Raw genomic sequence first — 55,825 nt, 5'->3', positions numbered from 1 at the left:
TTCTCCATGATCCAGGCGGCGCGCTCGGGGTCATCGAAGGTGGCTTGCGTCAAGGGTGTGCGAATGAAGGTCGGGCAGACCGTGTTGATGCGGATGCGCTGCTTTCCCCATTCGATTGCCATGGCTTTGACCATACCCTCAAGCCCGTGCTTGGTGGCACAATACAGCGCCCGATCGACCCCGCCGACATGGCCCATCTGGCTTGAGATATGGATTATCGAGCCCGGCCTGCCCGTCGCAATCAATGCCTTGGCCGCATAGGCCGACAGGAAATAAGCCGACCGCAGATTTACATCCGTGACCGCATCGAAATCCTCGGGCGTGGTGTCGATCGCCGCGCTGTGGCGCGCGGTTCCGGCGGAATTCACCACGACGTCAAAGACGCGCCCATCAAACAGCTGCTGCAGGGCATTCAAATCGCCCTGATCCACAACCACAGCTTCGGCCGACCAGCCCTGCGCCTGCAACGCCGCGACGGTTTCAGCCAGCCGGTCTGCCCCACGCGCGGCGCAGACCACATGCGCCCCGGCCTCGGCCAAGGCCACGGCACAGCCCTGTCCAATACCCGAGGACGCGCCGGTCACAAGGGCGGTTTTGCCGTTCAGCGAAAACGAAGGGGTGCGGGGCAGGTCAGTCATCAGCTCATTCCATCAGGCGTTTCAATACGGCCCAGATTCCGGGCCTTGTTGAATTCACGCAGACGGGCGAAAACGTCAACGCCAAGCTGGCGGTAGGCATCCAGAAGATCGACCAGCACCCAGTTTTCGCGTATGCGCCCGTTTTCCAATCGCCAGAAATCCAGACTGCACATGGCGATTTTCTTGCCCGAGGGCGCAATCCCCATCCATCCGTCATGGGTAACCGTCTGGATCATGTTCGGCCAGCCGGTCACAGCCGCATACTCGCCATCACCAAAGAAATGATAGGTGATGTCGTCCACATACTGCCCGCGATCCGGCATGCCGTTCAGGAACGGAATCTGATGCCAGTTGCGAAACCCTGCGTAACCGCGCCCGGTGCCTATGCCCGAAGGCCCGTACCAGTTCATGCGTGGATGCCAGAACCGCTCCATCTCCATCACATCGGGGCCACCTTGTGACGGGTGTTTTTTCAAGTGTTCCAGCATGTCGATAATGTGTTGGCACGTCGCCTTGCCCTTGGCCGCATCGTAAGGTCCGGGCACGAACCCGTCCTGAGTGGCTGGTCCGGGCACATGCCATTCACGGCCAAGGCTGGGGGCCATCGGCCAGGCGTTGGCCTGCATCATCACCTCAGGGATGTCCCAGAGCGCCTGAACCTCGACGACCTGTCCGTCCACGAAACGATAGAATTCGTGGAACCGCATGGTGACCTGATGGCCCGTCGGTGGGATATCCAGCCAAGGCCCAGTGAAGGTACCGGTGTAATACCCCCCGCACCCGACCCAGTCCGCGCCGTTTTCGTCCGGCCCGGCCATGACGATATAGTCGCGACGCTCCAGATCGGGCCATGCGTCCAGCAGGTCCTTATAGGCGCAGTCGTAATATGCATCGCTGCCGATACTGTCACCAAAGGGATGGCATAGGTGGAACACTGCATCCGATGTCGTGACCTCAGCCAGCGCCTTGCGGACGCCGGCTTCGGAAAAGTCATACATCGCGGCCCTGAGCAAAGCGATCAGGGCCTTATGCTGTGTGTGCTTGTCGCTCATTCAGCGGCATCCCGATACGGTGCGGGCTTGCCGTAAGGCACGTTGATACCGCCATAGCGGCGCACCCGCACGTTGCACTGTTCAGCATGGCCCACAAACCCCTCCAGCATGCACAGGCGCGACCCATATTCGCCAATCAACGTCGCCGCCTCGTCGGTCAGAACCTTTTGATAGCTATGCGTTTTCAGATACTTACCCACCCAAAGACCACCGGTATAGCGCCCGGCTTTCTTCGTCGGCAAAGTATGGTTCGTGCCGATCACCTTATCTCCGTTCGAGACATTGGTGCGCGGACCAAGGAACAGCGCGCCATAGCAGGTCATGTTCTCAAGGAACCAATCATCCCGGTCCGTCATCACCTGCACATGTTCGGACGCGATGTCATCAGCGACTTGCAACATCTCATCATAGGTGTCGCAAACGATCACTTCGCCATATTCGTCCCACGACACTTTCGCGGTACCTGCCGTGGGTAGGATACCCAGCAGACGGTCGACCTCGGCCATCGTGTCCTCGGCCAGTTTGCGAGAATTGGTCAGCAACACGCAGGGGCTGTTATAGCCGTGTTCCGCTTGCCCTAGCAGATCGGTCGCGCACAGCTCGGCATCGGCGGCTGTTTCGTCGGCGATGACCATGGTCTCGGTCGGGCCAGCGAACAGGTCAATGCCGACACGACCGAACAGTTGCCGCTTGGCTTCGGCTACAAAGGCGTTGCCCGGGCCGACCAGCATATGCACGGGGTCAATCGTTTCGGTGCCCAGCGCCATCGCGCCGATGGCCTGAATGCCGCCCATGACATAGATTTCATGGGCGCCGCCGAGATGCATCGCGGCAATCACCGCTGCGTTCGGCTTGCCATTGAACGGAGGTGTACAGGCGATGATGCGCGGCACGCCCGCCACCGAAGCCGTCGCCACCGACATATGCGCCGAGGCGACCATCGGGAATTTGCCACCGGGCACATAGCATCCCACCGACTGCACGGGGATGTTCTTGTGGCCCAGAATGACGCCGGGCAGGGTTTCGACCTCGATATCCACCATGGAATCGCGCTGCGCTTGCGCAAAGTTGCGCACCTGTTCCTGCGCGAATTTGATATCGGCCAGTTCACGGTCGGTCAGTTGCCCGATGAGGTCGTCAATGTCCTGCTGAGACAGGCGGAACGACGGGGGCGAATAATTGTCGAACTTTTCGCTCAGCTCGCGCACGGCCACATCGCCACGGGTTTCGATGTCTTTCAGGGTCGCTTCGACCACAGCGCGGGTTTTGGCGTCATCTTCGGCCCGGTCAGCATCAGATTTACCGCGTTTGAGATACTCGATTGTCATGTTTCCAATCCTCAGTTTTCCGGCCGGGGCGCTACTTTTTCACCCCGGTCAAAAGCTTCCCAGCCTTCCCCGTTGAACAGATCGACACCCAGCTGCGCCGCGACATGTGCGAAATCGACGTTCACCCAGTTGTCGACGATCTTGCCATCGACCACTTTCCAGAAATCCATGTACCGGATCTCGACCCGTTTGCCGGTGGGGGCGATGCCCAGAAACTCACCGGAATGGGTCGCCTCTTGGCGGCCAAACGCTGCGGCCCATTCGCCCATATACAGGCGGGCCTCATCAATGCAGGTCTTGTCCGAGAACGCGGCCTGAAACGGGCGCTGCCAGTTGTCCTGAAACTCTTTCAGACCAGTCTTGGTGCCACAACCCTGATTGCCCATCCAGCGAAAGCCCTGAGCAAAGAATTCGCCAATGTCATCAATGCGGTGGTCATTCAGGCCATCGACCATGGTTTCGATCACGCGGCGCGTGTCTTCGGTTTTGTCCAGGTCCGTGTCGCGGGTTAGAACCGCTTGTTCGGGGCGGGAACCTTTCATCTTTCTATCCTTTCAGGTTGCCGAGGGAGGGATTGGGTCAAGAAACCCCAATGCTCAGAAAATCCCTGGGCATCCTGTTCAGCGCCGGGTGGCGCGACAGGGCGTTATGGCGTGCGTTCTTGCTCATTACCCTTTCACCGCTCCGGCGGTTAGACCGCTGACGATCTGGCGCTGGAAGATCAGAACAAGAAAGATCAGCGGCGCGGTGATCGATACGGCGGCAGCCACGGCGACCACCTGGTCGGTTGTCGTGGTCTCGCGGTTGAACATGCCGACAATGGCGGGAACCATGGTCTGGTTCTGCGCATCCAGCAGCAGCGACGTGACGAGGATGTCGTTATACGCCAGCAGAAAGCTGAACAGCCCGGTGGTGATCACCCCCGGCCACATCACCGGCATGATCACGCGGCGGAACGCCTGGAAGTGATTGCAGCCATCAACGCGCGCGGCCTCATCCAGTTCGGCTGGGATATTCTGGAAGAATGACCGCAGCATCCAGATCGTGAAAGGCTGGTTGATCGCCACCAGCACCGCAATCACCGCGAAAGGCTTGCCGTACAGCGTCGGTGCGTTTTCCCCCAGGATCGGCGCCAACCATTCGGATGAGCTGATGAATACCGGCAGATAGCTGGCCACCAGCGCCGAGGGCGGCAGCGCGCGGAAGATCAGCGCGACGATCAGCAGCCAGAACGCCAGAGTCGAACCCGACCGCGCCAGCCCGTAACCCGCCAGTGTCCCGACCGACAGCGACAGAACAACAACCCCCGTGGTTACGATAAGCGAGTTCTTGAAGTTGTTCGAAAACCCCCGGTCGATCCAAACGGTTTTATAGTGTTCGGTCGTCAGCCCCAATATGTCCCGCCCCAGAGGGCCAAAGAGCGGGTTCAGTATGCCCAGAATGGCAGGCAGGATCACGAAGAATACGATCAGAAAGGCCACCACGGCGGCCAGAATGCCAATCACCCAGCCAAACCACTCCTGACCTTCTTTGGAATAGGCTTTGATCATCCCAGGCATCTTTTTGGTCACCAGAGCAATCGTGCCCCAGATCACCCCGATCCCCAGAATGATATCCAGCAGCGAAATCCCTTTGCCATTGGCCAGCGTCGCCGGCCCGAAGATCACGTTCAGGGCATTACCGTCAAAGGCGTCGACCGGGGATTTGAAGCTCATCACCGTGATCCAGAAGATCGGGAAGATGGCGACGATGCACCAGAAGGCCAGGAAGATGTTTGAAGTCAGCCGCAGGCTGAGCGGTTGGCGAAGCGCGCGCGAGGACATGTCAGTGACCTCCTTTGTGATCGCGCCATGTCCGGCGCAGCGGGAAGATAAGAAGGATGGCAATGCCGATCATGGTCAGCATGGCGCTGGCCGAGGCCCGGCTGATCGAACGGTTGCCCGCCTGATCAGGCACCAGGAAGTCATAGGTCAACCACTGCAACGAGATGACATAGCCCTGACTTGCGAAACCGACGATCTCTTCGAACACCCGATAGCTGTCCATCAGGTGGATCATCGACACAAAGATGATCAGCGGCATCAGATGCGGGATGACGATGTATTTCATCCGCTGCCACCGGGTTGCGCCGTCAATCACAGCACTTTCCAGACTGTCCTGATTGACCGTTTGCAAACCGGCGTAAAACACGATGGCGGCAAAGGGGGCGACGTGCCAGACGCGGTACAGCATCATCAGCACCTCAATTGTCCAGGCCTGCGCAAACAGCGCGATATCGCGGTTCAACCACCACTCCAGCAGCGCCGTCAGAATACCGTCGCCGCGAAACAGCCAGTTGACCGACAGCACCCCGATCACCGGGGTAATGATGAAGGGCAACAGCGAAATAAAGATAACCGGCCCTTTTATCGCCTGCGCGGCATTGTTGATCAAAACGGCGATCCCCAGCCCGCAGACGATGACCAGCGGCAGGGTGATCAGCGTGAAAGTCAGCGTGAACCGCAGCGCTTTCCAGAAGTTGATGGTGGACAACACATTCCAGCTGCCCTCGCTGATCGCGCGCCAGGCACGTTCAGGTTCCAGCACGTTGCGGTAGCTTTCCAGCCCGACATACTGGGTCTGCATGATGACCTTACCCTCTTCGTCGAGTTGGGGTTGCGAAACCGTCTCAGTCACACAGGTCTGGGTCAGAAAGCCGGGGGTGCAGGTTTCAACTTCAACCGTCTCATAGATCGGTTGGGTGACATAGAAACTCTGCTTGAACACGCTGATCAGCGGGAACGCGATAAAGAGAAGCATCATAAAGACAGAGGGGCCAACAAAGGCGGCAAATGTCCGGAAATTCATGGCTCTGCCTTTCTCATGGTTCTCAAAGGGAAGAGTGCAGGAGGACCGAGGCCCTCCCGCGGGAGGATCAGTTGTTGATCAAACCGGCTTCTTTGGCGGCGGTGATGTAATCCGCCTCGATATCGGCCAGTGTGGTTTGCGCGTCCTTGGCGCCGGTCATGAAATCAGCCAGACCGTTGCCCAAGGCGGTGTGCATGATGCCCATCGGGCCCGAAGCCGGGTATGCCTTGGCCCCGGCTTGGGCGGATGCAGCCGCACCGGCGGCCAGTTCACCTGCCTTGTAGGCCGGGTTCAGCCAGACGGCAGCGTCATTGTTGGCACTGACCATTTCCTCATCCATGCCTTCAAGCATGACGCGGAAGGCGGCGTCGGCCTCTTCGTCGCTCATGTTCGAGGCCAGAACGAAACCGTCCCACCAGATCGTAGTGGCCGGTGCAGCAGAGCCCATCGGAGCCGCCGACATAGTAACCTTACCCACCACCTGGCTTTCGGCTTCGTCGTTCATTGCAGCGGCGCGGCTGGCCCACAGGTTTGCCATGGCAATCTTGCCCTGCTGGAACTGCTGCTGAACGTAAGTTGAATCCGAGACCAGATATTCTGGATCCATGTAATCGGTCATGGCCTTCAGGGTTTCCAACGCCTTAACGCCCTGCTCGTTATTGATCGCAGGCATATTGCCGTCGCCAAAGAAAGAGCCGCCTTCACCCATATACATGTTGATGAATTCCTGGCCGAGGTTCCAACCGGTCTTGAAGGTGCCGCCGATCGGGTATTCCATAACACCCGCATCTTTGATCTTGGCGGCAGCGGCCAGAACGTCATCATAGGTTGCGGGCTCGGCAATACCCAGGTCGGCCAGAACGTCGTTGCGGTACATCATGTGCTGTGCGTTCACCATCATGGCAATCGCCATGGTCTTGCCATCCACCTTGATCAGCTGGTTTGGCAGCAGGTTCTGTCCGTATTTCTCGACCAGATCGTCCAGCGGACGGATCGTGCCTGCATTCAGCAACGGGATCAGTGTCGTGTTTGACACCCCACCGATCTGATAGAGCGACGGGCTGGCGGCAAAAGCCTCAGGCTGTTTCTCGCGGAATTCCTGGTCCAGCGAGGCATTGAAATTGCCGCATTCGGCCATCGCATCAGTGACGGCCTTCCAGGCCTCGAAACCAGCCGAGAGCGATTTGAGCGGTACGTCATTTTCAAACGAACAGGCAGCCCATGTGCCACTTGCCGCGATGGACATGGCACCTGCCATGAGGATCGTCTTGAGTTTCATGCGTTTCTCCCTGTCAGGATCGGTCCGTCGTCGACGTCCGGACCGGTGTTAAGCCCGTATGGGCTGTTCGTGGGGTTGTTCCCCGATCCGCGCACCGCTTCCAGCTTCGAAGAGGTGACAGATTTCTTTGGGCACCGAGAACGAGACGGGATCTCCAATCTCGGCGCGGAAGGCTTTGTCGGCTTTGACCGATACCAGCGCACCGCCGACCCGGACCGAGATCATGGTCGCATCGCCCAGCAGTTCCAGCGTGTAGATCGGTGCGGTGATTTCGCCCTGCCCTTCGGCAAGGCCAGCATCTTCAGCGCGGAAGCCCAATGTCATTGGACCGTCCGGTGCGTCGACCGGAATCGCTACATGTTCGGCGCGGAACACACCGCCCGAAACCTCGCCATCCATCAGGTTCATCGCCGGTGAGCCGATAAAGCTGGCCACAAAAGTATTGGCGGGCCGGTCGTAAATATCGGTCGGGCTGCCGACCTGCTGCACCACGCCTTGTTTCATCACAACAACTCGGTCGGCCAACGTCATCGCTTCGATCTGGTCGTGGGTCACGTAGATGGTTGTCACCGCCAGCTCGTGGCTGAGGTTCTTAATCTGAGCTCGGGTCGAAACACGCAGCTTGGCATCCAGGTTCGACAACGGCTCGTCCATCAGGAACACGTTCGGTTCCCGTACGATGGCGCGGGCCAGCGCCACACGTTGCCGCTGACCGCCTGACAATTCGGCGGGTTTGCGGTGCAAGAAATCGTCCAGTTCCACCATCGCGCTGGCCCGACGCACCTTGTCGTCATGGGTCGACGGGTCGATGCCGCGCACTTTCAAAGGAAAGCGGATGTTTTCGTAGACGTTCATGTTGGGATAGAGCGCGTAGCTCTGAAACACCATCGCCACATCGCGGTCCTTGGGCTCCAGATCGTTGACCACCTTGCCATCGACCAGAATTTCACCCTCGGTCACATCCTCAAGACCCGCGATCATGCGCATCGTGGTGGTCTTGCCACAGCCCGAGGGGCCCAGCAGAACCAGAAATTCGCGATCCGCGATGGTCAGGTCGAAATTGTGGACCCCAATGAATGACCCCCAGCGCTTGCCGACGTTGCGCAATTGAATTTCCGCCATGGTGCCCCCTGAAAGGATTCGTTTGCATACGTTTGCAAAACAGTAATTCGCATATATCAAATCAGGCAAGACTTTTTTGCATACGTATGCAAAAATACGCGAAACCACCGAGTCGAATTCGCGGAATAGACCCCGCAAAACACTGATAAAGAACGGAAAGCACCGTGAGTTTTCAAACCGAAAAAAAGCTGATCCTGTCCTTCCATGACGCTCTTAACCGCGCTAATGGGGATGAGTTGGCCACCGTCATGAAGCAATATTGCGCACCGGATCTGGTGTGGCGCGGATTTCACCCGTTCGACGAAATCGCAGGCCCTGACGCGGTGGCGCGCATTTTCTGGCAACCGCTGAAACACAGTCTGACCCATCTACAGCGCCGACAGGATATCTTTTTCGCGGGACGAAATTCTTTGACCGAAGGGGGCGTCTGGGTGGTGTCGATGGGGCACCTCATGGGTCTGTTCGACGCGCCATGGCTGGGCATCCGCCCCACTGGCAAGATGGCCCTTCTGCGGTATTGCGAATTTCACAATGTTGCGGATGGCAAGATTTCCGAAACGGCAATGTATTTCGACATTCCGCACCTGATGGTTCAGGCCGGTCAGAACCCTTTTCCGCCACAGACCGCAGCGCATCTGGTGCAACCCGGACCTATGACACATGACGGCATTCTGACCGAAGATCAGCCCGCCGACGAAGGTCACAAGACGCTGGAGGTCATCAACGCCATGATCTCGGACCTTGGGCAGTGGGACAGCGGCTTGTCCCTGACGGATGAGCTGGCGCAAACCTGGCACGAGGACATGATCTGGTGGGGGCCCGAAGGGATCGGTGCCACCTACACAATCGCGCGTTACGCACAGCAGCATTCCGGCCCGTTTCGCGCGGCCTTCACCGAACGCTCAAAGACCCAACATATCTGCCGCATGGCCGAGGGGCACTATGGCGGCTTTTTCGGCTGGCCCAATTTCACCGCCGTGCCCACGGGCGGTTTCATGGGGATGCCCGCCACCGGAAAGGCGGCTGAGTTTCGGGTGATCGACATCTACCGCCGCGCGGGTAACAAGCTGGCCGAAAACTGGATCTTCATCGATCTTTTGCATTTCTGGAAACAACAGGGCGTCGATATTCTAGCCCGCACAACCGGGATTGAAACACCATGAGAATTGATGCGCATCACCATCTGTGGGACCTGACCGCGGTGCATTATCCGTGGTTGATGGAAAAAGGCGCGGTGCGATTCTTCGGTGACCCCACCCCTATTCAACGGAACTATCTTCTGCCCGAGTTCCGTGCTGATGCTATAAAGTTTTCCGCCTCGGTCCATATTCAGGTGGGCGCAGCTGATCCCTGGGCCGAGGCGCATTGGGTCCAGTCTGTTGCAGATCAAAATCCCGATTGGCCACTGGTCCAGGTTGCCTTTTGTGATCTGACCGCACAGGACGTAACCGCGCAACTGGATCGATTGCAATCCCTGCCCTCTATGCGTGGGGTGCGTCAGATCATCGGTCGCGCACCTGGCGAGGATCAACTGTCCGGCACAAACGACCTGCTGGACAATCCAAGGTTTCTGGACGGGTTGAAACAACTGGGCGACCGCGGACTGTCATTTGACCTGCAATTGCTGCCTGAATTGATGGAGCAGACCGCCGTCGTTCTGGCGCGGGCCCCTGCGACGCGGGTGGCGCTGTGCCATGCAGGGTCACCCCATGACCGGTCGGAACAAGGGTTGCAACGGTGGGCGCAAGCGCTGCATCACCTCTCGGCGCTGCCGCAGGTGACATGCAAACTGTCCGGTCTTGGCATGTTCGATCACAACTGGAGCGCCGACCGCGTGCGGCCCATCGTGGACACATGCCTGACCCAATTCGGGCCCCATCGGTGCATGTTCGGGTCGAATTTCCCGGTCGACAGCCTGTCTTCCACCTATGCGGTTTTGGTTGAAAGGTACGGCGCGCTGGTTCCCGAACAAGACCACGATCTTGTCTTCGGAGGCACAGCGCGCCAGTTCTATCGCATCTAAGCAATCAGGGTCAGAACCGGCTGCATATGGGTTCCAACGACGCCTCAGCTCGGCATCCGAAACTACAATTCAGGCGAATTACCAAACCGAAAGACCCTGGGACGGCGCCGCCTACACGTGATCGGCGACGCCTGATTCATCAATCGCTGATCGCGCCTTCTTCATCGCGGCGCTGGTGCATCTTGGCTTTGACCCGTGCGCCCACGATCAGGGGCAGAACAAAGCCGATGATGGCAATGGTCCACAGCGCGATGGACAACGGGCTGTCGATCAGGGTCCACCAGTTGCCGTTGTCGATGGTCACCGCTCGACGCAGGTTGTTTTCCATCGAGTTGCCCAAAAGCGTGCCCAAGATAACCGGCACCAGCGGTACGTCCAGCTTGCGCAGAACCCACCCCATGACACCGAACCCGATCATCACCAGCAGATCAAAGCTGGAGCCCGAAATGCCATAGATACCCACAAAACTGACCATCGCCACGACGGGCATCAGGATGCGCGACGGCACCATCAGAACCCGCGTGAACAGGCCCACCATCGGGATATTCATCGCCAGCAGCATAAAGTTCGCGATGAACAGCGCCGCGATCAAGCCCCAGACCACATCCGGGTTCTGCGTGAACAGCAGCGGCCCCGGCGTGATATTCAGCGCCAGCAGGACCGCCAACAGCACGGCCGTGGTTCCCGACCCCGGTACGCCCAGCGCCAGCATTGGTACCAGAGCACCCCCGGCAGCGGCGTTGTTCCCGGCCTCGGGTGCCGCCACACCGCGCGGATCACCGGTGCCAAAGGTGTTTTCCTTGTCGACCAGCCGCTTTTCCATCGAATAGGAAATGAACGAGCCCAACGAAGCGCCTGCGCCCGGTAAAACCCCGGCTATGAAGCCCAGGAAAGAGGTGCGCAGCATGGTCGGTGTGCATTTCCTGACCATCGACATCGGCGGGTAAAGCCGACCGATATTCAGCTTGCGCCCCTCGGCATCCGATCCGCCGTGGCGGTGTTCAAGAAAGATGAACACTTCGGACAAGGCGAACAAGCCGACGATGGCGACTAGAAAATCCAACCCGTCATACAGATGCACCTCGCCAAAGGTGAACCGGGGCACGCCGGTTTGTGTGTCGACACCAATGGTTGCCAGCCCAAGTCCCAATGCGGCGGCAAATGCCGATTTCGCCTGATTGGTCGACGACACGCCGCCCAACGTCATAAAGGCCAGCGCGAACAGGGCGAAATATTCCGCCGGTCCAAACAACAGCGCGATCTTCACCAACTGCGGTGCCAGAAAGATCAGGCCCCATGTGGCCAGAAACGCCCCAACAAACGACGCGATGCCGGACAGCGACAGTGCCTCACCTGCGAACCCTTTTTTGGCCATCGGATGCCCGTCCAGACAGGTCATCATCGCGGGCTCATCCCCGGGGATATTCAAAAGAATGGATGAAATCCGTCCCCCATACATTGCACCGTAATAGACGCTGGTCAGCAGGATCAGCGAGGGTGTCGCCCCCAGACCTAGCGTGAACGCCAGCGGGATCAGAATGGCCACACCATTGGACGGGCCCAGACCGGGCAACGCACCCATGATTGTACCCAGAAAACAGCCCAGCAGGGCCAGCATCAGGTTCTGCCATGTCAGCGCGATGGCGAAACCGTCCCCAAGGGATGCTAATGTTTCCATGCCCCTCTCCTCAGAAGCCCAGCGGGCCGCGGGCCAGTGACAGACCCAGAACCAGATGGAAAATTACGTAAATACCTATGGATGTGCCGACGCCAACCAACACGCTTTCCAGCGGCCCGGCCCCCAGACGCCAGGCCAGATAGGCGGCGGCAAAGGCGGTGGCGATGACAAATCCCACAACGGGCAGCAATTCGGCGTAAAGGATCATCATGACCACGGCCGCGCCGATCTCAACCAGACGGCCCAACGCGGGCCATTCGGGTTCGGTATCAGGGCGCAGGGCGATGACGATGCTCGACAGGCCCAGAATGGCAGCAATGATCAGCGGGAAGGCCTTGGGCCCGACGGCGTCAGACAGAAAGCTTTCCTCGATCGCCAGTGCGGAAAAGGCAAATCCGATGGCAAGTAGCAGTCCGACGACCCCGAAGATACGGTCACTCATCGGTGTCTCCTATAGTTCGGGTAAATGATTTGGATCCGGGCACAGCCAGGCGCCCGGATCACAGTGAGTGGTGTTATTTGATGATCCCGATCTCTTTCGAGATGGCCTGGATCTGACCCACGGATTCAGCCACGAAGTTCTGGAAATCTGCGCCTTGCAGGTCCAGCGGTGCCAGACCGTTGGCGGCCATCACCTCTTTCCATTCATCCGAAGCGTAGAGATCACCGATCTTGCCGACCCAGTCGCCATAGGCGTCATCGGTCATGCCACCGGGGGCATAGAAGCCACGCCAGTTGGCGCCGATGGCGTCAATGCCCTGTTCCTTGGCGGTCGGGAAATCGGCGAATTCGCCGGGCAGACGTTCGGGTGCCAGCACCGCGATCACCTTGATGTCGCCCGAGTCTACGAAACCCTTGGCCTCGGAAATATCGCCGGTAAAGGCCTGAACCGACCCGGCCAGCAGCTGGGTCACGGCCTCACCACCGCCGTCAAAGGCGATGTATTTGACCGAGCGCACATCGTCGATGCCATATGCATTGGCTGCGATCAGAACCTTCAGGTGATCCCAACCACCCACGGCCGAGCCACCCGCAACCGACACGGCGGTTGGGTCGGCTTTGATCTGGTCCAGCAATTCAGGCAGCGTGTTGACCGGGCTATCTGCCGCAACGGCAATCACGCCGTAATCCGCGCCGATGGCCGCCAGCCACCGCACCTGATCCATGGTATTGCCGGGGTAAGCCCCCTGCGCCAGACGGGTGGCAGTGGCCGCACTGGCCGCCACGATCAGCTCATTATCCTCGCCGCGCTTGTTCACCACCTCGGCAAAAGCAACGCCGCCGCCGCCACCGGCAAGGTTCACCACTTGCATGGTCTGGTCGATCAGGCCCAGATCCTGCAGCGATTTACCCACCTGACGACAGGTGAAATCCCATCCGCCACCGGGGTTGGCCGGGGCGATACATTCCTGCGCGCTGGCCGCAACGCCGGACAGGGCAAAGACAGCAGCCGCAATCGCGCCACTGGTTCCAAACAGTTTCATTCGTGTCTCCTCCTCTGGTCTTTTTGGACTGCGCGTGCAGCCGAAACCGATCCCCGCAGAACACAAGGCCCGTTCTTGCAGGTTGAATCTGTTTACCGAATAATGCTGTCACGAACCTGTCAGGGTTCAGGCGTTCGCCTTGGGGAGGGGTCATGCGCGTATTGATGATCGAAGATGCCGAAGATCTGGCCGAAGGTGTGATAGCCCATCTCGCCCGGTCCGGTGTGGTATGTGATCTGGCCACAACCGTCGAAGCCGCCGGTGATTTTCGTGCAGTCCAAAGCTATGACGCCATGTTGCTGGATATAAACCTGCCCGATGGGTCCGGGTTAAGTTTCCTAAGCAAGATCCGCGCGGCAGGTGACCGTATCCCTGTGCTGATGCTGACCGCGCTGACCTCGGTCGAAGATCGGATCGCCGCGCTGGACAAGGGGGCCGACGACTATCTGGGCAAGCCCTTCGACCAGCGCGAGCTTGAGGCCCGGTTGCGCGCTCTGGTTCGTCGCGACGCCGACCGAAAATCCGAGCAGATCACGCTGGGCCCGCTGATCTATGCCCCCAAGGACCGCAGCGCCGCGCTGGAGGGCAAACGCCTGAACCTGACCGCGCGCGAGGCCGCTGTGCTGGACGCACTGATCCGGCATGAGGGGCAATTCCTGTCGAAAACCCGGCTGTACGATTCGCTTTACGGGTTCGAGGATGCCGATGTCGGCGAAAACGCGATTGAGCTGTATATCGCCCGCCTGCGCAAAAAGTTCACCGGCAGTACGGTCAGCATCACCACCCGGCGTGGTGTCGGATACCGGATCGGTCTGGATGGCTAAGCTGCACCTGCCCCACAGCCTGACTGCCCGTGTTCTCAGCGCGGTGATGCTGATTTTGATACTGGGCGGCTGCCTTGTCGCTTTGTCGATCTGGGCCAATGGCAGATTGGCGGCGCGGCAGGCTTATGACCGGCTTTTGCTTGGCGCCGCCAGCGACATCGCCGAATCCGTTCGGATTCAGGACGGCATACCCGTCGTAGACCTGCCGGTTTCCGCCTTTCAACTGCTGGCGCAGGCCCCTGAAGATCGGATTTTCTATGCGGTTCAAGTACCAGATGGCCCTTTTATCACCGGGTTGGACCGCGACACGGTGATCGACATACCGCAACAGCCTGGTGCTGCTCCGATCTATTTCGCCGCTGATCTGAACGGAGAACCTGCGCGCTTTGTCCGCTTGGCCCGCCTGTTTGCCGAACGCGAGTTTTCTGGCGAGGTGGAAATACTGGTCGGGCAGACCTTGCGCGCGCGTCAGATGATGACCGTTGGCCTGATGCGCGACGCCTTGCTGCCGATGGCGGTGGCGGGCGTTCTGTTGCTGGCGATGTCATGGATTGTCACCCGATCCGCCCTGCGCCCGCTTGAGGCCTTGTCCGAGGATCTGACCCGTCGCGATCCTCACGATCTGACCCCTATGGCCAGCGACGGCCTGCCGCGCGAACTGCAGGTGATGCTGAACGCGATGAACCGCTTTATGGGACGGCTGGACCGGCAGGTGGACACCATGCGCAACCTGATTGCCGACACGGCGCATCAGCTACGCACGCCGGTGGCGGCGATCCGGGTTCAGGCGGAAATTGCGCAGGATGATCCCGACCCCCCCGCCCGCAAACGGGCATTAGACCGGCTACTGGGCCGCACGCGATCGCTGGGCACTTTGCTGGACCAACTGCTGTCCCGTGCCATGGTGATCCACCGCATCGACAGTGCCCCGCGCCTTCCCGTTGATCTGCGCGAGGTGGCATTGGACGTGCTGGAACAAAGCGATCATGAGCTTGTCGCCCCCGGGGTCGAAGTGCGGCTGGAGATCGGAGAAAATCCCGTTCTGGTAAATGCCGATGCCTTTTCTCTGGCCGAAGCTGCCAAAAACCTGTTGGGCAACGCGCTGCGGCACGGGCAACCCCCGGTCAGCATCGGGGCTGCGCAAGAAAGTGGCCGTGCCGTATTGTGGGTGCGCGATCATGGGCCTGGCCCGGCCACCCCTGTCGCCGAACAAATCGGTGATCGGTTCAATCGCACCACCGGCTCGGGCGAGGACAGCAGCGGGCTAGGACTGTCCATCGTGAAATCGACAGCCGAGGCGTTTGACGGCAAGGTTGAAATGACCCGCGACAACATTGGCTTTCGCGCCGCACTCAGCTTTCCTGCCACGACCTCAAGGGGGGTGGAATGATCCGCGCTTTGATGACCTGCCTTCTGTTTGCCCTGCCCGGCCTTGCATGCGCGCAGGAGGCCACAGCCAGCTTCGGTGACGGAGCCGACCCGATGCTGATCCGTTCGACCACTGATATCGCCATCATCGCCCCGGTTCTTGAGCGGTTTGCCGACCAGAACCCCGACCTGCGGATCACGTATGAGCAATGGGGGTCAAACGCGCTGTTCCAGCACAGCCGGACGGTTTGCAAGAATGGTGAGAACCCGGCTGATGTGGTCTTTTCCTCGGCCATTCAGCAAATGGTCTGGCTGGTCAACGCCGCCTGCGGGCATCGTTACAGATCACCCCGAACCGAAGCCCTGCCCGCGGCCCGGCGTTGGAGGGATGAGCTGTGGGGGATCACCACGGAACCCGCGGTTATTGCTTATAACAAATCTCTGCTGTCAGATCAGGATGTTCCGCGCAACCGGTTTGCCCTGTTGGACGCCATGCGCACCCAGCCCGACCTGTTACGCGGGCGGGTGGCCACCTATGATATCGCCGCATCCGGGCTGGGGTACCTGTTTGCTTATGGCGACAGTCTTGAGGCTACGACATTCGGGTCCCTGATCGAGGGGTTTGCCCGCATCGACGCCGTGGCCACCTGTTGTTCCGCCGAAATCATCCGCGATGTTGCCGAGGGGCGGTTCTTGATCGCCTATAACGTTCTGGGCTCTTACGTAGCCAATGCCGATGCCCCCGGTGTGGGGGTGATTCTGCCCGAGGATTACACGCTGGTCCTATCGCGCGCCTTCATGATCCCGGCACAGGCGGAAAACAAGGATGCCGCCACCGGGTTTCTGGATTTCCTGCTGTCGCCTGAGGCACAAACCCTGCTGGCGGCCTCGGGCCTTGTCGCCCCGATGGACGCGGCTGAGACTGGCCTGAACCCTAGCGCCCGCCGATTTATCGCCCTGTCCCCAGCGCTGCTGGTGGCGCGCGATCAGAACCGTCGGGCCGAGCTGTTTAAACTCTGGAACGACGCATTCAACGTAGAAACTGCGCGTTAAGGCGTCAGGCCTGTTTTTCCACCACGGGTTCGACATCGGGCCGCACCGGTTCAACGTCAGGGCGGACAGGTTCGGCCTCCATCTCGATGATCTCGGGGGCCTCGGCCTCTTCGACCACGTCCTCTTCCGGCTCGGCTTCGGGCTCGGGTTCCGGCTCGACTTTGTCCTCCAGCGCGCCGACGATCAGCGGCAGCATATGCACACCAGTGGCCGTGGCGATCTCGGGCGTTTGCGGGGTCTGCCAGCTGAGGGTGTCAAAGCTGCCGCAGTTCTGGCACACCGGTCCCCATTCGGGCTGGATGTCGTGGCAATTGTCGCAGACCCATTGCGGCCCGCGCGGCGCGTTCAGCGCCTTGGCCAGCCAGCCTTGTACAACAGCGTCCGAGGACCCTTCGCCGCGTTCTATCGCGGCCATCAAGGTATAGGCCCGCGCATCGGCCTGTTTTTCCACCACATCGCCCAGCGCGCGGCGGGCTTCAGGGAAGTCCTCGGCGACGATGTTCAACTCAGCCAGGATCAGGCGGGTCTCCAGATTCTCGGGGTGGATACGGGTCAGGGCGACAAAGCGGGTAATCCGCGCCGCCGGGGTTTCATCCGGTGCAATCTCGGCAAAAGCATGGGCCAGATCGGGATGCGGCTGCACCTCCCAAGCCTTTTTCAGGATCTTGGTCGCAGCACGCGGCTTGCCCTTTTCAATATAGGCACGCGCGGCCATCGCGGCGGCAGGCACCAGATCGGGCGACAGGCGGTTGGCCTCGATGGCATGTTCCTGTTGTTCGACCGTGGCGCTGTCATCCAGAATGTCCTTGGCTTCGGACAGGGCCAGCACCGCATCGCGGCGCTTGAACACGTCGCGTGGTAGTTGGCCCGCCTTCAACTTGGCGGTCAGGGTTGATCGCGCACCGGCCCAGTCCTGCGATTTGGTCTGTAGACCCAACAGAATATCTTGGGTTTCAGCGTGGCGCGGTTTGATCGCCAACGCCTTTTCAGCCAGCTTGCGGGCGGTGTCATCATCACCCTCGGCCAGTTTCTGCTTCATGATGCCGCGCACACCGACAAAGCGGGTGGCGTTATTGGTGACTAGTTTCTTGTAGGTCTCTGACGCCTTTTTCGTATCGCCATTCATCTCGGCAGCCTGTGCCACCAGTAGATTGGTCAGTTCCGGCTTGTTCAGCAGTTTCTCGGCCTTGGCGGCCTTGTTCATCGCCACGCGCCCCTCACCTGAGGCCAACGCCATCAACCCATCCGCCAGCGCCTGATAACCGCGCTTTTCGCGGCTGCGGTCGAAATAGCGCGACAGGGCAGTTTCGTCGCCGTTGAGGAAATGCAGTGTCGCGATCAGCAGGGTCAGCAGCTTGAAGATCACCCAGATGGCCACCACAAGCACGCCCAGCGCGATCACCGATTGCAGCGGCCCCAACGTGAATTCGGTGCCCGCAACGGTGATCTGCACGCCACCACTGGTTTCCATCAGGAACATGGCGCCCATGGCCAGCAGGCCGATAATCGCTACAAAAACAAGGATCTTTAACAATGACCACAGCATGGCAGGTCCTTCAGTTCGAGTTTACGCTGGATTGCAGCGCATTTGCGGCGTCCACGGCAGCCACACGTGTTTGGGCCGCCTGTTCCCAATCGGCCAATGCGGCCTGGGCCGTGTCAGGCAGAGATTTAAGCTCGCTCAGCGCGGTGGCGATATCTCCTTGGGACAGGGCTGCCTGTGCCCGTGACAGGACCGCGTCCGGGCCGTCACCCTCTTGCGGCGTCACCGATCGCGCGCCGGTCTGCCGTTGCAGAAAGGCGACCAGCCCGGTTGTCTTGTCGGCATCACGTGCATCGGCCAGCGCAGTACGGGCTGCGGGCACAAAGGACTCGCGCAAGGCAGCAAGAGTTGCAACGCCTTCCGTGGACGGTGTTGACAGGGCCTCTGGCACGTTCACGCCACCTGCCGTCAATTGGTCTACCAGGTCGTTATAAGGCTGGCCCGCCTCCAACTGCCCATGCACCTGAGACAGAACCGCAGCATTGGTCGCAGCCTGCGCCTTAACCGCAGCCTGAGCTTCAAGCGCTTGTGCATCCGAGACCATTTTCTCGACCTCAGCCCGCTGCGCGGTCAACGAGTCCTGCAGTTTCTTCAGTTCGGCCTCAAAGGCGGCCGAGACCTCGGGCGAGGCACCTTGCGTCAGGGCGCCGCTTTCCAGATCGTTCAGACGGCTGGCCAAGGGGTCAACCTTGCCAGCCAGCCCATCCAGGCTGGTTTTCAACGCCGCCAGATCCGAACTGAGCGGCGTGACCTGATCAGTCAGGGCCGCAATCTTGCTGTCTACGTCCGAACTGTCGGACTGGGATACGGATAGGGATTTCGTCAGCGCTTCAATCTGGCTGGCCTGGTCGCTCAACTTCGATTCAAGGGCTGTCAGCGCGTCAGACTGGCCCGAATTGAACATGCCCGCGCTGCCAGCGGCAAAGCCAATCGCCGCGGCGATTGCACCTCCGATCAGGGCCGGGACAAAGCCGCCTCGCTTTTCTTCTTTGTGCGCCGCAGGCTCAGCGTGGGTCGGTTCCACGGCCATTTCGGCTTCGGCTTCGGCTTCGGCTTCGGCTTCGGCTTCGGCTTCGGCTTCGGCTTCGGCTTCGGCTTCGGCTTCGGCTTCGGCTTCGGCTTCGGCTTCGGCTTCGGCTTCGGCTTCGGCTTCGGCTTCGGCTTCGGCTTCGGCTTCGGCTTCGGCTTCGGAAAAGCCCTCTTCTACCGGCTCGGCCGCGTCAACAGTAGCTTGTTCCTCAGCAATTGTGGATTCGACCGCTTCGTCCGACTTGGGGTCTTCCACTGGCTTTTGATCGGTTTTCTTCTTACGAGCCACCGCAACATTCCCCTTATCGAATCCAAAATCATATGAATAACAGGCCACTCTAAGTTAATCGGTGGTATCGCTACCCTCAACCCGCATCGCATGTTTCACAAGTTTTTTAACCGCTTTTCGCATTTTCTTGGGGGTTGGCGCTTTGGCGACCCTTAGATGCGCATAGTCCAAAAAATAAAGGGGTTCCGCAGTCGCTTCGCTGATTGCGGCCAGCCACAGGGGCGCTGAACCAGCCCAGATATCGGCAAATTGTCGCGCCGTACGGGGCGAAAATAACGGTGCGATGACCGGCTCTTTGCCATCGGTGGCGGCTGCGGCCTCGGGTGTCAGCGGTAACAGGCGCTGCTGATAGACGGCCTGTTCGCGCACGGTCAGCCCCGACTCGGTCAGGCGGGTGGCGACATTGCCCCGGCTGTGTTCTCCACGCAAATGCAAAAGCGGGCTGTCGGGCCGATGTTTCAGCAAATAGGCCACCAGTTCTTCGGCCGCTGCGCCAACCATCTGCGCGTTCCAACCAGCACTTTGGGCCGTGCTGGTGGTGGCAGGGCCGACGCAAAAGGCGGGCATGTTCCGAGACAAGCCCAAGGATACGGCAGCATTCACCCCATTGGCCGAGGTGAAAATCAGTCCCCGCACACCACTGGTGTCGACATTGATCGGCAAGGGGTTGATTTCGAGTAGCGGGGAATAGATGACCTTGACCCGGGATCGGGTGCGGGCCGGCAGCTTCGCGACAAACCGTTCTGAGGCGGCGCGCGGGCGGGTCATCAACAAATACAACGGTCGGTGCCTTCCGCCTTGGGATTGTTTGCATCCGCGCAGGGTGATACCCCGCTTGGCAGTCATGGTGTAACGGATCAGGCCAATGGTGCAAACACTTACCATCCTCGGGTTGGAAAGCAGCTGTGATGACACGGCCGCCGCCGTCGTGCGCCAAACCGATGGTGCAGAGGCCGAGGTTCTGTCTTCTATCGTGCATGGCCAGACCGAGTTGCACAGCGCATTTGGCGGCGTAGTGCCCGAAATTGCCGCCCGCGCGCATGCCGAAAAACTGGATGTCTGCGTGGTGCAGGCGTTACAGTCCGCAGGGCTGACCCTGGCCGATATGGACGCCATCGCGGTCACCGCCGGGCCGGGTCTGATCGGCGGCGTCATGTCGGGCGTCATGTGTGCCAAGGGGCTGAGTGCAGCATCTGGCCTGCCTTTGGTCGGGGTGAACCATCTGGCCGGGCATGCCCTGACACCTCGTCTGACGGATGGGATCGCTTTTCCTTATCTGATGCTGCTGGTCTCGGGGGGACACTGTCAGTACCTGATTGCCCACGGACCGGAAAAATTCACCCGTCTGGGCGGCACCATCGACGATGCCCCCGGCGAAGCGTTCGACAAAACCGCCCGACTGCTGGGCTTGCCGCAACCCGGCGGCCCCTCGGTCGAGGTCGAAGCCCGGTCGGGCGATCCCAAGCGATTCCGCTTTCCACGCCCACTGTTGGACCGGCCAGGATGTGATCTATCGTTCTCGGGGCTCAAGACCGCGCTGATGCGGATGCGAGACCAGATCGTTGCCGAAAAGGGTGGGTTGACCCGACAGGACCGCGCAGATCTGTGCGCTGGGTTTCAGCAGGCCATTGTCGACACATTGGCCGAAAAAACCCGCCGGGCGATGGATCTGTATTTGGAGGAAAACCCTGCAGAGCCGGTGATCGCGGTTGCAGGTGGCGTAGCAGCAAATTCGACCATTCGTGCAGCATTAGAGACTGTTTGCATAGAAAAAGGTGCGCGATTCACGGCCCCGCCGCTGAACCTATGCACCGATAACGCCGCCATGATTGCCTATGCCGGGATGGAGCGGTTTCGTACCGGTGCCCGGGATGGATTGGACCTGACCGCCCGGCCCCGCTGGCCGTTGGATCAGACCAGTCCCGCCATGCTGGGCAGCGGCAAGAAAGGAGCCAAGGCATGAGCGTCGCTGTCCTTGGATCTGGGGCATTTGGCACCGCTTTGGCGATTTCGCTGGCCGGGAACGGATCGGTGACGCTGTGGTCGCGCAACACCGGGCAAGCCAACCAAATGCAAGACAGCCGCGAAAACGCTGCGCGCCTACCAAACGTCGCCCTGCCAGACGAAGTATTGGTGACAGCCGATATACAGGACGCCGTGACCTCTGATGTCTTGCTGCTGGCGGTTCCCATGCAGAAACTGCGCGCGGCTCTGACGGAACATGCCCCGGTTCTGGCCGGAAAGACACTGGTTGCCTGCTGCAAGGGGATCGAACTGTCGTCGGGCCTTGGTCCAATCTCGGTGATCCGCCAGACCATCCCGGATGCGCACCCGGCCCTGCTGACCGGACCCAGCTTTGCCGACGACATCGCGCGCGGGCTGCCCACGGCACTGACGCTGGCCTGCACGGATGGTGATCTGAGCGAAACGCTGCAGACCGAACTGACCACTGCGAACCTGCGCCTTTATCGCACCACCGACGTGATCGGCGCGGAACTGGGCGGGGCATTGAAAAACGTCATGGCCATCGGCTGCGGCGCTGCCATTGGGGCCAGGCTGGGCGACAGTGCCCGCGCTGCCCTGATGACCCGTGGCTTTGCCGAGATGCAGCGGGTCGCTTTGATGCGCGGTGCGCGTCCCGATACCTTGATGGGCCTGTCTGGATTGGGCGATCTGGTGCTGACCTGCTCATCCGAATTGTCCCGAAATTATCGTTTTGGCCTGTGTTTGGGTCAAAATCGCCCTTTCGACAGCCAAACAACGGTCGAAGGCGTCGCAACCGCGCGCGCCATGGCGGACATTGCCACGGCTGAGGGGCTGGACATGCCCATCAGCGCCACGGTGGCCGACCTGAGCCACGGCACCTATAGTGTGCCCCAAGCCATTCAAACCCTGCTTAACCGACCCCTCAAGGAGGAATAATATGCTCATTGCCCTGATCGCCAAGGACAAGGACGGCGCCCTGCAAACCCGGCTGGACAATCGCGCCAACCACCTGGCCTATATCGAGGAAACTGGCGTTGTTGCACAGGCAGGCCCCCTGCTGGACGGCGACGCGATGATCGGCTCGTTGATCATTCTTGAGGTCGAAGACATGGCTGCTGCGCAAACATGGGCAGACAACGATCCCTATGCCAAAGCAGGGCTGTTTCAATCCGTTGATCTGATCGTATGGAAGAAGGTCGTCGGCTGATGGCATATTGGCTGTTCAAATCCGAACCCTCAACCTGGAGCTGGGACCAGCAGGTTGCCAAAGGGGATGCGGGCGAAGAGTGGGACGGCGTGCGCAATTATCAGGCGCGCAATTTCATGCGTCAGATGGCAATCGGTGACCGCGGGTTTTTCTACCACTCGCAAAAGGACAAGGCGATTGTCGGCATTGTCGAGGTCTGCGCCGAGGCCCACCCCGACAGCACTACAGATGATGAACGCTGGGAATGTGTGGATATCAAGGCTGTACGCCCGTTCACCACAGCTGTCACTTTAGAGCAGATCAAGGCAGATGAACGTCTGGACGAGATGGTGCTGGTGAAAAACTCGCGCCTGTCCGTTCAACCTGTGACTGATGAGGAATGGGCAACCATCTGTGCGCTGGGGGCCACCCAACCGGGTTGACGGAATCCACGTCTAAGGGTGCAAACCTTCTCAAACCACCAATAAAATGGTATATTTTTCGGGCTGCACCATGTGGGGGCAATGGCGGCCGCAGATTCAGTAGTCGTCTGTCTTTTGGTGTTGCTCGATCTTTGGTTGATCAATTCGAAAGCAAGAACCCATGTCTGACGTTGAAGGCAGCGGTGGGAAGAACGAAGACATTGCTGCTGAGCTGAGTTCAAAATGCTGGGAAGCGCGCCTTGAGATTGCGCGAAAGCAGCGCGCCGCTGCGCTGGCCGATGTGCAGCAATCAAGTCACCTGGAAATGTCACCGGAAATCGATATTGAAGCGCCGCAGGAAGACAGCCCCGCAGAACCCGGTGAATTCAAACTTGAGCAGGTTGTGTTCAAAAGTTCTCAGTCGAAACACCCAATGCAACCGCCCCGAAAACAGCGCGTCAATCGCATGTATCCGATCGTTTTTGGTGCAATGTTCTGTGGCGCTGCCCTGCATTGGGCCGCAACAAGTGTTTTGGCAGGATGGCGAAACCCCGACGCGGTGGTTCAAACCAGCTTATCTATTGATACAACATCAGAAATCGACGCAAACGCAAATCCGGTGGCGGGTGATCCAAATGACGGTGATACGACCCTGTCCAGCTTGGAATCAGACGCGGCAGAACCGATTTCGCGGTTTGCCAAAGTGACGCACAAGACGTCCACTGCAAATACGGGGCCAGGGTCAGAAAGGAGCAGTTCAGTTGTTCCAATGAACTATGAGCCAGCCTGGGGTGAGACGCTATTGCCACCGGTGATACAAGGCTCTTACGAACCGGTGGCTCCGCTAACAACCGTACCTGACCACGTGATCGCCCGAGCCACCGCACCGAGATCGGTTCTCGTGATCCCCGAAAAACATGACAGCCTGCCTAGTCATGACCAGCCGGCTGAAACAGGGGTATCTCTTTTTGTACCCGTTGGCGTGTCGAACGAAACCAGCATCGCCGTGCTTGAGATTTTGACCTCGGACCAGACTGACGTGATTGCAACGGCGCGGGTAAATTATGCCGTGAAGGCGACTCAGGTCCGATTCTATCACCCCAAGGACGCGCAAATTGCGGAACTGACAGCAAGTTTGCTTGGCGGTATCTCTCGGGACTTTACGAAGTCCGGTCCAAAAACGCGACCGGGTCATATCGAGGTTTATCTGGCCGGTAAGGGGGGTGGAAGAAAACGCCAACCAAATCGAGGGCCAGATTCAGTGGAACAGTTTGTTGCCCGAATTATTGAAGAGTTCCAATAAAAATGCGGGAAGGTTCCGACGATGCAGAACCTTCCCTACCCCCGCGTGCTCCCTACTCACCACACGCGTCTGGAAATCTTTGGCTCTGACCGTACTGGTCACTCTTAGATATTAGTCGAGTTCTGGTGGTCAGCACAAACACCAAGTGCTTAAAATTGAAAACGCCCGCCAGTGGCCTGACGGGCATCAAGGGATCAGCCGTAGACCGACTCTTTGCCGAAATGCTTGGTCAGCATGTAATAGACAACGGCGCGGTATTTGTTACGCTCAGACATGCCATAGGTTTCAAGCGCAGTGTTGATTGCGCCCGTCAACTCTGGCCCGTCTGACAGGCCCAGCTTCTTGATCAGAAAGTTGTTCTTGACCGTCTCGATCTCACCTTCCTGCGTGGCAGCCACGGTCGACGCGTCGGCGTCATAGATCGCCGGACCACATCCGATTGTGACCTTGGTCAGCAGGTCCATGTCAGGGTCCATTCCGCATTTGTTTTTCAGATCATCTGCGTATTTTGCGATCAGCTCGTCGCGTTTTCCCATGTCCCAATCTCCCTAAGTTACAATGAAACGGCACCCTTACCGTCTTCATTAAGGTTAGCCGCGACGGATATTTTTCCGAAAGGAAAAAATTTGGGGATTTCTCCCCCTATTGCCGATTAAGGCGCAAATCGGCCCGGCTGGCCTAGCGGCAAAAACCCCAACCCGAACCCTGCAGGTGGAAATGGTCGGCGTGCAAGCGATTGTAATCTGGCCCCAAAACAACCCGGAACCAGTCACAAGCACCACGTCCAATCCGATGCAAAAAGGCAGCCTCGGGTCCTGGTGTATTCCAATCTGTCAGCAGGGTCAGGGATCGGCCATCCCCCAGTTGCAGGCCAATTATATCAATCGCGTCCGCGGTGGCGTGGCTGCTCCAGCCGCTGTCCTGCCCCTGCGCAGTGCGCATCCGGCGGCAATTGTAGCTGCCCACGTGGCGTAAGGCGCGCACGTCGGTGCCCAGGATCTCGCGCGCGGCGGGCTGCACCACGTGATGTTCCCATAAGGCCAGCCGCAATGTAGTGGTGCAGCTGGTTTCGACCGCTTCGATCCGTGCGGTGGTCAGACCAGACAAAAGGACCCGACCGGCAATGCCACAGTTCCGATCCACCAACAGCTCGTCCATCGGCTCAAAAACCACTCCAGCTGCGGACAGGGCGGCCCGGCACTGTGCCTCGTCTCCCAATGCGTGGCGCAGCTGATACGCGGTGACCGGCGTAACCGGTGCTGTCACGGTCAAGTCCCGAAGCGGGTTCCAATGTGGTGGCACCGGAGTTTGCGGATGCGACAACACCCACCAACCGCCGCCACCCACGACGATCAGCAAGGCAAAGAGGGTAAAAAAGAAAGACGCCGCCAGATACAAAATCCGGCGGCGTCCTGTGCGTTTGGTCATCCCCGTTCCGCAATCAATAGCGGTAATGTTCGGGCTTATAGGGGCCTTCGGGTTTTACGCCGATATAGGCCGCCTGTTCGTTGTCCATCTTGGTCAGTTTCACACCGATACGGTCCAGATGCAGAAGGGCGACTTTCTCATCCAGATGTTTGGGCAGGATGTAGACGTCGTTTTCATACTGATCACCCTTGGTGAACAGCTCGATCTGCGCCAGAACCTGATTGGTGAACGAGGCCGACATCACGAATGAAGGATGCCCGGTGGCGTTACCGAGGTTCAGCAGACGACCTTCGGACAGCAAAATGATGCGGTTGCCCGAGGGCAGCTCGATCATATCCACCTGTTCCTTGATGTTGGTCCATTTGTGGTTCTTCAGGCTTGCCACCTGAATTTCGTTGTCGAAGTGACCGATGTTGCCGACGATGGCCATGTCCTTCATCTCGCGCATATGCTCGATGCGGATCACGTCCTTGTTGCCGGTGGTGGTGATGAAGATATCGGCCGATGCGACTTCGTCTTCCAGCAGAGTGACTTCGAACCCGTCCATCGCCGCCTGCAGGGCGCAGATCGGGTCAACTTCGGTCACTTTCACACGGGCACCCGCGCCGCGCAGCGAGGCGGCCGAGCCTTTGCCCACGTCACCATAACCACAAACGACAGCAACTTTACCGGCCATCATCGTGTCGGTGGCACGACGGATGCCGTCGACCAGCGATTCCTTACAACCGTATTTGTTGTCGAATTTCGACTTGGTGACCGAGTCGTTCACGTTGATCGCGGGGAACGGCAGGTGGCCTTCCTTGACCAGCTGATACAGGCGGTTCACACCCGTCGTCGTCTCTTCGGACACGCCCTGAATCTGGTCACGCATCTTGGTGAACCAACCGGGGCTTGCTGCCATGCGCTTGGCGATCTGCGCTTTGATCACCTCTTCCTCTTCCGAGCCCGGAACCGGGATGATGTCTTCACCGGCTTCAGCACGGGCGCCCAGCAAGATGTAAAGCGTCGCATCGCCGCCATCATCCAGGATCATGTTGGGGCCGTCTTCGAACAGGAAGGATTTGTCCAGGTAGTCCCAGTGCTCTTCCAGCGTCTGGCCTTTGATTGCGAAAACAGGCACACCTGCCTCGGCAATAGCCGCCGCGGCGTGGTCCTGGGTTGAGAAGATGTTGCACGACGCCCAGCGGACATCCGCGCCCAGCGCCACCAGTGTTTCGATCAGAACAGCGGTCTGGATGGTCATGTGCAGCGAACCGACGATCCGCGCACCTTTGAGGGGCTTCGCGTCACCGTATTCCGCGCGCAGGGCCATCAGGCCCGGCATCTCGGTTTCGGCGATGTCCAGCTCTTTGCGGCCAAACCCGGCCAGCGCAATGTCTTTGACGATATAGTCCCCGGCCATCATAAACTCCATTCCGGTAAGCAGGTCCGGAGCTGCCCCTAGCATCCCTTGGGGCAGGTATCAACGTAGATGGCCGAAAACAGATTAGTCCGCAGCTAAAATCAGCTGGGTTCACCCTTTAGCGTAATTTTCGGGATCGCTTCAAAAAAATCTGTGCCAACGGCGACAATACAACTAATGCCGTTCGCCTGAGTAACCAGAACCGTGTAGCTTCCGGTTTCCTTCGAGGTCCAAACCTCCATAATCGCCTGTGCACCGCGTGTTTTCTGCAATCCGCCAAAGACCAGCTCTTCTGAATAGCTGTCTTGCAGCTTGGCGATCACATGCTCGCGTTGCGCACAACCTTGGGCAAATGCAGGGGGGGCAGTGGCGGCCATTCCAAAGGCCAGGGTAATTCCAAACAGTCGCTTAAACATAGCTAGCTCCTTTCGATACGAGTTACGTTCCGAGAGGGGCACACCAGGAGGAGCATGCACCCCCCTCAGCACTAATGTCGGTATCACCACGCACTGGTTCAAAGCACGACTGGTCAAGAAAAAGTTGGCAGCAGGTGATCTCGACAGGTACATCATACCACAAAAACGCAAAACTTACGTGAGCCACTTCACAAGGCATGGCATAATGGCAACACAAGCACGAGCATGGCAGCGGATGCTGTCTGGCCGCAGGCTGGACTTACTGGATCCGACCCCTGTGGACATCGAAATCGAAGATATCGCCCACGGATTGGCCTTTGTGGCCCGCTGGAACGGCCAAACGGCGGGCGATTTCGCCTATTCCGTGGCTGAACATTCCCTGCTGGTCGAAGAGCTTTTTGGCCGGATTGCCCCCAAAGCGCCGGTGAAATGGCGGCTCGCGGCTTTGTTACATGATGCGCCGGAATATGTGATCGGAGATATGATCTCACCGGTCAAATCCGCCGTCGGCCCCGATTACGGCGCGCTGGATGACCGTCTGGCGGCAGCGATCCACATTCGGTTCGGATTGCCCGCTGCGGTGCCGAAAACGGTGAAACGTCAAATCAAAAAGGCCGACAAGATCAGCGCCTGGATGGAGGCGACACAGATTGCGGGGTTTTCCGAGGCTGAGGCGACCAAGTTCTTTGGCCGCCCCGACAAAGCGGTGATCGAGGGGTTGCAGATTACACTACGTCCGCCGGTTGAAGTGCGGAGGCGTATACACAGCGGCACGCATCCTTGATTGCACAGCTTTGAAAGGCGCATCTTAACCTGTCAGAGCTTCTCTTTGGCGCAAGACTGAACTGAAAAGGCACCACATTGACGACGAGAGCTATATGAAACAGCGGATCAAAGTCTGGACACTACTGTCGCTTAACTTTGCTCTGATCATCGTGCTCGCCTTGGTGTTCATTCGAGAGGACTATTTCGTCAGGGTTGCCAGAAAAATCACAGGTTCGCCTACACCGCCTCAGGAGACAATATATTATCAAACGAAGGTCCGGCTTCAGGAAAGAACCTCTCGCAAGCGCTGGAGACGTTCCAAGTTCAGGTCGCGGTGACAGGTGACTCGATCATCGAAGGTTGGTTGACCAGTGCGGTTTTGCCGAAATCGATCAACCTTGGGATCAGTCGCGATGATGTACCCGGCCTTCTTTCCAGAACGAAGCCCGAATTGGTTCAGCATATTCCGATCTGGTATCTGGGCATCGGGGTAAACGACGCTTTGACCGGTGCGGAAATCACCGATATCCCCGCTTACATTAAACAGCTGTCAGCAGTTTTCGCGCAGGCCGATACGTTGATCTGGCGTGCGGTGCTGCCGGTTTCTGGTGAAAACTGGACCGACACGCAAGAAATATACCTTGAGGCGTTTAATTCCGCCGCATCGCTGGCCTGTCGGCAGATGCCCAACTGCACCTTCCTGGAACCGCCCGCCGGGTATGCGGAGAATGTGTCCGAGTGGACCTCGGACGGCTTACATCCAAACCCCGAAGGCTATCAGAGGCTGACAGAACAGCTGTGTGCAATCGTGCCGTGTTTTCCGATGCCCCGCAATAGGGCTGTCGCGTCACCGCGGGCTGCGCTTCGCCAGAATCCGCTGCAGGGTCCGGCGGTGCATGTTCAGGCGTCGGGCTGTCTCGGATACGTTGCGGTCACACAGCTCATAAACCCGCTGGATATGCTCCCAACGGACACGATCCGCGCTCATGGGGTTTTCCGGCGGTGGCGGCAGTTCGTCGCCCTTGGCCAGCAATGCGCTGGTGATGTCGGTAGCGTCGGCGGGTTTGGACAGGTAATCGGTCGCGCCGATTTTGACGGCGGCCACGGCGGTGGCAATCGCGCCATATCCGGTCAGAACCACAACCCGGCTGTCGGGCCGCTTTTCACGCAGCACCTCGACCACATCCAGACCGTTACCATCCTCAAGCCGCAGGTCGACAACGGCATATGCAGGGGGGCGGGCTGTAGAAATGGCGCGGCCTGCGGCGACGGAACCTGCGGTCTCAACTTCGAACCCGCGCTTCTCCATGGCTTTGGCCAGACGTCTCAGAAACGGCTCATCATCATCCACCAAAAGCAGGGATTTATCGGGGCCGATATCCAGGTCAGAGCTGTCCGCCATATTCTGTTCTTTCCGCAATTTCACGTCTTTGGCTTAAACATGAGTAATAGCAGCGCCATTTCAAAGGTCAAATCGACTGTGCGCCCTACATCTGATCCAGAAAGCACCCGACCTTGTCAGCCATCTGTTCACCCGTGTCGTCGCGGTTGAAGAATTCCAGGAAGCCGTGCTCGGGTGTCATCAGGTAGGTAAAGGTGGAATGATCGACCAGATAGTACTCGTCGCTTTTGTCCTGCGCCTTGTAATAGGTCTTATAGGCCTGGCTGGCGGCCTTGACCTGCTCGGGCGTGCCGGTCAGAGCGATGGTTTTGCCGCCCAGATTGAACGCATAATCAGCCATCACTTCGGGTGTGTCGCGATCCGGGTCGATCGAGATGAACAGCGGCGTCACAGACTGGCCACGCTCGGCCAGAATATCCACGGCCTCGGCATTGCGCGACATATCGAAAGGGCAGACATCGGGGCAGAAGGTATAGCCGAAATAAACCAGTGTCGGCTCGGTGATCACATCTTTGTCGGTAACGGTCTCACCCTTGCCGTTGATCAGCTCGAACGGGCCGCCAATCGCGGCTGAGCCACCGGCGATCTGGCCGGAACGGCATTGCGCGAACTGATCGTCCGACCGGCCCCCCAGCGTCAGCAGCCACATGGCGCCCAGGCCAACGGCCAGAACTACGGTTGCGAGGATGGCATAAAGGCGGGTCATGACATCAATCCTGAAATGAGAGGGGTTGTTGATCGTTTTCGCCGGGACACCTATCAAGATGAACAGCCGATGCAACAGGACATAATAGACCGATGGCAAATTCCAACATCACTTCGTGGACCGGTCAGGAAGGCAGCAACTGGATTCGGCTGCGCACGCTGATCCTATTGCGCTGGGTGGCCATCATTGGCCAGTTCACGGCCATCACTGTGGCACAGCGATATTATCACGTGCAGCTGGAACTGGCCCTGTGTTATCTGGCCATTGGTGTTTCGGTCATGGGCAACATGACGGCCATTCTTCTGTTCCCGCAAAACAAACGCCTGACCGAGTTCGAGAACTTCCTGATGGTTCTGTTCGATTTGCTGCAGCTGGCCATTCTGCTGTATCTGACCGGTGGTCTGAACAACCCGTTTGCGTTGCTTCTGCTAGGGCCGGTGACCATTTCGGCCAACGTGATGAGTACGCGTTCAACCCTGATCGTGGGGGGTGTTGCGATTGTTGTGGCATCCTTGCTGGCTGAGTTTCATCTGCCGCTGCGCACGGAGCAGGGCGAGGCTTTGCTAATCCCCGACATGTTGTTATTCGGAAACTGGGCCGCGATCGTGATCGCAATTGTGTTCATTGGCGCCTACTCACACCGCGTCAGTTCCGAGGTCCGATCCATGTCCGAAGCGCTTGCAGCCACCCACATGGCCCTGGCGCGCGAACAGAAGCTGACCGATCTGGGCGGTGTCGTCGCCGCCGCCGCGCATGAGCTCGGAACGCCATTGGCCACGATCAAGCTGACCAGTTCCGAGCTGATCGAAGAGCTGGATGACCGCCCCGACCTGAAAGACGATGCCGCGCTGATCCGCGAACAGGCCAATCGCTGCCGCGATATCCTGCGCGATATGGGCCGCGCCGGCAAAGATGATCTGCATCTGCGGCAGGCTCCTCTGTCCACCGTGGTGCATGAAGCCGCCGAACCGCATATTCATCGCGGTAAGACGGTGCATTTTGACGAAGGGCCTGCCGGGGACGGTGATGTGCAGCAACCCTCGATCCTGCGCAAGCCCGAGATCATTCACGGGCTGCGCAACCTGATCCAGAACGCGGTGGATTTCGCCCGCGCCAATGTCTGGGTCGAGGCCGAATGGACCACCGATCAGATCACCATCAACATCATGGATGACGGGCGCGGGTACCCTTCGCAGATGATTGGCCGTATCGGTGATCCCTTCATGCGCCGCCGCCGAGCCGAATCCGATCAGCGGACCCGCCCGGGGTATGAAGGCATGGGGCTGGGGTTATTCATTGCCAAAACCCTGCTGGAACGCAGCGGGGCAGAGCTTCAATTCGCCAACGGGTCAGATCCCTATCAGAACCTGAGCGACAAAAAAGACCGGCGGGGCGCAATCGTACAGGTTTCCTGGCCGCGAAATCTGATCGACGCGCAAACCGGCGACACGCCTGTCCCATCGGGTGCGAACCAGCGTATCCAGGTCTGAGTTAAGACCCCGTTAACCATTAACGCGCATAGTTCCTTCCCGTGATGTCAGTACCGAGGAGAGCATGGTCGACTGGATCATTCTGGCCGCTATCAGCCTAGTATCCGCCAGCCTGGCGGTGCAATGGCTTTTGCCCCGTCGTCGGCAGCGGGGCGATAGTTTCGGTCTGTCCTCACCCGCGTCGCTGTTCGATGCGGTGTTTCTGTTCGATGAGGACCGCCTTATCAGCCATTCCGATATTTCTCTGGAAGGGTTTCAGGCAGTCCGCGACTGGCCTGATCTGCGCCGCCTGCTGCAACGGGACTTTCCGACCTTTCCGGAAACCCCAGACCGTATTCGACGCGAAGGTACCCTGGTCATTCCTGCCATCGACTGCACCATCGAACGCGATGTCCTGTGTGAATGGATCGACGGGATCGTGCGGGTGCAACTGCGCGACAGTACCGACCGCCCCGACCCGGTGCAGCGCGACCCCCAAGACCCGATCCGGCTGGCGATGGAACAGGCCCCCTATCCGGTTTGGCTGCTGGATCATCAAGGTAACGTGCGCTGGTGCAATGCCGCCTATGTCTCACTTGTGCGCAAGGTCCGTGGTCAGGATACTGATTTGACCGCACCGATGTTCCCCGGCACTGATGAAGACGCACGGTTGGGGGCAAAAAGCCGCATCTCAATTTCGTCCGAAGGCAGCGGCAACAAGCTGTGGTTCGATCTCACTCTGGTGGATCACCCCGAGGGGCACCTGTGCTATGCCGTCGATATCAATGCCATCGTCGCCGCAGAGACCGCTCAGCGCAAGTTCGTCCAGACCATGACGAAAACCTTTGCTCAATTGTCTATCGGGCTGGCCATATTTGACCGCAACCGACAACTGGCCTTGTTCAACCCGGCGCTGATCGATTTGACTACCCTGCCCCCGGATTTCCTCAGTTGCCGCCCCAGTCTGTCCAGCTTTTTTGACCGACTGCGGGATCAACACATGATGCCGGAACCCAAGAATTATCGCGGGTGGCGCAACCAGATGAACGACCTGCTCGAAGCGGCCGAGGACGGGAATTACCAGGAAACCTGGTCGCTGCCCTCGGGGTCAGTATATTCGGTCAGCGGGCGGCCCCATCCCGACGGCGCCGTAGCTTTTCTGTTCGAAGATATCACGGCCGAGATTACCCTGACCCGGCGCTTCCGTTCGGAAATGGATCTGATGCAATCGGTTCTGGATAAGTTGGCCGATGCCATCGCGGTGTTTGGTGATGACGGAACACTGGCCTTTACCAACCGCGCCTATCAACAATTGTGGGTGGATTCTGGTGAGGCCGGGTTCGAACCGGATTCCGTGCTGGATGTGACGCGTGGCTGGCAGGAACAATGCGTTGCCTCACCGATCCTCGGCGAGATTCGCGATTTCGTGGAAATGCGCGACAACCGTGCTGAATGGTCCAACGACCTAAAGCTGCGGAACGGCACCCAACTGTCCTGTACGGTCAGTCCCATGCAGAACGGCGCAACGATTGTGCGGTTCTCGGTCGAGGATGCGCCGTCAACCCTGCCGATCCGTCAAATCAGCGCCTGAACCGGGTTGCAGCCGCCCGGGCGTACGGTCATTGTGGCGCCATGACGTTGCACGCCCGTTCGATCACCCTGAATTCGCCCGAAGAAACCGCCGATCTGGCCGCACGGCTGGGTGCAAAATTGCGCCCTGGCGACATCTTGTTGCTTGAGGGTGAGATCGGCAGCGGCAAGACCCATTTTGCGCGCAGCCTGATCCAATCACTGATGTCTGTGCCCGAGGACGTGCCTTCGCCCACCTTCACGCTGGTACAAGCCTATGATACCCTACCTGGCGAGATCTGGCACTGCGATCTGTACCGGCTAAGCGCCTTGGAAGAGATCGAAGAACTGGGGCTGTCCGACGCTTTTGAAACTGCCATTTGCCTGATTGAATGGCCGGACAAGCTGGGTCCGCTGACCCCTGCCACTGCCCTGACCTTGCATTTGAAAACAGACCCTAACACGACGGGTTTGCGATATCTGACCCTTTCGTGGTCCGATCCGAAATGGCCCCAAATACTGGAGAGTGCCGCATGACGAACCGGGCTGTGCTGGCCGAGGCGCTGATTGCACAAACACCATGGTCCAACGCCACGCGCGCACCGCTGGCCGGGGATGCCTCGAACCGCCGGTACGAACGTTTGACCGATCCAGACACTGGCCGCACGGCGGTTTTCATGGACTCACCTCCGGGCAAGGCCGAACCGGTTGAGGCTTTTGTCCGCATGGCCAACTATCTGCGGGAAGTCGGGCTTAGCGCACCCGAAATCTATGCCGAGGACACAGAATTCGGCTTTCTGTTGCTGGAGGATCTGGGCGATGATCTGTTCGCCCGCGTCCTCAGGCAAAACCCTCGGATGGAGCGCGAGCTGTATGAGGCTGCAACCGACGTTCTGATCGAGCTGCACAAGGCACCTACCCTGTCACTGCCGTCTTATGATCCGACGATGATGACCGAATTGGCTGCGTTGTCCTTCACCAAATACGCCCAAGCGGTATTGGGGGAACATGATGCAGACGCTCGGATACGGTTTGAAAACCGCTTTGCGGATATTTTGCACCAAGAAACCTCGGGCCGCAAAGTGGTGATCCAACGTGACTATCACGCGGAAAATATGATCTGGTTGCCGGACCGTGACGGGGTCAAGCGGGTAGGATTGCTGGATTTCCAGACCGCGATGCTGGGCCACCCGGCCTATGACCTCGTGTCGATGTTGCAAGATGTGCGCCGTGATGTGGCACCGGGGACCGAGATGCGGATGGTAAACCGATACATCGATGCAACCGGCGAAAAGGATCATGACTTTCGCACTGCCTACGCCGTGTTAGGTGCGCAACGAAACCTGCGCATTCTGGGCGTGTTCGCCCGATTGGCGGTGGACTATGGAAAACCGCAATACATCGATCTGATCCCGGCCACATGGGCGCATCTGATGCGCGATCTGGACCATCCTGCGCTGGTCTCTGTTGCTGATCTTCTGCGCAGCGCCCTGCCCGCCCCAACCCCGGAAAACCTGGACAGGCTCAGACAGACATGACCCGACACCCCGACGCCGTGATGTTGTTTGCCGCCGGGTTTGGCACCCGTATGGGCACTTTGACCAAAGACCGGCCCAAACCCCTGATCGAGGTCGCAGGCCGCCCGCTGATCGATCACGCGCTGGATTTGACGGACGATCTGCCCGCTGATCGAGTGGTTGCTAACCTGCATTATTTGCCCGACCAGCTTGCAGCGCATCTGACCCCCAAGGGCGTGCTGACCTCTTTGGAAGAGCCGGAAATTCTGGAAACAGGCGGTGGGCTGCGTGCTGCTCTGCCCCTACTGGGGCTGGATCCGGTATTTACCTTGAATACGGATGCAATCTGGTCCGGGCCGAACCCTCTGACCCTTTTGCGCAAAGCCTGGGACCCCAACCGAATGGATGCGCTGCTTATGTGTGTTCCCATCGCCCAGACCATCGGGCATGCCGGACCGGGCGATTTCACGGCAGATGCCGAGGGCCGGATCACCCGTGGCCCCGGATTGGTCTATGGCGGGGCGCAGATCATTAAGACCGAAGGGCTGGCAGCCATATCGGAACAGGAATTTTCGCTGAACTTGCTGTGGGATCAGATGCACAAACAGGGCCGTCTATTCGCGGCCACCTACCCCGGTCGCTGGTGCGACGTGGGCCGCCCCGAGGGGATTGCCCTGGCCGAGGGGCTAATTGCCGATGTTTGAGCCCAGCGCCGCACCCCGCGTCTTTGCCGTGCCTCCGGGCGCAGATTTTCCAAAGGCTCTAGTGGATGGCCTGCGTCTACGCGCCAATGACCAACCGGCCGAGGCGCTGGCCCGGGTCCAACTGGTTGTCAACACGCGCCGTATGGCCCGGCGCGTACGCGATCTGTTCGATCAGGGCTCGGCCTGCCTATTGCCACGCCTATCGCTGGTGACCGATCTGGGCGAAAGCGTCGATCTGGCGCAAATCCCGCCCGCCATCCCCGCATTGCGACGCAAGTTGGAGCTGACGCAACTGATTGCCAAGCTCTTGGAACAACAGCCTGATCTCGCTGCGCGATCCTCATTGTTCGATCTGTCCGACAGTCTGGCGGCGCTGATTGACGAAATGCAGGGCGAAGGTGTTTCGCCAGACGCGATCCGGCAGCTGGATGTCAGCGACATGTCTGGTCACTGGGCACGGGCCCAGGCTTTTATCGGGATTGCCGACCATTTCATTGACTCTGGCCCTGATGCGCTGGACGCGCAGGCGCGGCAACGGCGTGTGGTGGAAAACCTGATTGATCGCTGGCAGGTTTTGCCCCCGCAGCATCCGGTAATCCTTGCGGGCTCTACCGGCTCGCGTGGCACCACATTGATGCTGATGGAGGCCGTCGCTCGCCTGCCGCAAGGGGCGCTGATCCTGCCTGGTTACGATTTCGATCAGCCTGACCATGTCTGGCAGGGATTGGACGATGCGTTAGCCTCAGAAGATCACCCGCAATACCGGTTCCGAAAACTGATGACCCGGCTTGAGATACAGCCGAGGCAGATCGAACGTTGGACGAACAACCCTGCCCCGTCCCCTGCCCGTAACCGTCTGATCTCACTTGCCTTACGACCCGCACCGATCACTGATGCCTGGATGTCCGAAGGCCCCCAGCTAACCGATCTGGATGGCGCCACCAAGGACCTCACCCTGGTTGAGGCGCAATCCCCCCGCGCCGAGGCATTGGCCATCGCCCTGCGTCTGCGTGAAGCGGCAGAAACCGGCCAGACCGCCGCGTTGATCACGCCTGATCGGATGCTGACTCGTCAGGTCAGCGCCGCATTGGATCGGTGGAACATACTGCCGGATGACAGTGCGGGTCTGCCATTGCAGCTATCGCCTCCGGGCCGGTTTCTGCGCCATGTGGCTGGGCTGTTCGCCCGGAGGCTCGAGGGCGAGGCGCTGCTGACCCTGCTGAAACATCCGCTTTGCCACGATGGCGGCGATCGCGGTGCGCATCTGCTGCATACCCGTGATCTGGAACTGGATTTGCGGCGACACGGCCCTCCGTTCCCCGAAAGCGCCAGCCTGGCCGCTTTTGCCATCCGCAAAGAGGTGCCAGAGCAGTGGATGCAATGGCTGGTGGCGCAGTTCTGCGACCAGCAAGTGACGGGTGAATTACCTCTATCCGAATGGGTGACCCGCCTGCGCAATCTGGCCGAGGCGATATCGGCCGGTAGTGAAGGCGACGCCGGAACGCTGTGGGACAAGAATGCGGGCCAAAAGGCGTTGTCGATTCTGACCGCGCTTGAGGACGAGGCCGAACATAGCGGCCCGATGACGGCCCATGATTTCGCCGACCTGCTGGGCGCGCTGCTGGCGGGGGAAGAGGTTCGCGACCGGGACGCGCCACATCCGCATATCATGATCTGGGGAACGCTTGAGGCCCGGGTTCAGGGCGCTGATCTGTTGATTCTGGGCGGCCTAAATGAAGGCAGCTGGCCCGAGGCCGCAGCACCTGACCCTTGGCTGAACCGACAGATGCGCGACAAGGCGGGGCTGTTGCTGCCCGAACGCCGCATTGGCCTGTCAGCGCATGATTTCCAACAAGCCGTCGGAGCGCCCGAGGTCTGGTTGACCCGCGCAACCCGATCCGATGACGCCGAAACCGTGCCATCGCGTTGGCTGAACCGGATGACGAACCTTTTGCAGGGCTTGCCGGGGCAGGGTGGTCCCGAAGCGCTGGCTTCAATGCGCGCTCGTGGCCAGCAATGGCTGCGTTGGTCAGAACAGCTTGAGGTCGCGCCGAAGATCGAACCGGCCGCGCGTCCATCCCCACGCCCGCCGGCCGCCGCACGCCCACGCCGTCTGAGCGTGACCGAAATCAAACGCCTGATCCGCGATCCCTATGCGATCTACGCCAAACATGTGCTGCGGTTGCGGCCACTGGACCCCATGGTCCAGGCACCAGACGCTTTGCTGCGCGGGATCGTCATCCACGAAATCCTTGAACATTTCGTCAAGGACAGTGTTTTGGACAGCGCTTTGCTGACACGCGAGAATTTCCTGAAACGCGCTGAGACGCTGTTGGACCAGCATGTCGCGTGGCCGACCGCCCGCAAACTGTGGCTGGCACGGCTTGAGCGGATTGCCGATGACTTCCTCACCGCTGAAACCGCCCGACGTGGCGATGGTGGGCCAGTGGCGTTTGAGGCCGCGATGAAGCTGGTGCTATCGCCACTGGATTTCACCATCGCCGGACGAGCCGACCGAATCGATCACAACAGCCGTGGCGCGCTGCGGATCGTGGATTACAAGACCGGCACGCCTCCGACCGAAAGCCAGCAAGCCAAGTTCGACAAACAATTGCTGATCGAGGCCGCCATGGCCGAGCAGGGCGCCATCGAAGGCATCGATCCGTTACCGGTTGCCGAGGCTGTATTCATCGGCATGGGCGGTACTTACAAAGAGGTCGCGGCCCCATTGGCCAAGGAGCCGCCTGACAAGGTTCTGACCGAGCTGAAAGAGCTGGTATCTGCCTATTTAGAGCCTGATCAAGGCTTCACCGCGCGCCGGATGCTGCACAAGGACACGGATGTTGGCGACTATGACCACCTCGCCCGGTTCGGCGAATGGGACCGCACTGACAAAACCACACCCGAGGTGCTGAAATGAACGCCCGCAATGATGCAACCGATCGGCAGGTGCAGGCGGCGCGCCCAGATGCCTCGACCTGGTTGGCGGCCAATGCGGGGTCGGGCAAGACGCGGGTTCTGACCGACCGGGTGGCACGGTTGCTGCTGGGTGGCGTGCAGCCGCAACATATCCTCTGCCTGACATACACCAAAGCCGCCGCCAGCGAGATGCAGAACCGGTTGTTCAAACGGTTGGGTGAATGGGCGATGCTGGGGGATGACAGCTTACTGACGCAGCTGACTGATCTGGGCGTGTCGGGCGTGATCGACCCTGACAGGCTAGCGCAGGCCCGCACCCTGTTTGCCCGCGCCATCGAAACGCCGGGTGGACTAAAAATCCAGACGATCCACTCATTCTGCGCTTCGCTATTGCGGCGATTTCCTTTGGAGGCCGGGGTTAGTCCTCAGTTTTCCGAGATGGAGGACCGGGCCGCAGCGCTGTTGCGCGAAGAGATCGTCGAAGATTTTGCCGATGGTCCGCAGGCCGCACTGATTGAGGATGTCGCCCGTTTCGTGACAGATACCGGCTTTGACAATCTGACCGCCGCCGTCACGCATAAACGCAACCTCTTCTCTCAGCCAATAGAGTGGCCTGATCTGCTGCAACGTTTCGATCTGCCCGACGGGTTCGACGAAAACGCCCTGCTGGCCCGCGTGTTTCTGGGTGGTGAGGTCGACTTGATCCGCGCGATCCTGCCTGCACTGACCGAAAGTGGCGGCAACAATGCCAAGGCTGCGGCCAAACTGGCGGCGTTCACTGAGGCGCGCATTGGCAGCTTGCCGCTGTTGGAGAGCGTGTTTCTGACGGGCAAATCGGCCAAAGAGCCTTTTACCGCCAAGATCAACAGTTTCCCCACCAAAGCCCTGCGGGAAGGCGTGTTGGCTGGTCATATGCCTCAGCTGGAAGCCCTCATGGTTCGGATCGAGGCCGCTCGCGAACACCGGCTGGCTCTGGTCGCGGCACGCAAAACACATGTTCTGCACCGTTTTGCTGCTGCCTTTTTGCCAGAATACGAACGCCGCAAGCTGTTGCGCGGCTGGCTGGATTTCGACGACCTGATCCTGCGCGCACGGCAAGTGCTTAACGATCCGGCCGTGGCGGAATGGGTGCTGTACCGTCTGGATGGCGGCATCGACCACATTCTGGTGGATGAGGCGCAGGATACCAGCCCAGATCAATGGGATGTTGTTGAAAAGCTGGCTCAGGAATTCACCAGCGGGGAAGGGGCGCGATCCGGGGTCGAGCGGACTATTTTCGTGGTCGGCGACAAGAAACAGTCGATCTATTCCTTTCAGGGCGCTGACCCGCAGGCCTTTGACCGGATGCAGCAGGAATTTGGGCGTCGATTGGAAGAATCAGGCTCTAAACTGTGGGATTCGACACTGGAATACTCATTCCGATCCTCCAGTGCGATCCTGTCTCTGGTCGATATCCTGTTCGAAAACCGTGCCGAGGCTGGGTTTCACAAGGATAGCCTGCACCGCGCATTTAAGGCCGATTTGCCAGGCCGCGTTGATTTGTGGCCGGTGGTTGAAAAGGTCGACGAAGATGATGATGGCGACTGGACCGATCCGGTGGATCGACCCGGCGCGCGGCACCACGCCGTCATTCTGGCCGAACAGGTAGCCCGCTCGATCAAGACCATGATCGACACCGGCGAGACGATCCCCGAGGATGGTGACCGGCCCGGCACTTTCGTTCGGCGCAAGGTGCAACCGGGGGATTTTCTGATCCTCGTCCAACGCCGTTCAGACCTGTTTGCCGAGATCATCCGCGCCTGCAAGGCCGAAGGTCTACCCATTGCCGGGGCCGACCGTTTGAAAGTGGGCGCGGAACTAGCGGTCAAGGATCTGGCGGCGCTGTTGAGCTTTCTGGCCACGCCCGAGGACAGCCTGTCACTGGCCACAGTGTTGAAATCGCCTTTGTTCGGGTGGGGTGAACAACAATTGTTCGACCTGGCGCATCGGCGGCAGGAACAGTTTCTGTGGGCCGCTTTGCGACAACGGGCCGAGGAGTTTCCCGAAACGCTAGGCATCCTCAACGATCTGCGCGGTCAGATCGACTTTCTGCGCCCTTATGACCTGATCGAACGCATTCTGACCCGGCATGACGGGCGGCGGAAACTATTGGGCCGACTGGGGGCCGAGGCCGAGGATGGTATCAACGCACTGCTGTCACAGGCACTGGCTTATGAGCGCACCGATATTCCCAGTCTGACCGGGTTTTTGATCTGGATGCAAACCGACGATCTGGAAATCAAGCGGCAGATGAGCGGTGTCGGCAACATGATCCGCGTGATGACGGTGCATGGCTCCAAAGGGCTTGAGGCCCCGATCGTGATCCTGCCGGATACCGGCAAGCGACAAGCCCCGCGTGATGCCGAGATCATGGTGGGTGAGGGCACACCGCTGTGGAAAGTACCCGCGGATGCCTCGCCAACCTTGATCGCCCGAGCACGGGCCGAGGCGCGGACGCGGGAAGAAAATGAACGGCTTCGACTGCTATATGTGGCTCTAACGCGGGCCGAAAAGTGGCTAATCGTCGGCGCCGCCGGGGATGTCGGCAAAGACGGAACCAGTTGGTACCAGATGGTCGAGGCTGCGATGGCACGGGCAGGGGCCGCACAGGTCCCTGGCTCGGAAACCCTGCGTCTGTCACATGCAGATTGGGACGCGTTACCTCTTGTCGAACATGTGGAGCCTGAGATTGCCGCGACTCCGCTGCCCAACCAGTTCCTTTCCCCAGCGTCCGTGCCAGAACAGGCGCCCGAGACGCTCAGCCCGTCTGATTTAGGTGGGCCCAAAGCGTTGCCCGGAGATACCGGCCAGGATGAAGAGGCCGCCAAATTGCGTGGCACGCGCCTGCACTTGTTGTTGGAACACTTACCATCCGTTGCGCCCGAGAATTGGCCGCAGCTTTGCGCCCGGGTTCTACCTGATATGCAACAACCTGACCGGCAGGAACTGCTAGATGAAGCGCAGGCCGTTCTGGCGGCTGACCATCTGAAATTCGTGTTCGCCAAAAACACACTAGCCGAAGTACCAGTGACCGCCAATCTGAACGGGCGTCGCATGCATGGGGTGATCGACCGTCTGATCGTGGCCGAGGCGGATGTTCAGGTGATTGATTTCAAATCAAATACCACGGTTCCTGACAGCGCATCAGCCTGCCCCGAAGGTCTGTTGCGACAGATGGGGGCCTATGCCCAAGCGTTGGCGCAGATCTATCCGGGTCGACAAGTTCGCACGGCGATCCTGTGGACGCGCACTACCGATCTGATGTGGTTGCCACACGATCTTGTGACGGATGCATTGACCCGCACCCAGATATCTTGACCTTGGGCGGTGCCGACCCTACGTTCTGTTCCCGAGCTTACCCCATTCAGGAGACAGAATATGTCGACCGTAGCCGTGACCGACGATACCTTTGACGCCGAGGTTAAGAATTCCGACATCCCCGTTGTTGTCGATTTCTGGGCCGAATGGTGTGGCCCTTGTAAGCAGATCGGCCCCGCCCTGGAAGAGCTGGCCGCTGAATACGGCGACAAGGTGAAAATCGCCAAGGTTGACGTAGACAGCAACCCGAACGCCGCCGCCGCCATGGGCGTGCGCGGTATTCCGGCCCTGTTCATCTTCAAGGACGGTCAGGTCGTCTCGAACCGCGCAGGCGCGGCGCCGAAGGCGGCACTGCAAAGCTGGATCGACGAATCCATCTGATCCAACGTGATCAGCAAGTCATCAAAGGCGCCTTGAACCGGGCGCCTTTTTTATTGCCGGGAGGATCAGATGGCAAAAACACGGGTACTTGTGGAGTTCGGCATGGGGACGTCTTTGCGCCGCGAGGATTATACCGAGGCCGCGCTGCGAGCGATCAAAGATGCGCTTTGGCACAATTCGGTCAACATGGCCGAGCTGTTCGATTTTCCAAAAGAGGCGATGATCATCGACGCCGAAATTGGGGTTCAACATCCCGAAAAGGTGGATCGAGACGCATTGACTGCCATTTTCCCCTATGGACAGCCCAATATCACCATCACTCAAGGTGGGTTGGATATTGAAAAGCCGCATACCGAAGGTCGGACAGTCATTGCCAATGCCGCCATCATCGTTTCTTTCGATATGGAGCCCGTGACATGACCGAAAAACGTATCATTCTGGAAATGGGTACCGGCAACGACCTGTATGGGCAGGATTACACCAAGGCGGCACGCCGGGCGGTGCAGGATGCGCTGCATCATTCGTCGATCACGCTGTTCTCAAAGCTGGGTGTGGATCATACCGACATGCGCGTTTGCGTCACTATTGGGGTACAGGACCCTGACCGGGTGGATTGCGATCTTGTTGCCGCCGATCTTCCCCGCGGACGGGCCGAGGTGCGGGCTGTCAAAGGTGGGTTGGATATCGAAGATACTGAGGCCGGCACGAGACATGTGGTGGCAACCGCCGCGATCGAGGCTTTCCTGCCCGACCTCTCCGGCCAATACAAACTGTCCTGACAAAGAAAAAGCCGCTCGGACGAGCGGCTTGCATTCTTTTTTGCACTGGGCGCGGATCAGACGTTTCTGATGTCCGCGCGGCACAGGCCGATATCGTCCAGCTGTGCGTCGCTCAGCTCCGACAGGGCCTTGCGTGTCTTGCGGGATTCATTCCACGCGATTGCTTTGTCATAGGTTCCGTAGAACGCGTCCACTACGTGCAGAATGGTAGCTGCTCCGAGCGGCGCATGGGTTTTAGCGATGGTTGCCATTTGCGCAGTCCTTATATGTGAAACAGCCGACCCGTTGTCGGTTGTGAGGCTCATGTAGGACGTCAGGCTGAGACTCACAATTGCTAGTCCGGTAACCCCGCATTGCGATTCCTGCATATCTTTTAGGCAGTTCGTGACCTGTTGCGCTGCGGACAGGTCCGGCCCATATAGGACGGCAGTTGAAAACGGAGGCTTTTATGGCGGATAGCGATTTTCCCGGATGGCACGGCACAACCATCATTGGCGTCAAAAAGGGCGGTCAGGTGGTGATTGCCGGTGACGGACAGGTCAGCCTGGGCCAAACCGTGATCAAGGGAACAGCACGCAAGGTGCGCCGCCTGTCGCCCGGCGGGTTCGAGGTTGTCGCCGGTTTCGCCGGGTCAACCGCCGATGCCTTCACCCTGCTGGAGCGTCTGGAAGCCAAGCTTGAGGCCACACCCGGCCAGCTGGCGCGCGCCTCGGTCGAACTGGCCAAGGATTGGCGCACAGACAAGTATCTGCAAAAGCTTGAGGCGATGCTGATCGTCACCGACGGCAAGGACCTGCTGGTGATCACCGGGGCAGGGGATGTGCTGGAGCCCGAACACAACGTGGCCGCCATCGGCTCGGGTGGGAACTTTGCCCTCGCCGCAGCCCGCGCCATGATGGACAGCGACAAACCCGCCGAGGACGTGGCGCGCGAGGCAATGGCAATTGCTGCCGATATCTGCGTCTATACCAACGGCAACCTGACGGTCGAGACGATCTCAGGCTAACAGCGCCTTGATCTCTTTTCCTTTCCAGCGCAAGTGCATGCCGACCAGCCCCATCAGGGCCGTCGCGATGACGATGTAATAGGGCAGGCGGATATCAAAGCTCATCAATCCGCCGCCAATCAGAGACATGACACCGCCCGCTAGACAGAAGACAGCGGTGGTTACACCCATGACCCAACCCTGATCGGTCTCGGCAACGGCCGAAGAAAACAGCCCCAACAGGGTTGGGTATGAGACGCCGAAAAAGAAATAGAAGAAGAAGACCGGCACGTAACTCAGGTCACCGCTGGGGCTGAAGGCAAAACCGAACCCGCAAATCACCATCACCACCAGCGAAGTGTAGATAATCTGGTGCTTGCTGAACCTCTCTTGCGCAGGCTTCACCAGGAAGGTGCTTGAGAACGCCAGCGCAAAACCGATCACCACCATCGCCATGCTACCGCCAATGACTCCGTATCCCCAGGCGCTAGTCAGGAAATTATCAACGAAGACATAGAAGGTGACATTGGCGATCATGAACAGCGCATAGACTGGCAGGATTTTCAGAACCATCGGGTGTTCTCGCACAGCAATCAGGCTGTCGGTCACGTCCCGCGGGCGGAACACAAAAGCCGTACGCTCGGTCCGGGTGTCCTTGAAAAAGGTCAGCACAAGGAAGATGGCGATCAACACCAGAATAAATGCGCCATAGAACGGGGTTTTCAGCGTGGCAAAGCTGCCCAGCAGGTTGGCATCGGACAGAACCGCGCCAATGATTGGGCCGCCGACAAGGCCAAAGCTGACGCCGGTTATGATGTAACCCATGTTGCGGTCGCGATCCGCCGCGTCGGTACTGCCGTCAATCATCGCCGCCTGCGCGATGGGCTGGTTCCCTGCGGTGAACCCGGTGATCGAACGGCCTATGATCAGCAACAGCAAGCTGTTCATATACAGCGCCGCAATGGTCAACGCATACCCTACCAGTGCCCCGCTCAGACAGACCAGCAGCGCATTCTTACGCCCGATGGAATCCGAGACCTTGGACACATAGACCACACCCAGAAACCACGACAAAAAGAAACAACCAATTACCAGCCCGTAATACAGATGGCGGCGACCATCGGGCGTACTCTCGGGCAGGAACCCCGATTTCGTCTCCATGATCAGCGAGTTGATGATGGGAAACACCAGTCCTTGCCCGATTAGGTCCACAAAGACCACGAACAGCAAGGTGATCTTGGCAATTTTCGTCACTTTCACACTCCTGACCGTCAACACCTTGAAATCACTGTAACAGAGGGCGCGCGTTTCACCTATGGAAAGCGTTTGCAAACCGGATGGGCCATTGCTAACCAACGCTGCCAATGAAAAGGGCTTGGTTGTTTTCGCGATTGCGGTGATTACCTAAGCCCAAGTTTAGCCATGCCGACCGAAAGGACCGCCCCTGTGACCGACCTGACCCCGCGCGAGATCGTCTCGGAACTGGACCGCTTTATCATCGGGCAGAAAGACGCCAAGCGCGCCGTGGCCGTGGCGCTGCGCAACCGCTGGCGGCGCAAGCAACTAACCGATGACATCCGGGATGAAGTCTATCCCAAGAACATCCTGATGATTGGCCCCACCGGTGTCGGCAAGACCGAGATCAGCCGCCGTCTGGCCAAACTGGCCCGCGCGCCCTTTATCAAGGTCGAGGCCACCAAGTTTACCGAGGTTGGCTATGTCGGCCGCGACGTGGAACAGATCGTGCGCGATCTGGCGGATGCCGCCATCATCCAGACCCGCGAATACATGCGCGAAGACGTCAAGGCCAAGGCTCATCAGGCCGCCGAAGACCGCGTAATCGAAGCCATCGCCGGCACCGACGCCCGCGAAGGCACGCGCGAGATGTTCCGCAAGAAACTGAAAGCCGGCGAACTGGACGACACGGTGATCGAGCTGGAACTGTCCGACACCTCGAACCCAATGCCGATGTTTGACATTCCCGGCCAGCCTGGCGGCCAGATGGGGATGATGAATCTGGGTGATATCTTCGGCAAAGCGTTTGGCGGGCGGACCGTCAAGAAACGTCTGACCGTTGCCGAAAGCTATGATGCGCTGATCGGGGAAGAAGCCGACAAGTTGCTGGATGATGAAACCGTCAACCGGGTGGCGCTGGAATCGGTGGAACAGAACGGCATCGTGTTCCTGGATGAGATCGACAAGGTCTGCGCCCGTTCCGACGCCCGCGGTGGCGATGTCAGCCGCGAAGGGGTGCAGCGCGACCTGCTGCCTTTGATCGAGGGCACCACCGTGTCAACCAAGCATGGTGCGGTGAAAACCGACCATATCCTGTTCATCGCCTCGGGTGCGTTCCACATTGCCAAGCCGTCGGACTTGCTGCCCGAATTGCAGGGCCGACTGCCGATCCGCGTAGAATTGCGCGCCCTCACCGAAGAGGATTTCGTTCGCATCCTGACCGAGACCGACAACGCCCTGACCCGCCAATACACCGCATTGATGGGTGCTGAAGAGGTCACTGTCAGCTTTACCGAGGACGGCATCGCGGCCCTGGCCAAGATTGCAGCGGATGTGAACCAAAGCGTCGAAAATATCGGCGCGCGGCGGCTGTACACAGTGATGGAGCGGGTGTTCGAGGAGCTTTCGTTCACCGCACCTGACAAGGCCGGGTCCGAGATCACCGTCAACGCCGATTTTGTCAGCGAAAATTTGGGCGAATTGACCAAGTCGACGGATCTGAGCCGTTACGTTCTGTAACGTCTTCAGCCAGAAATTGCCGCTGATCCTACCCCATGTCGCTGGACGTGGGGCAAGAATTCGATAGCTTAGCGCAAAAGGCCGTTAGGACCCTGTTTGATGCGCTACCTGATTATTCTATTTATGTCTTTGTCTCTGAGCGCCTGTGTTGACAGGACGGTCTCGGAAATTGTGCCGTCGGCTGCGTCCATAGGAACGACGAAAACCGTATTTGCCAGTACGACCAGGGCCCGCGAAGCAGACGGATCATTTGGTTTCAAGCGCAGTGAAAAACTGCAGTTTCTGGAAACCACCGTGTCCATACCGCCAACACACACGCCGGGAACCCTGAAGTTCTCTTATGCAAATCCCAACCCGCAAAAAGAGTTCGTTCTGGCTGATGTGACCGAATTGAACGGGCCTCAGGGACTGCGGCACCATCTGCGTGGGCAGGACGAAGTGACGATCTTTGTGCATGGCTATAACTCGACCCAAACCGAAACCATCTTTCGCGCGGCGCAGCTGTCGCATGACATTGGTCTGCCCGGATCGATCCTGGTGTATTCCTGGCCCAGTCGTGCGACGGGATATGGGTACGCTTACGATCTGGACAGCATGCTTTTTGCCCGCGACGGTTTGGAACAGACCATTCGCGAATTGAAATCGATGGGCGTAAACCGGGTTCTGCTTGTGGCGCATTCCATGGGCAGTGCCCTGACGATGGAGATGATGCGACAAACCGAATTGCAGGAACCGGGTTGGGCCAAAAGAAATATAGAAGGTGTGGTTCTGATCTCTCCTGATCTGGACGTGGATTTGTTCCGTTCGCAGATGGACAGGATCGACAATCCACCCGACCCGTTCATTGTCATGGTCTCGCAAAAGGACAAAATCCTGAACATTTCAGCCCGTCTGCGCGGCACGGACGAGGGCGAACGGCTGGGCAATATCAGTTCGATCAAAACGCTTGAGGACTTTCCTATCAACGTGATCGACACGACCGCATTCAACAGCGATGCCGAATCTTCGCATTTCGTTGCTGCTACATCTCCGGCTTTGCTGGCGATCCTCAACTCAATCCGGCGGGTCAACAATACATTTGGCCCTGACGAGCGTCCGGCTATCGACATTCTGGTCCCCCCCAGCGAACGCAACCCCACAGGCGCGACCGGGATCGTGTTGACGGAAACGGGACAGGCTCAGGTCTCGACCCCGTGACGCGGTTGCGACTGCGTAGCTTTCTTGTTTCAAACGCCACTTGGCTGGGCGCCGGGGTACTGCTGACCTTTCTGTCCAGTTTTGGGCAGACCTTTTTCATCTCGGTCTTTGCCGGTGAAATCCGTGCAGCTTATGGGCTGAGTCACGGGGCCTGGGGAGGGCTTTATTCCCTAGGTACCACCGTTGCGGCTGTGGTGATGATCTGGGCCGGCGGGTTGACCGATATCTTTCGTGTTCGGGTTCTGGGGCCGTTGGTGCTGGCTGGTTTGACGCTTGCGGCGCTGTCGATGGCGTTGAACAATAGACTGTTCCTTTTGCCTATCGTGATCTTTCTGTTGCGCCTTTTCGGGCAGGGGATGAGCACCCATCTGGCGCAAGTGGCCATGGCGCGCTGGTTCACTGCGACACGTGGCAAGGCGCTGTCGATCGCCTCGCTGGGATACGCGGCCGGAGAGGCGCTGTTGCCGGTGGCTTTTGTCGCCGCGATGGTGTTTCTCGACTGGCGATTGTTGTGGGTGGTGGCCGCAGGTGTGACGGTATTGGGTATCCCGGTTCTGATGCGTCTGCTGCGTCTGGAACGCACGCCGCAAAGCCTGTCAGGGGATCACATTGCCACTGGCATGCAGGATCATCACTGGACCCGGAGCGAGGCGCTGCGCAATTCGCTGTTTTGGTTCATGGTTCCCGCGATCCTTGCACCATCTGCCTTCATCACCGCGTTTTTCTTTCATCAGGTCCATCTGGCGCAAGTCAGGGACTGGCCGCATATTCAACTGGTGGCGCTGTTCCCTGTATTCACCGGCGTTTCGATCCTGTCGATGTTTGCCGCTGGTTGGGCGCTGGATAAATGGGGCACCGCGCGGATCATGCCGTATTATCAACTGCCGATCGGTGTGGGCTTTGCTATTCTCTCGGTCACCAACACCATAACCGGCGCCCTGATCGGCCTGATCTTTCTGGCTCTGACGGTCGGTGCGAACAACACATTGCCTAGCGCCTTTTGGGCCGAGTTTTACGGCACTCGCCATATTGGCGCGATCAAGGCACTGGCGACCGCGGTCATGGTGCTGGGTTCGGCCATTGGTCCAGCTCTAACTGGGGTGCTGATCGACTACAACGTCACGCTTGGTACTCAATTTATGTGGATCGCTGCGTTCTTTGTTGTAGTCAGCGGTTTGGTCTGGACCGGCATTCACCGCGCGAAAACCGCGTTTTAACGACCCCGGCGCAGATACACGTAATAGGCCCCGTCGCCGCCGTGGCTGATATGGGCGGGTGTTACCTGTAACACAGCCTGCGCCAGCGGCGGGATGGACAGCCAGTGTGGCACCTGATTACGCAGTACGCCGCGTGGGGTCGGGATGGGGCCGGGTTCGTCACGGTCCTTACCCTTGCCCGTGATCACCAGCACCAGCCGCTTGCCCTGTGCCTGCGCCGTCAACACAAACCGCACTAGCGCCGGATGCGCCGTGTCGATCCGCATACCGTGCAGATCAATCCGACCTTCGGGCTTCAGCTTGCCGCGCTTCATCCGTCCAAAAGCCTTGGTGTCCATCTGCACCGGGCTGGCGCGCAGGCTGTCAGTGACCGAGGGCTTCAATGCATGACGCGTCGCTTTGGCGGGCGCGGTCTGGCCGATCTCGAACCCGTCCAGCCGCATCTTTGGTGTTTTGGTTGGTTTCGGTTTAGGCAGGGTAGTGGGATGAACCGATTGCGGCAGCTCAGGATGCAGACGTTCAGCCTGTTTGGTGACCTTGCGCCACAGCTCGATCTCTTCTTCGGTCAGTTTGCGCCGGGTCATCAGAACTCATCCGGGATCAGGGCATAGGCGCGTTGGATCGGCAACAGAATCACCATGCGGCCCGGATCTTTCAGACGCCCGGCTGCCTGTCCAGCGGCATCACCGGTGCCAAAGAAGATATCCGCCCGCTGAGCACCCTTGATGGCAGCACCCGTATCCTGCGCGATCATCAATCGGCGCATCGGGTCCTTGCCGTCTTTTTCAACCCAGACCGGAGACCCCAGCGGCGTATATTCAGGATCCGCGGCAATGCTGCGCATAGTGGTGACAGATCGGTTCATCGCTCCCAGCGGGCCAAGTTCGGGCGCAACGCGGGTGACTTCGCGAAAGAACACGTAAGAGGGGTTGTGAAGTAGCAACTCAGCCCCGGCCTCGGGGTTTTTGCGCACCCAGGCGCGGATCATCTGCGCGCTCACCTCATGCGCGCCTAACGCACCGCGGCGGATCAATTCGGCCCCGATCGACCGATACGGATGCCCGTTCGCGCCGCCATAGCCCACGCGTAAGCCACCACCATCGGGCAGACGAATACGGCCCGAGCCCTGGATCTGCAAAAAGAACAGTTCGACCGGGTCATCAACCCAGGCGATCTCAAGCCCCCGGCCAGTCATAGCATCCCCGGTAAGGATGTCCCGGCGGCTCAGCCAAGGCCCTTCGGCGCGTGCTTCGGGTGGCATTTTGTAGATTGGGTATTTGAACCGGTCGGTCCGGCTGCGCGATCCATCCAGTTCGGGTTCAAAATAGCCGGTGAACAGCGCATCTTTACCGTCTTCAACCAAAACCGGACGGAAGAACAGCTCGAAAAACGCCTGCGCTGCATCCCCTTCATAGGTTCGGGCCACAGCGCAAAGGGCACGCCAATCCGGATCATTTAGATCGCCGCACGTATTCAGAAATACCGAAAGGGCCGCCCCGTGATCGTCAGCGGCCCAGCCCTCAAGGTCATCAAACGACAGGATCGAGCGCGTCGCCTCAGCTCCGGCGGCGCTAGCGGTGGTCATCGCACCCACCAGTAAAAGCGACCGGAGTGCGGCAATCATGCGTCCGTGGCGACAAGCAGCCAGTTCGGATCGTCCGCGCCCATGACACGGGCAAAGGTCCAGCTGTCCTTTTGGCGTTTGACGGTGTTCGGGTTGCCTTCGATGATATCGCCGCCGCGATCACGCACAACCGAAGTTAGCTCACCCACGAATTTCATGGTGATCTCGGCCTGATTGGTATCTTTGTCGAATTTCACGTCGGCCAATGTGGTTTCACGCACGCCGATAAACTCGGCCTCGATGGTCAGGCCCTGATCTTCACGGGCGGCCACGACGGACACGAACGTGTCGAACACCTCTTCGGACAGGAAGGGTTGGATTTCGTCCAGATTACCCTTTTCGAAACCCATGACGATCATCTCATATGCACCGCGCGCGCCCTGCACGAATTCGGTGACGGAAAAGCTGGGCTCGATCCGCTTCATCGCAGCAAGCGTCTGTGCCTGTTCGCTGTCTTCGGCAACATGGTCTGTGATGTCGTAATCAGGACCACCTTCAATCACCTCAAACCCGCGGCGGGCACTGTGCCCGTCGGGTTGTTCCTGAACAGGAGGTTTCTCAAAACCTTCACGCGTACCCAGCACGCTTTTCAGGCGCAGGATCAGGAAAACGGCTATTCCGGCCAGGACCAGCAACTGGATCATCGGTTCGTTCATTTCATCCTCTTTTCAGACCGCGACTTTGTATACGCGGCCTCATGCCACTATGTAGGTGACAGTTCGTGGCAAGTCCACTGCCCGACCACTGGTAAAGGATAACGCATATGTACCTGTTCTTGGCATTTTTATTGGTTCCGATCATCGAGATTGCCCTGTTCATTCAGGTGGGTGGTCTGATCGGCCTGTGGCCAACCCTTGCAATAGTGGTGCTGACCGCTGTTCTGGGCACTGCGTTGGTCAGGACACAAGGTCGCATGGCGCTGGCGAACCTGCAGCGATCCTTTGCCGAGTTGGACGATCCGACAGAACCTCTGGCACATGGGGCGATGATCCTGTTGTCCGGCGTTCTGTTGCTGACGCCTGGGTTTTTCACCGATGCGGTCGGCTTTGCGCTGCTTGTTCCGGGCATTCGCGTGGCCGTGTTCCGATACCTGAAATCGAAGGTGACGATCACCCAGTTCCAGATGGGCAATGGGGCACAGTTCCGGTCTGGTCCTGCACCATTCGAGCAAGATGACGTGATTGACGGCGAATTCACCGAAGTTCGGCCCCGTCAGGACCCTTCGAAACCATCGAAATGGGTTGAAGGACCGTGACCTGCATTGAGGTGCCGCGCCCAACTTGCTAAGCAGTGTCGAATTTCATTTTTGGAGTAGATCCATGGCCGAAGAAAACGCTGCAGAAAACACGGCAGCCCAAGCCGCCCCCCAGGTACAAATGCGAGTGCTGGGGCAATTCATCCGCGATTTGTCCTTTGAAAACGTGATGGCACAAAAAGGTGTGTCCGGTGACGTTCAGCCCGAAATTGCCGTTCAGGTGAATCTGGATGCAAAAAAGCGCGCGACGGAGCATCAGTATGAAGTTGCAGTCAAACTGAACCTCAAGTCGAAAGCCAAAGGACTGGAAGACGTTCTGTTCCTGTGCGAAATCGACTATTGCGGCCTGTTTCACATCGAAGGCGTGGCCGAGGACCAGTTGCATCCGTTCCTGATGATCGAATGCCCGCGCATGTTGTTTCCGTTCCTGCGCCGCATCGTCAGCGATATCACCCGTGACGGTGGCTATCCGCCGGTCAATCTGGACAATATCGACTTTGTCGCGCTGTACCGCAACGAACTATTGCGTCGTCAAGCCGAAGCGCAGAAGGCGAACGCCTAATCGATTTGACCCGCGCCGGGTTTCACCTCAGGCGCGGGTCCACAAGGCGTTTTCGCCCAATTTCTCTACAAATGCTTTATGCGCCGCGCGTTCTTCGTCGGTGATCTTTGACGCCAATGGTGTCGAACGCGCCGATGGGCGCCAATCGTCCTGACCGCCCGCGGCCGAGGAAGCAGTCGCGGACAAGCCGAAATCCGGCTGCCGCCCCCCGATCAGTTCCAGATAGACCTCGGCCAGAATTTCCGAGTCGAGCAACGCCCCGTGAAGCACCCGGTTCGTGTTGTCGATATTGAACCGACGGCACAGCGCATCCAGTGACGCAGGTGAGCCCGGAAACCGTTTTCGCGCAACCGCCAGCGTATCCAGCGCCTGATCCATCGGGATCTGCGGCAATCCCATCCATTTTAGCTCCGCGTTCAGGAATTTCATATCGAAGGATGCGTTGTGGATCACCAGCTTCGAATCCTGGATGAAATTGAGAAAGCCCTGACCCACCTCGGCAAAGACCGGCTTGTCCTTCAGCGTGACCTCACCCTTTTCCGGCGGGCGCGGGTTTTCCAGCAGGTCGGGGCCGATCCCATGCACGCCAAACGCCTCTTCGGGCATCGAGCGCTTAGGGTTGATATAGACGTGATAGGTCTCGCCCGTGGCGACGTGATTCCACAACTCAACCGCGCCGATCTCGACAATCCGGTCGCCGCTTTCGGGATCAAACCCCGTGGTTTCAGTATCGAGTACAATCTCACGCATTTGCCATCCCCGCCCGTATTTGCCTGACCACATCCTGCACCTGCGTGCGGGCGTGGTCCAGAGTATCGGTCACGATCACATAATCTGACCGCGCACATTTTTCGTCATTCGGCATTTGCTTGGCGCGGATCTGTTCAAACTGTGCCTCAGTCATCGTCCCGCGCGCCATCACGCGACGCATTTGCTCATCCGCCGGGATCGAGACACAGGCCACCGCATCCATCGCTGCATCACCACCGGTTTCAAACAACAGGGGGATGTCGAACACCAGAATATCCGCGGTCGCGTATTCCCGAAAAGTAGCGCGATCTGCGGCAACAAGCGGATGTACGATGGCCTCAATCTGTTTCAGCGCGGCTGGGTGATGCGCGATGACTTGTTTCAGGGCGTCACGATTGACAGACCCATCGATGATGGCATCTGGAAAAGCAGCGCGCATCGGCCCGACGGCCGCTCCTTCCCTTGAATAGAGTCTATGTACGGCTGCATCCGCATCCCACAGCGCACAGCCTTCTTCGACGAACATCTGCGCCGTGGTGCTTTTGCCCATCCCGATCGAACCGGTTAAACCAAGCGCGAAACTCATCCCAAAACCGCCGCGCGCAGGTCATCGGTCACCTCGGGGCGGGTGCCGAACCAGCGTTCAAAACCGGGCACCGCCTGATGCAGCAACATGCCCAGACCATCGACCGTGGTACAGCCTGCTTCCTCAGCCGATTTCAGAAGATGCGTTTGCAAAGGTGCGTAGACCAAATCAGTCACAACCGCACCCGCTTGCAACCCATCCAAGGGCACCCGCAGTTCCGGTTGTCCCTGCATGCCCAATGAGGTCGTATTGACCACCAGTTCAGCTTCTTCAATGACATTGCCGGCCTGTAACCAATCCACAACGGTGATGCGGTCGCCAAATTCATCTTTCAACTGATCCGCCCGGGCGCGCGTGCGGTTGGTCAGCATGATCTGGGGCACGCCAGCGTCCAACAAACCCTGCAACACCGCCCGTGCTGCGCCACCCGCACCAAACACCACCGCCGGGCCATCCGACGGAACCCAATCCGGCGCGCCGCTGCGCAGGTTCTGCATAAACCCATAGCCATCGGTGTTGTCCGCGTGGATTGTGCCATCATCCTGAAACAACAAGGTATTTGCCGCCCCGATGACCGATGCGCGTTCCGATACGTGATCGGCGATACGCAACGCCGCTTCTTTGTGGGGCACGGTCACATTCGCCCCGACAAACCCCGCCTTCGGCAGGGTGCGCAAAACCGTCTCAAGATCCTCGGGCGCCACGTCCACGGGAATGTAATGCCCGGCCAGCCCATATTTCTTTAACCAATGGCCATGCAGTTGGGGCGACTTGGAATGCGCAATCGGGTGTCCGATTACTCCGGCCAGCGGTATTCGGTTATGTGTCATTGGTCGATCACCCCTTTGACGGCCAGAAAATTGAGCAGTTCCAACAGGGGCATACCCAAGACATTAAAATAGTCGCCGTCAATGGTGGCGAACAGGCGCACGCCTTCTTCTTCCAGCTTATAAGCCCCCACCGCGTGCCGGATACTGTCCCAATTGCGGTCGATATAGTCGCGCAGGTACGCGTCCGAACTCATCCGCATGCGCAAACGCACCTGCCCGACATGGCGCCAGATCGGCTCGCCATCCTGATAGATCACCGCCGCCGACAACAGCATGTGCCGCTTGCCCCGCATCGCCTTGAGCTGCGCCAGCGCCTCCTGGGGCGTTTCCGGTTTCGACAACAGCTTCCCGTCGAAATCCAACACCTGATCGCACCCCAGAACCATCGCACCTGGTTTTTTGTCGCTGACCTTGCGCGCCTTCATCTCAGCCAGTGCATCGGCGATTTCCCGAGGGGATGCTTCTTCAGCCAGCAACGCGCGTTTCATGGTATCCTCGTCCACGCGCGCGACCTGAACGGAAAACGGCACGCCTGCGTTTTCCAGCAGCTGCGCACGTATGGATGAGCCTGAGGCCAGGATGATGGGGACAGACATGTGGACAACCCCGTGTGCAAATCGTTGAGCGTTCTTGAATGGTTTGTATGGTTTTCCGATTGACACGCAACCCCGGGATATTCGCGCAGATCTTCCCTGAGTCGCTCGAACGCTGTCCTTCCGGGACAAGGATAAGTCGGAATGACGGGATAAGCGGGAACTCCACATATACTCAGAAACTTATCCCCAGAGCATCTTTTG

The 55,825-nt window shown here is 59.0% G+C and carries 55 protein-coding genes and 2 pseudogenes (1 of these 57 cut by a window edge); 28 read left to right on the top strand and 29 right to left on the bottom strand.

The genetic code is table 11. The features are described 5' to 3' along the window. The 8 genes from ACR3EP_RS14765 to ACR3EP_RS14730 form a co-directional block, all read right to left on the bottom strand. Nucleotides 1-638: the 5' portion of an SDR family NAD(P)-dependent oxidoreductase gene (locus ACR3EP_RS14765; RefSeq protein ID WP_480638514.1), read on the bottom strand. It extends 127 nt beyond the left edge of the window; only the first 638 of its 765 coding nucleotides appear in the window; it begins with the start codon at nucleotides 636-638; its stop codon lies beyond the left edge, outside the window. After that, complete coding sequence (locus ACR3EP_RS14760; RefSeq protein ID WP_480638513.1) at nucleotides 638-1,690, bottom strand: ester cyclase; 1,053 nt, start codon at nucleotides 1,688-1,690, stop codon at nucleotides 638-640. Before ACR3EP_RS14760 ends, ACR3EP_RS14765 begins: the two co-directional genes overlap by 1 nt. After that, nucleotides 1,687-3,018, bottom strand: coding sequence for a histidinol dehydrogenase (gene hisD, locus ACR3EP_RS14755; protein WP_170349500.1), 1,332 nt, complete (start codon nucleotides 3,016-3,018; stop codon nucleotides 1,687-1,689). The genes ACR3EP_RS14760 and hisD overlap by 4 nt, the downstream gene beginning before the upstream one ends. Nucleotides 3,019-3,029: 11 nt before the next feature. Next, nucleotides 3,030-3,560, bottom strand: coding sequence for an ester cyclase (locus tag ACR3EP_RS14750; RefSeq protein WP_170515252.1), 531 nt, complete (start codon nucleotides 3,558-3,560; stop codon nucleotides 3,030-3,032). A gap of 126 nt (nucleotides 3,561-3,686) precedes the next feature. Beyond that, nucleotides 3,687-4,841, bottom strand: coding sequence for a carbohydrate ABC transporter permease (locus tag ACR3EP_RS14745; RefSeq protein ID WP_170361131.1), 1,155 nt, complete (start codon nucleotides 4,839-4,841; stop codon nucleotides 3,687-3,689). Between the two features lies 1 nt (nucleotide 4,842). Then, nucleotides 4,843-5,865 carry a carbohydrate ABC transporter permease gene (locus ACR3EP_RS14740; protein ID WP_170349503.1) on the bottom strand — a complete coding sequence of 341 codons (1,023 nt, stop codon included), beginning with the start codon at nucleotides 5,863-5,865 and terminating at the stop codon, nucleotides 4,843-4,845. A 67-nt stretch (nucleotides 5,866-5,932) separates the two neighbouring features. Then, nucleotides 5,933-7,144 (bottom strand): ABC transporter substrate-binding protein, encoded by a 1,212-nt coding sequence (locus ACR3EP_RS14735; protein ID WP_170349504.1) that lies wholly within the window; start codon nucleotides 7,142-7,144, stop codon nucleotides 5,933-5,935. A 48-nt stretch (nucleotides 7,145-7,192) separates the two neighbouring features. Next, nucleotides 7,193-8,266 (bottom strand): ABC transporter ATP-binding protein, encoded by a 1,074-nt coding sequence (locus ACR3EP_RS14730; protein ID WP_170349505.1) that lies wholly within the window; start codon nucleotides 8,264-8,266, stop codon nucleotides 7,193-7,195. A gap of 164 nt (nucleotides 8,267-8,430) precedes the next feature. Here ACR3EP_RS14730 and ACR3EP_RS14725 point away from each other — a divergent pair, with 164 nt between their 5' ends. Further along, entirely contained in the window at nucleotides 8,431-9,429 is a 999-nt protein-coding gene (locus ACR3EP_RS14725; RefSeq protein ID WP_480638512.1) for an ester cyclase, read from the top strand. Beyond that, the gene (locus ACR3EP_RS14720; RefSeq protein ID WP_480638511.1) at nucleotides 9,426-10,289 is read left to right on the top strand and encodes an amidohydrolase family protein; all 864 of its coding nucleotides are present in this window, start codon (nucleotides 9,426-9,428) and stop codon (nucleotides 10,287-10,289) included. Before ACR3EP_RS14725 ends, ACR3EP_RS14720 begins: the two co-directional genes overlap by 4 nt. A 139-nt stretch (nucleotides 10,290-10,428) precedes the next feature. Here the strand turns inward: ACR3EP_RS14720 and ACR3EP_RS14715 are convergent, their stop codons facing one another. The 3 genes from ACR3EP_RS14715 to ACR3EP_RS14705 form a co-directional block, all read right to left on the bottom strand. Beyond that, entirely contained in the window at nucleotides 10,429-11,967 is a 1,539-nt protein-coding gene (locus tag ACR3EP_RS14715; RefSeq protein ID WP_170349508.1) for a tripartite tricarboxylate transporter permease, read from the bottom strand. A gap of 10 nt (nucleotides 11,968-11,977) precedes the next feature. Continuing rightward, entirely contained in the window at nucleotides 11,978-12,409 is a 432-nt protein-coding gene (locus ACR3EP_RS14710) for a tripartite tricarboxylate transporter TctB family protein (RefSeq protein ID WP_480638510.1), read from the bottom strand. Nucleotides 12,410-12,482: 73 nt separating this feature from the next. After that, complete coding sequence (locus ACR3EP_RS14705; protein WP_480638509.1) at nucleotides 12,483-13,451, bottom strand: Bug family tripartite tricarboxylate transporter substrate binding protein; 969 nt, start codon at nucleotides 13,449-13,451, stop codon at nucleotides 12,483-12,485. Nucleotides 13,452-13,603: 152 nt separating this feature from the next. Here ACR3EP_RS14705 and ACR3EP_RS14700 point away from each other — a divergent pair, with 152 nt between their 5' ends. Genes ACR3EP_RS14700 through ACR3EP_RS14690 form a run of 3 tightly spaced genes read left to right on the top strand, consistent with a single transcriptional unit; the run spans nucleotide 13,604 to nucleotide 16,696 of the window. After that, nucleotides 13,604-14,275 carry a response regulator transcription factor gene (locus tag ACR3EP_RS14700; RefSeq protein ID WP_480638508.1) on the top strand — a complete coding sequence of 224 codons (672 nt, stop codon included), beginning with the start codon at nucleotides 13,604-13,606 and terminating at the stop codon, nucleotides 14,273-14,275. Next, complete coding sequence (locus ACR3EP_RS14695; RefSeq protein ID WP_480638507.1) at nucleotides 14,268-15,665, top strand: sensor histidine kinase N-terminal domain-containing protein; 1,398 nt, start codon at nucleotides 14,268-14,270, stop codon at nucleotides 15,663-15,665. Before ACR3EP_RS14700 ends, ACR3EP_RS14695 begins: the two co-directional genes overlap by 8 nt. Continuing rightward, nucleotides 15,662-16,696 carry an ABC transporter substrate-binding protein gene (locus ACR3EP_RS14690; RefSeq protein WP_170349513.1) on the top strand — a complete coding sequence of 345 codons (1,035 nt, stop codon included), beginning with the start codon at nucleotides 15,662-15,664 and terminating at the stop codon, nucleotides 16,694-16,696. The genes ACR3EP_RS14695 and ACR3EP_RS14690 overlap by 4 nt, the downstream gene beginning before the upstream one ends. A gap of 4 nt (nucleotides 16,697-16,700) precedes the next feature. On the opposite strand, the gene ACR3EP_RS14685 is transcribed toward ACR3EP_RS14690, so the two are convergent. From ACR3EP_RS14685 to ACR3EP_RS14675, 3 genes are read right to left on the bottom strand one after another with little or no spacing between them, the layout of a single operon-like run. After that, nucleotides 16,701-18,242 carry a heme biosynthesis HemY N-terminal domain-containing protein gene (locus tag ACR3EP_RS14685; protein ID WP_480638506.1) on the bottom strand — a complete coding sequence of 514 codons (1,542 nt, stop codon included), beginning with the start codon at nucleotides 18,240-18,242 and terminating at the stop codon, nucleotides 16,701-16,703. Between the two features lie 10 nt (nucleotides 18,243-18,252). Next, the gene (locus tag ACR3EP_RS14680; RefSeq protein ID WP_480638505.1) at nucleotides 18,253-19,557 is read right to left on the bottom strand and encodes a COG4223 family protein; all 1,305 of its coding nucleotides are present in this window, start codon (nucleotides 19,555-19,557) and stop codon (nucleotides 18,253-18,255) included. Between the two features lie 54 nt (nucleotides 19,558-19,611). Then, complete coding sequence (locus ACR3EP_RS14675; protein WP_480638504.1) at nucleotides 19,612-20,325, bottom strand: uroporphyrinogen-III synthase; 714 nt, start codon at nucleotides 20,323-20,325, stop codon at nucleotides 19,612-19,614. A 97-nt stretch (nucleotides 20,326-20,422) separates the two neighbouring features. On the opposite strand from ACR3EP_RS14675, the gene tsaD reads away from it, so the two are divergent. From tsaD to ACR3EP_RS14650, 5 genes are all read left to right on the top strand, one after another. Continuing rightward, on the top strand, nucleotides 20,423-21,520 hold the full coding sequence (gene tsaD, locus ACR3EP_RS14670; protein WP_480638503.1) for a tRNA (adenosine(37)-N6)-threonylcarbamoyltransferase complex transferase subunit TsaD: 1,098 nt from the start codon (nucleotides 20,423-20,425) through the stop codon (nucleotides 21,518-21,520). Continuing rightward, nucleotides 21,517-22,479 carry an NAD(P)H-dependent glycerol-3-phosphate dehydrogenase gene (locus ACR3EP_RS14665; RefSeq protein WP_480638502.1) on the top strand — a complete coding sequence of 321 codons (963 nt, stop codon included), beginning with the start codon at nucleotides 21,517-21,519 and terminating at the stop codon, nucleotides 22,477-22,479. Before tsaD ends, ACR3EP_RS14665 begins: the two co-directional genes overlap by 4 nt. A gap of 1 nt (nucleotide 22,480) precedes the next feature. Further along, complete coding sequence (locus tag ACR3EP_RS14660) at nucleotides 22,481-22,750, top strand: YciI family protein (protein ID WP_170349518.1); 270 nt, start codon at nucleotides 22,481-22,483, stop codon at nucleotides 22,748-22,750. Continuing rightward, nucleotides 22,750-23,172 (top strand): EVE domain-containing protein, encoded by a 423-nt coding sequence (locus ACR3EP_RS14655; RefSeq protein WP_480638501.1) that lies wholly within the window; start codon nucleotides 22,750-22,752, stop codon nucleotides 23,170-23,172. The genes ACR3EP_RS14660 and ACR3EP_RS14655 overlap by 1 nt, the downstream gene beginning before the upstream one ends. A 160-nt stretch (nucleotides 23,173-23,332) precedes the next feature. Next, nucleotides 23,333-24,454, top strand: a complete 1,122-nt coding sequence (locus ACR3EP_RS14650) for a hypothetical protein (RefSeq protein ID WP_480638500.1) — start codon at nucleotides 23,333-23,335, stop codon at nucleotides 24,452-24,454. A 194-nt stretch (nucleotides 24,455-24,648) separates the two neighbouring features. Here ACR3EP_RS14650 and ACR3EP_RS14645 read toward each other — a convergent pair whose 3' ends face one another. From ACR3EP_RS14645 to ACR3EP_RS14630, 4 genes are all read right to left on the bottom strand, one after another. Then, nucleotides 24,649-24,990, bottom strand: a complete 342-nt coding sequence (locus ACR3EP_RS14645; RefSeq protein WP_170349521.1) for a DUF2853 family protein — start codon at nucleotides 24,988-24,990, stop codon at nucleotides 24,649-24,651. Nucleotides 24,991-25,132: 142 nt separating this feature from the next. After that, nucleotides 25,133-25,882 carry an extensin-like domain-containing protein gene (locus tag ACR3EP_RS14640; protein WP_480638499.1) on the bottom strand — a complete coding sequence of 250 codons (750 nt, stop codon included), beginning with the start codon at nucleotides 25,880-25,882 and terminating at the stop codon, nucleotides 25,133-25,135. A gap of 13 nt (nucleotides 25,883-25,895) precedes the next feature. Then, on the bottom strand, nucleotides 25,896-27,284 hold the full coding sequence (gene ahcY, locus ACR3EP_RS14635; RefSeq protein ID WP_480638498.1) for an adenosylhomocysteinase: 1,389 nt from the start codon (nucleotides 27,282-27,284) through the stop codon (nucleotides 25,896-25,898). A gap of 101 nt (nucleotides 27,285-27,385) precedes the next feature. Beyond that, a complete protein-coding gene (locus tag ACR3EP_RS14630; protein ID WP_170550368.1) occupies nucleotides 27,386-27,700 on the bottom strand; it encodes a hypothetical protein in 315 nt (104 codons plus the stop codon). 205 nt (nucleotides 27,701-27,905) lie between these two features. Between ACR3EP_RS14630 and ACR3EP_RS14625 the strand changes: the two are divergent. Continuing rightward, nucleotides 27,906-28,498: pseudogene (locus ACR3EP_RS14625) on the top strand (HD domain-containing protein). A gap of 301 nt (nucleotides 28,499-28,799) precedes the next feature. Further along, nucleotides 28,800-29,237, top strand: a pseudogene (locus ACR3EP_RS14620) (GDSL-type esterase/lipase family protein); the annotation flags it as partial. 75 nt (nucleotides 29,238-29,312) lie between these two features. Here the strand turns inward: ACR3EP_RS14620 and ACR3EP_RS14615 are convergent. Together ACR3EP_RS14615 and ACR3EP_RS14610 are read right to left on the bottom strand one after the other, a co-directional pair. After that, a complete protein-coding gene (locus tag ACR3EP_RS14615) occupies nucleotides 29,313-29,867 on the bottom strand; it encodes an ActR/PrrA/RegA family redox response regulator transcription factor (RefSeq protein WP_058283361.1) in 555 nt (184 codons plus the stop codon). Nucleotides 29,868-29,952: 85 nt separating this feature from the next. Beyond that, nucleotides 29,953-30,573 (bottom strand): SCO family protein, encoded by a 621-nt coding sequence (locus ACR3EP_RS14610; RefSeq protein WP_480638497.1) that lies wholly within the window; start codon nucleotides 30,571-30,573, stop codon nucleotides 29,953-29,955. A gap of 92 nt (nucleotides 30,574-30,665) precedes the next feature. Here ACR3EP_RS14610 and regB point away from each other — a divergent pair, with 92 nt between their 5' ends. From regB to ACR3EP_RS14560, 10 genes are all read left to right on the top strand, one after another. Next, a complete protein-coding gene (regB, locus tag ACR3EP_RS14605) occupies nucleotides 30,666-32,063 on the top strand; it encodes a sensor histidine kinase RegB (RefSeq protein ID WP_170550357.1) in 1,398 nt (465 codons plus the stop codon). Nucleotides 32,064-32,127: 64 nt separating this feature from the next. Next, entirely contained in the window at nucleotides 32,128-33,633 is a 1,506-nt protein-coding gene (locus ACR3EP_RS14600) for a PAS-domain containing protein (RefSeq protein WP_480638496.1), read from the top strand. A gap of 41 nt (nucleotides 33,634-33,674) precedes the next feature. After that, nucleotides 33,675-34,148 (top strand): tRNA (adenosine(37)-N6)-threonylcarbamoyltransferase complex ATPase subunit type 1 TsaE, encoded by a 474-nt coding sequence (gene tsaE / locus ACR3EP_RS14595; protein ID WP_170349530.1) that lies wholly within the window; start codon nucleotides 33,675-33,677, stop codon nucleotides 34,146-34,148. Then, entirely contained in the window at nucleotides 34,145-35,149 is a 1,005-nt protein-coding gene (locus tag ACR3EP_RS14590; RefSeq protein ID WP_480638495.1) for an aminoglycoside phosphotransferase family protein, read from the top strand. Before tsaE ends, ACR3EP_RS14590 begins: the two co-directional genes overlap by 4 nt. After that, on the top strand, nucleotides 35,146-35,832 hold the full coding sequence (locus ACR3EP_RS14585) for a nucleotidyltransferase family protein (RefSeq protein WP_480638494.1): 687 nt from the start codon (nucleotides 35,146-35,148) through the stop codon (nucleotides 35,830-35,832). Before ACR3EP_RS14590 ends, ACR3EP_RS14585 begins: the two co-directional genes overlap by 4 nt. Then, a complete protein-coding gene (addB, locus tag ACR3EP_RS14580) occupies nucleotides 35,825-38,752 on the top strand; it encodes a double-strand break repair protein AddB (RefSeq protein WP_480638493.1) in 2,928 nt (975 codons plus the stop codon). Before ACR3EP_RS14585 ends, addB begins: the two co-directional genes overlap by 8 nt. Then, nucleotides 38,749-42,108, top strand: a complete 3,360-nt coding sequence (gene addA / locus ACR3EP_RS14575) for a double-strand break repair helicase AddA (protein WP_480638492.1) — start codon at nucleotides 38,749-38,751, stop codon at nucleotides 42,106-42,108. Before addB ends, addA begins: the two co-directional genes overlap by 4 nt. Nucleotides 42,109-42,168: 60 nt before the next feature. Beyond that, nucleotides 42,169-42,489, top strand: a complete 321-nt coding sequence (gene trxA, locus ACR3EP_RS14570) for a thioredoxin (RefSeq protein WP_058283354.1) — start codon at nucleotides 42,169-42,171, stop codon at nucleotides 42,487-42,489. 69 nt (nucleotides 42,490-42,558) lie between these two features. Next, on the top strand, nucleotides 42,559-42,909 hold the full coding sequence (locus ACR3EP_RS14565; protein ID WP_480638491.1) for a Lin0512 family protein: 351 nt from the start codon (nucleotides 42,559-42,561) through the stop codon (nucleotides 42,907-42,909). Beyond that, nucleotides 42,906-43,268, top strand: a complete 363-nt coding sequence (locus ACR3EP_RS14560) for a Lin0512 family protein (protein ID WP_480638490.1) — start codon at nucleotides 42,906-42,908, stop codon at nucleotides 43,266-43,268. The genes ACR3EP_RS14565 and ACR3EP_RS14560 overlap by 4 nt, the downstream gene beginning before the upstream one ends. A gap of 56 nt (nucleotides 43,269-43,324) precedes the next feature. Here the strand turns inward: ACR3EP_RS14560 and ACR3EP_RS14555 are convergent, their stop codons facing one another. Continuing rightward, nucleotides 43,325-43,519: a DUF1127 domain-containing protein gene (locus ACR3EP_RS14555; RefSeq protein ID WP_170361077.1), complete on the bottom strand. Its 195-nt coding sequence runs from the start codon at nucleotides 43,517-43,519 to the stop codon at nucleotides 43,325-43,327. 197 nt (nucleotides 43,520-43,716) lie between these two features. Between ACR3EP_RS14555 and hslV the strand changes: the two genes are divergently transcribed. Next, nucleotides 43,717-44,274, top strand: a complete 558-nt coding sequence (gene hslV, locus ACR3EP_RS14550) for an ATP-dependent protease subunit HslV (protein ID WP_058283350.1) — start codon at nucleotides 43,717-43,719, stop codon at nucleotides 44,272-44,274. Here hslV and ACR3EP_RS14545 read toward each other — a convergent pair. Next, the gene (locus ACR3EP_RS14545; RefSeq protein WP_480638489.1) at nucleotides 44,266-45,507 is read right to left on the bottom strand and encodes an MFS transporter; all 1,242 of its coding nucleotides are present in this window, start codon (nucleotides 45,505-45,507) and stop codon (nucleotides 44,266-44,268) included. The genes hslV and ACR3EP_RS14545 overlap by 9 nt on opposite strands. A gap of 192 nt (nucleotides 45,508-45,699) precedes the next feature. Between ACR3EP_RS14545 and hslU the strand changes: the two genes are divergently transcribed. From hslU to ACR3EP_RS14530, 3 genes are all read left to right on the top strand, one after another. Next, nucleotides 45,700-47,007 (top strand): ATP-dependent protease ATPase subunit HslU, encoded by a 1,308-nt coding sequence (gene hslU / locus ACR3EP_RS14540; protein WP_480638488.1) that lies wholly within the window; start codon nucleotides 45,700-45,702, stop codon nucleotides 47,005-47,007. A 99-nt stretch (nucleotides 47,008-47,106) separates the two neighbouring features. Further along, on the top strand, nucleotides 47,107-48,204 hold the full coding sequence (locus ACR3EP_RS14535) for an alpha/beta hydrolase (RefSeq protein WP_480638487.1): 1,098 nt from the start codon (nucleotides 47,107-47,109) through the stop codon (nucleotides 48,202-48,204). Nucleotides 48,205-48,209: 5 nt separating this feature from the next. Beyond that, on the top strand, nucleotides 48,210-49,421 hold the full coding sequence (locus ACR3EP_RS14530) for an MFS transporter (protein ID WP_480639031.1): 1,212 nt from the start codon (nucleotides 48,210-48,212) through the stop codon (nucleotides 49,419-49,421). Here ACR3EP_RS14530 and ACR3EP_RS14525 read toward each other — a convergent pair. From ACR3EP_RS14525 to ACR3EP_RS14515, 3 genes are read right to left on the bottom strand one after another with little or no spacing between them, the layout of a single operon-like run. Beyond that, entirely contained in the window at nucleotides 49,418-50,005 is a 588-nt protein-coding gene (locus ACR3EP_RS14525; protein WP_170396868.1) for a Smr/MutS family protein, read from the bottom strand. The genes ACR3EP_RS14530 and ACR3EP_RS14525 overlap by 4 nt on opposite strands. After that, on the bottom strand, nucleotides 50,005-51,045 hold the full coding sequence (gene mltA, locus ACR3EP_RS14520) for a murein transglycosylase A (RefSeq protein ID WP_480638486.1): 1,041 nt from the start codon (nucleotides 51,043-51,045) through the stop codon (nucleotides 50,005-50,007). Before mltA ends, ACR3EP_RS14525 begins: the two co-directional genes overlap by 1 nt. Continuing rightward, a complete protein-coding gene (locus tag ACR3EP_RS14515; RefSeq protein WP_170349544.1) occupies nucleotides 51,042-51,701 on the bottom strand; it encodes a Tim44/TimA family putative adaptor protein in 660 nt (219 codons plus the stop codon). Before ACR3EP_RS14515 ends, mltA begins: the two co-directional genes overlap by 4 nt. A 107-nt stretch (nucleotides 51,702-51,808) precedes the next feature. On the opposite strand from ACR3EP_RS14515, the gene ACR3EP_RS14510 reads away from it, so the two are divergent. Then, nucleotides 51,809-52,300: an FxsA family protein gene (locus ACR3EP_RS14510; protein WP_170349545.1), complete on the top strand. Its 492-nt coding sequence runs from the start codon at nucleotides 51,809-51,811 to the stop codon at nucleotides 52,298-52,300. Nucleotides 52,301-52,364: 64 nt separating this feature from the next. Then, nucleotides 52,365-52,862 (top strand): protein-export chaperone SecB, encoded by a 498-nt coding sequence (gene secB, locus ACR3EP_RS14505; protein WP_170349546.1) that lies wholly within the window; start codon nucleotides 52,365-52,367, stop codon nucleotides 52,860-52,862. Nucleotides 52,863-52,889: 27 nt separating this feature from the next. Here the strand turns inward: secB and dnaQ are convergent, their stop codons facing one another. The 4 genes from dnaQ to ACR3EP_RS14485 are packed head-to-tail and all read right to left on the bottom strand — an operon-like array spanning nucleotide 52,890 to nucleotide 55,624. After that, nucleotides 52,890-53,612 carry a DNA polymerase III subunit epsilon gene (gene dnaQ, locus ACR3EP_RS14500; RefSeq protein ID WP_480638485.1) on the bottom strand — a complete coding sequence of 241 codons (723 nt, stop codon included), beginning with the start codon at nucleotides 53,610-53,612 and terminating at the stop codon, nucleotides 52,890-52,892. Continuing rightward, nucleotides 53,605-54,198, bottom strand: a complete 594-nt coding sequence (gene coaE, locus ACR3EP_RS14495) for a dephospho-CoA kinase (RefSeq protein ID WP_480638484.1) — start codon at nucleotides 54,196-54,198, stop codon at nucleotides 53,605-53,607. The genes dnaQ and coaE overlap by 8 nt, the downstream gene beginning before the upstream one ends. Then, entirely contained in the window at nucleotides 54,195-55,028 is an 834-nt protein-coding gene (locus ACR3EP_RS14490) for a shikimate dehydrogenase (protein ID WP_480638483.1), read from the bottom strand. Before ACR3EP_RS14490 ends, coaE begins: the two co-directional genes overlap by 4 nt. Continuing rightward, nucleotides 55,025-55,624: a Maf family protein gene (locus ACR3EP_RS14485; RefSeq protein WP_170550320.1), complete on the bottom strand. Its 600-nt coding sequence runs from the start codon at nucleotides 55,622-55,624 to the stop codon at nucleotides 55,025-55,027. Before ACR3EP_RS14485 ends, ACR3EP_RS14490 begins: the two co-directional genes overlap by 4 nt. Nucleotides 55,625-55,825: the final 201 nt, after the last annotated feature.

Source organism: Ruegeria sp. BB10 (assembly GCF_056535725.1).
The sequence above is the reverse complement of the archived record's forward strand: the minus strand, read 5'-3'. Positions and strand labels throughout refer to the sequence as shown.

Bases quoted from the DNA above. Each gene is read 5' to 3' on its own strand.
- ACR3EP_RS14760 (WP_480638513.1), bottom strand. From the start codon at position 1,690: ATGAGCGACAAGCACACACAGCATAAGGCCCTGATCGCTTTGCTCAGG.
- hisD (WP_170349500.1), bottom strand. From the start codon at position 3,018: ATGACAATCGAGTATCTCAAACGCGGTAAATCTGATGCTGACCGGGCC.
- ACR3EP_RS14750 (WP_170515252.1), bottom strand. From the start codon at position 3,560: ATGAAAGGTTCCCGCCCCGAACAAGCGGTTCTAACCCGCGACACGGAC.
- ACR3EP_RS14745 (WP_170361131.1), bottom strand. From the start codon at position 4,841: ATGTCCTCGCGCGCGCTTCGCCAACCGCTCAGCCTGCGGCTGACTTCA.
- ACR3EP_RS14740 (WP_170349503.1), bottom strand. From the start codon at position 5,865: ATGAATTTCCGGACATTTGCCGCCTTTGTTGGCCCCTCTGTCTTTATG.
- ACR3EP_RS14735 (WP_170349504.1), bottom strand. From the start codon at position 7,144: ATGAAACTCAAGACGATCCTCATGGCAGGTGCCATGTCCATCGCGGCA.
- ACR3EP_RS14730 (WP_170349505.1), bottom strand. From the start codon at position 8,266: ATGGCGGAAATTCAATTGCGCAACGTCGGCAAGCGCTGGGGGTCATTC.
- ACR3EP_RS14720 (WP_480638511.1), top strand. From the start codon at position 9,426: ATGAGAATTGATGCGCATCACCATCTGTGGGACCTGACCGCGGTGCAT.
- ACR3EP_RS14715 (WP_170349508.1), bottom strand. From the start codon at position 11,967: ATGGAAACATTAGCATCCCTTGGGGACGGTTTCGCCATCGCGCTGACA.
- ACR3EP_RS14710 (WP_480638510.1), bottom strand. From the start codon at position 12,409: ATGAGTGACCGTATCTTCGGGGTCGTCGGACTGCTACTTGCCATCGGA.
- ACR3EP_RS14705 (WP_480638509.1), bottom strand. From the start codon at position 13,451: ATGAAACTGTTTGGAACCAGTGGCGCGATTGCGGCTGCTGTCTTTGCC.
- ACR3EP_RS14700 (WP_480638508.1), top strand. From the start codon at position 13,604: ATGCGCGTATTGATGATCGAAGATGCCGAAGATCTGGCCGAAGGTGTG.
- ACR3EP_RS14695 (WP_480638507.1), top strand. From the start codon at position 14,268: ATGGCTAAGCTGCACCTGCCCCACAGCCTGACTGCCCGTGTTCTCAGC.
- ACR3EP_RS14690 (WP_170349513.1), top strand. From the start codon at position 15,662: ATGATCCGCGCTTTGATGACCTGCCTTCTGTTTGCCCTGCCCGGCCTT.
- ACR3EP_RS14685 (WP_480638506.1), bottom strand. From the start codon at position 18,242: ATGCTGTGGTCATTGTTAAAGATCCTTGTTTTTGTAGCGATTATCGGC.
- ACR3EP_RS14675 (WP_480638504.1), bottom strand. From the start codon at position 20,325: ATGACCCGCCCGCGCGCCGCCTCAGAACGGTTTGTCGCGAAGCTGCCG.
- tsaD (WP_480638503.1), top strand. From the start codon at position 20,423: ATGGTGCAAACACTTACCATCCTCGGGTTGGAAAGCAGCTGTGATGAC.
- ACR3EP_RS14665 (WP_480638502.1), top strand. From the start codon at position 21,517: ATGAGCGTCGCTGTCCTTGGATCTGGGGCATTTGGCACCGCTTTGGCG.
- ACR3EP_RS14660 (WP_170349518.1), top strand. From the start codon at position 22,481: ATGCTCATTGCCCTGATCGCCAAGGACAAGGACGGCGCCCTGCAAACC.
- ACR3EP_RS14655 (WP_480638501.1), top strand. From the start codon at position 22,750: ATGGCATATTGGCTGTTCAAATCCGAACCCTCAACCTGGAGCTGGGAC.
- ACR3EP_RS14650 (WP_480638500.1), top strand. From the start codon at position 23,333: ATGTCTGACGTTGAAGGCAGCGGTGGGAAGAACGAAGACATTGCTGCT.
- ACR3EP_RS14645 (WP_170349521.1), bottom strand. From the start codon at position 24,990: ATGGGAAAACGCGACGAGCTGATCGCAAAATACGCAGATGATCTGAAA.
- ACR3EP_RS14640 (WP_480638499.1), bottom strand. From the start codon at position 25,882: ATGACCAAACGCACAGGACGCCGCCGGATTTTGTATCTGGCGGCGTCT.
- ahcY (WP_480638498.1), bottom strand. From the start codon at position 27,284: ATGGCCGGGGACTATATCGTCAAAGACATTGCGCTGGCCGGGTTTGGC.
- ACR3EP_RS14630 (WP_170550368.1), bottom strand. From the start codon at position 27,700: ATGTTTAAGCGACTGTTTGGAATTACCCTGGCCTTTGGAATGGCCGCC.
- ACR3EP_RS14615 (WP_058283361.1), bottom strand. From the start codon at position 29,867: ATGGCGGACAGCTCTGACCTGGATATCGGCCCCGATAAATCCCTGCTT.
- ACR3EP_RS14610 (WP_480638497.1), bottom strand. From the start codon at position 30,573: ATGACCCGCCTTTATGCCATCCTCGCAACCGTAGTTCTGGCCGTTGGC.
- regB (WP_170550357.1), top strand. From the start codon at position 30,666: ATGGCAAATTCCAACATCACTTCGTGGACCGGTCAGGAAGGCAGCAAC.
- ACR3EP_RS14600 (WP_480638496.1), top strand. From the start codon at position 32,128: ATGGTCGACTGGATCATTCTGGCCGCTATCAGCCTAGTATCCGCCAGC.
- tsaE (WP_170349530.1), top strand. From the start codon at position 33,675: ATGACGTTGCACGCCCGTTCGATCACCCTGAATTCGCCCGAAGAAACC.
- ACR3EP_RS14590 (WP_480638495.1), top strand. From the start codon at position 34,145: ATGACGAACCGGGCTGTGCTGGCCGAGGCGCTGATTGCACAAACACCA.
- ACR3EP_RS14585 (WP_480638494.1), top strand. From the start codon at position 35,146: ATGACCCGACACCCCGACGCCGTGATGTTGTTTGCCGCCGGGTTTGGC.
- addB (WP_480638493.1), top strand. From the start codon at position 35,825: ATGTTTGAGCCCAGCGCCGCACCCCGCGTCTTTGCCGTGCCTCCGGGC.
- addA (WP_480638492.1), top strand. From the start codon at position 38,749: ATGAACGCCCGCAATGATGCAACCGATCGGCAGGTGCAGGCGGCGCGC.
- trxA (WP_058283354.1), top strand. From the start codon at position 42,169: ATGTCGACCGTAGCCGTGACCGACGATACCTTTGACGCCGAGGTTAAG.
- ACR3EP_RS14565 (WP_480638491.1), top strand. From the start codon at position 42,559: ATGGCAAAAACACGGGTACTTGTGGAGTTCGGCATGGGGACGTCTTTG.
- ACR3EP_RS14560 (WP_480638490.1), top strand. From the start codon at position 42,906: ATGACCGAAAAACGTATCATTCTGGAAATGGGTACCGGCAACGACCTG.
- ACR3EP_RS14555 (WP_170361077.1), bottom strand. From the start codon at position 43,519: ATGGCAACCATCGCTAAAACCCATGCGCCGCTCGGAGCAGCTACCATT.
- hslV (WP_058283350.1), top strand. From the start codon at position 43,717: ATGGCGGATAGCGATTTTCCCGGATGGCACGGCACAACCATCATTGGC.
- ACR3EP_RS14535 (WP_480638487.1), top strand. From the start codon at position 47,107: ATGCGCTACCTGATTATTCTATTTATGTCTTTGTCTCTGAGCGCCTGT.
- ACR3EP_RS14525 (WP_170396868.1), bottom strand. From the start codon at position 50,005: ATGACCCGGCGCAAACTGACCGAAGAAGAGATCGAGCTGTGGCGCAAG.
- mltA (WP_480638486.1), bottom strand. From the start codon at position 51,045: ATGATTGCCGCACTCCGGTCGCTTTTACTGGTGGGTGCGATGACCACC.
- ACR3EP_RS14515 (WP_170349544.1), bottom strand. From the start codon at position 51,701: ATGAACGAACCGATGATCCAGTTGCTGGTCCTGGCCGGAATAGCCGTT.
- ACR3EP_RS14510 (WP_170349545.1), top strand. From the start codon at position 51,809: ATGTACCTGTTCTTGGCATTTTTATTGGTTCCGATCATCGAGATTGCC.
- secB (WP_170349546.1), top strand. From the start codon at position 52,365: ATGGCCGAAGAAAACGCTGCAGAAAACACGGCAGCCCAAGCCGCCCCC.
- dnaQ (WP_480638485.1), bottom strand. From the start codon at position 53,612: ATGCGTGAGATTGTACTCGATACTGAAACCACGGGGTTTGATCCCGAA.
- coaE (WP_480638484.1), bottom strand. From the start codon at position 54,198: ATGAGTTTCGCGCTTGGTTTAACCGGTTCGATCGGGATGGGCAAAAGC.
- ACR3EP_RS14490 (WP_480638483.1), bottom strand. From the start codon at position 55,028: ATGACACATAACCGAATACCGCTGGCCGGAGTAATCGGACACCCGATT.
- ACR3EP_RS14485 (WP_170550320.1), bottom strand. From the start codon at position 55,624: ATGTCTGTCCCCATCATCCTGGCCTCAGGCTCATCCATACGTGCGCAG.